This window comes from Prescottella sp. R16 (assembly GCF_030656875.1).
In the GTDB taxonomy this organism is placed as follows: domain Bacteria; phylum Actinomycetota; class Actinomycetes; order Mycobacteriales; family Mycobacteriaceae; genus Prescottella.
The window spans coordinates 1,374,060-1,431,730 of record NZ_CP130943.1; the positions used below are offsets into that span (position 1 = coordinate 1,374,060).

At 70.0% G+C, this 57,671-nt stretch carries 54 protein-coding genes (2 of these 54 cut by a window edge); 27 read left to right on the plus strand and 27 right to left on the minus strand.

Going from position 1 to position 57,671, the window contains the following annotated elements:
* The 5 genes from Q5696_RS06520 to dapD form a co-directional block, all read right to left on the minus strand.
* Positions 1–363: the start of a TauD/TfdA dioxygenase family protein gene (locus Q5696_RS06520; RefSeq protein ID WP_305094382.1), read on the minus strand. Its footprint begins 600 nt before the window's first position; the window shows 363 of its 963 coding nt (coding positions 1–363); the start codon lies at positions 361–363; its stop codon lies off the left edge, out of view.
* Positions 360–1,019 carry a TetR/AcrR family transcriptional regulator gene (locus Q5696_RS06525; RefSeq protein WP_370654874.1) on the minus strand — a complete coding sequence of 220 codons (660 nt, stop codon included), beginning with the start codon at positions 1,017–1,019 and terminating at the stop codon, positions 360–362. Before Q5696_RS06525 ends, Q5696_RS06520 begins: the two co-directional genes overlap by 4 nt.
* A 64-nt stretch (positions 1,020–1,083) precedes the next feature.
* On the minus strand, positions 1,084–1,893 hold the full coding sequence (locus Q5696_RS06530; protein ID WP_305094383.1) for an enoyl-CoA hydratase: 810 nt from the start codon (positions 1,891–1,893) through the stop codon (positions 1,084–1,086).
* 39 nt (positions 1,894–1,932) lie between these two features.
* On the minus strand, positions 1,933–3,264 hold the full coding sequence (locus Q5696_RS06535) for an amino acid permease (protein WP_370654905.1): 1,332 nt from the start codon (positions 3,262–3,264) through the stop codon (positions 1,933–1,935).
* Between the two features lie 59 nt (positions 3,265–3,323).
* On the minus strand, positions 3,324–4,277 hold the full coding sequence (dapD, locus tag Q5696_RS06540) for a 2,3,4,5-tetrahydropyridine-2,6-dicarboxylate N-succinyltransferase (protein ID WP_305094385.1): 954 nt from the start codon (positions 4,275–4,277) through the stop codon (positions 3,324–3,326).
* Between the two features lie 36 nt (positions 4,278–4,313).
* Between dapD and dapE the strand changes: the two genes are divergently transcribed.
* The 10 genes from dapE to Q5696_RS06590 all read left to right on the plus strand — a co-directional run bounded on the left by dapE (position 4,314) and on the right by Q5696_RS06590 (position 12,662).
* Positions 4,314–5,396, plus strand: a complete 1,083-nt coding sequence (gene dapE, locus Q5696_RS06545; RefSeq protein WP_305094386.1) for a succinyl-diaminopimelate desuccinylase — start codon at positions 4,314–4,316, stop codon at positions 5,394–5,396.
* Positions 5,397–5,413: 17 nt separating this feature from the next.
* Positions 5,414–6,220: an LOG family protein gene (locus Q5696_RS06550; protein WP_305094387.1), complete on the plus strand. Its 807-nt coding sequence runs from the start codon at positions 5,414–5,416 to the stop codon at positions 6,218–6,220.
* Positions 6,217–6,762 carry an LOG family protein gene (locus Q5696_RS06555; RefSeq protein ID WP_370654875.1) on the plus strand — a complete coding sequence of 182 codons (546 nt, stop codon included), beginning with the start codon at positions 6,217–6,219 and terminating at the stop codon, positions 6,760–6,762. The genes Q5696_RS06550 and Q5696_RS06555 overlap by 4 nt, the downstream gene beginning before the upstream one ends.
* A 92-nt stretch (positions 6,763–6,854) precedes the next feature.
* Positions 6,855–8,627, plus strand: a complete 1,773-nt coding sequence (locus Q5696_RS06560) for a long-chain-acyl-CoA synthetase (RefSeq protein WP_305094389.1) — start codon at positions 6,855–6,857, stop codon at positions 8,625–8,627.
* A 29-nt stretch (positions 8,628–8,656) separates the two neighbouring features.
* Positions 8,657–9,556 carry a dihydropteroate synthase gene (gene folP / locus Q5696_RS06565; protein WP_305094390.1) on the plus strand — a complete coding sequence of 300 codons (900 nt, stop codon included), beginning with the start codon at positions 8,657–8,659 and terminating at the stop codon, positions 9,554–9,556.
* Complete coding sequence (locus Q5696_RS06570; protein ID WP_305094391.1) at positions 9,553–10,485, plus strand: glucosyl-3-phosphoglycerate synthase; 933 nt, start codon at positions 9,553–9,555, stop codon at positions 10,483–10,485. Before folP ends, Q5696_RS06570 begins: the two co-directional genes overlap by 4 nt.
* A gap of 13 nt (positions 10,486–10,498) precedes the next feature.
* A complete protein-coding gene (locus tag Q5696_RS06575; protein WP_305094392.1) occupies positions 10,499–10,810 on the plus strand; it encodes a DivIVA domain-containing protein in 312 nt (103 codons plus the stop codon).
* Positions 10,807–11,367: a DNA-3-methyladenine glycosylase I gene (locus Q5696_RS06580; protein ID WP_305094393.1), complete on the plus strand. Its 561-nt coding sequence runs from the start codon at positions 10,807–10,809 to the stop codon at positions 11,365–11,367. The genes Q5696_RS06575 and Q5696_RS06580 overlap by 4 nt, the downstream gene beginning before the upstream one ends.
* 161 nt (positions 11,368–11,528) lie before the next feature.
* Positions 11,529–11,696 carry a DUF3117 domain-containing protein gene (locus tag Q5696_RS06585; protein WP_003885506.1) on the plus strand — a complete coding sequence of 56 codons (168 nt, stop codon included), beginning with the start codon at positions 11,529–11,531 and terminating at the stop codon, positions 11,694–11,696.
* A gap of 93 nt (positions 11,697–11,789) precedes the next feature.
* Positions 11,790–12,662: a methyltransferase domain-containing protein gene (locus Q5696_RS06590; RefSeq protein ID WP_305094394.1), complete on the plus strand. Its 873-nt coding sequence runs from the start codon at positions 11,790–11,792 to the stop codon at positions 12,660–12,662.
* On the opposite strand, the gene glgA is transcribed toward Q5696_RS06590, so the two are convergent.
* The gene (gene glgA, locus Q5696_RS06595; RefSeq protein ID WP_305094395.1) at positions 12,649–13,815 is read right to left on the minus strand and encodes a glycogen synthase; all 1,167 of its coding nucleotides are present in this window, start codon (positions 13,813–13,815) and stop codon (positions 12,649–12,651) included. The two genes, Q5696_RS06590 and glgA, sit on opposite strands and share 14 nt — an antisense overlap.
* Positions 13,816–13,913: 98 nt before the next feature.
* Between glgA and glgC the strand changes: the two genes are divergently transcribed.
* Complete coding sequence (gene glgC / locus Q5696_RS06600) at positions 13,914–15,128, plus strand: glucose-1-phosphate adenylyltransferase (protein ID WP_305094396.1); 1,215 nt, start codon at positions 13,914–13,916, stop codon at positions 15,126–15,128.
* Positions 15,129–15,147: 19 nt separating this feature from the next.
* Here the strand turns inward: glgC and Q5696_RS06605 are convergent, their stop codons facing one another.
* Complete coding sequence (locus Q5696_RS06605; protein ID WP_305095164.1) at positions 15,148–15,720, minus strand: O-methyltransferase; 573 nt, start codon at positions 15,718–15,720, stop codon at positions 15,148–15,150.
* Positions 15,721–16,073: 353 nt separating this feature from the next.
* Here Q5696_RS06605 and sigE point away from each other — a divergent pair, with 353 nt between their 5' ends.
* From sigE to tatB, 4 genes are all read left to right on the plus strand, one after another.
* Positions 16,074–16,691, plus strand: coding sequence for an RNA polymerase sigma factor SigE (sigE, locus tag Q5696_RS06610; RefSeq protein ID WP_305094397.1), 618 nt, complete (start codon positions 16,074–16,076; stop codon positions 16,689–16,691).
* 14 nt (positions 16,692–16,705) lie between these two features.
* On the plus strand, positions 16,706–17,065 hold the full coding sequence (locus tag Q5696_RS06615) for a zf-HC2 domain-containing protein (protein ID WP_305094398.1): 360 nt from the start codon (positions 16,706–16,708) through the stop codon (positions 17,063–17,065).
* 22 nt (positions 17,066–17,087) lie between these two features.
* On the plus strand, positions 17,088–18,548 hold the full coding sequence (locus Q5696_RS06620) for a S1C family serine protease (RefSeq protein WP_305094399.1): 1,461 nt from the start codon (positions 17,088–17,090) through the stop codon (positions 18,546–18,548).
* 83 nt (positions 18,549–18,631) lie between these two features.
* The gene (tatB, locus tag Q5696_RS06625; RefSeq protein ID WP_305094400.1) at positions 18,632–19,033 is read left to right on the plus strand and encodes a Sec-independent protein translocase protein TatB; all 402 of its coding nucleotides are present in this window, start codon (positions 18,632–18,634) and stop codon (positions 19,031–19,033) included.
* Positions 19,034–19,064: 31 nt separating this feature from the next.
* Here tatB and Q5696_RS06630 read toward each other — a convergent pair whose 3' ends face one another.
* The 4 genes from Q5696_RS06630 to Q5696_RS06645 form a co-directional block, all read right to left on the minus strand.
* Complete coding sequence (locus tag Q5696_RS06630) at positions 19,065–20,201, minus strand: Mrp/NBP35 family ATP-binding protein (protein WP_305094401.1); 1,137 nt, start codon at positions 20,199–20,201, stop codon at positions 19,065–19,067.
* Positions 20,202–20,239: 38 nt separating this feature from the next.
* On the minus strand, positions 20,240–21,376 hold the full coding sequence (locus Q5696_RS06635; protein WP_305094402.1) for a lytic transglycosylase domain-containing protein: 1,137 nt from the start codon (positions 21,374–21,376) through the stop codon (positions 20,240–20,242).
* A 94-nt stretch (positions 21,377–21,470) separates the two neighbouring features.
* Complete coding sequence (locus tag Q5696_RS06640) at positions 21,471–21,983, minus strand: DUF1003 domain-containing protein (RefSeq protein ID WP_305094403.1); 513 nt, start codon at positions 21,981–21,983, stop codon at positions 21,471–21,473.
* The gene (locus tag Q5696_RS06645; RefSeq protein ID WP_305094404.1) at positions 21,976–23,250 is read right to left on the minus strand and encodes a magnesium transporter MgtE N-terminal domain-containing protein; all 1,275 of its coding nucleotides are present in this window, start codon (positions 23,248–23,250) and stop codon (positions 21,976–21,978) included. Before Q5696_RS06645 ends, Q5696_RS06640 begins: the two co-directional genes overlap by 8 nt.
* Positions 23,251–23,306: 56 nt before the next feature.
* Between Q5696_RS06645 and Q5696_RS06650 the strand changes: the two genes are divergently transcribed.
* Both Q5696_RS06650 and Q5696_RS06655 read left to right on the plus strand, forming a co-directional pair.
* Positions 23,307–24,269, plus strand: a complete 963-nt coding sequence (locus tag Q5696_RS06650; RefSeq protein WP_305094405.1) for an HpcH/HpaI aldolase/citrate lyase family protein — start codon at positions 23,307–23,309, stop codon at positions 24,267–24,269.
* A 94-nt stretch (positions 24,270–24,363) separates the two neighbouring features.
* Positions 24,364–24,849 carry a general stress protein gene (locus tag Q5696_RS06655; protein ID WP_305094406.1) on the plus strand — a complete coding sequence of 162 codons (486 nt, stop codon included), beginning with the start codon at positions 24,364–24,366 and terminating at the stop codon, positions 24,847–24,849.
* Here the strand turns inward: Q5696_RS06655 and Q5696_RS06660 are convergent.
* Positions 24,780–26,303: an MFS transporter gene (locus Q5696_RS06660; RefSeq protein ID WP_305094407.1), complete on the minus strand. Its 1,524-nt coding sequence runs from the start codon at positions 26,301–26,303 to the stop codon at positions 24,780–24,782. The genes Q5696_RS06655 and Q5696_RS06660 overlap by 70 nt on opposite strands.
* A 124-nt stretch (positions 26,304–26,427) precedes the next feature.
* Here Q5696_RS06660 and Q5696_RS06665 point away from each other — a divergent pair, with 124 nt between their 5' ends.
* The 5 genes from Q5696_RS06665 (at position 26,428) to Q5696_RS06685 (ending at position 30,452) form a co-directional block, all read left to right on the plus strand.
* A complete protein-coding gene (locus Q5696_RS06665; RefSeq protein ID WP_305094408.1) occupies positions 26,428–27,012 on the plus strand; it encodes a suppressor of fused domain protein in 585 nt (194 codons plus the stop codon).
* A gap of 49 nt (positions 27,013–27,061) precedes the next feature.
* Positions 27,062–27,910, plus strand: coding sequence for a PHP domain-containing protein (locus tag Q5696_RS06670; RefSeq protein WP_305094409.1), 849 nt, complete (start codon positions 27,062–27,064; stop codon positions 27,908–27,910).
* Positions 27,907–28,230, plus strand: a complete 324-nt coding sequence (locus Q5696_RS06675; protein WP_305094410.1) for a hypothetical protein — start codon at positions 27,907–27,909, stop codon at positions 28,228–28,230. Before Q5696_RS06670 ends, Q5696_RS06675 begins: the two co-directional genes overlap by 4 nt.
* A 337-nt stretch (positions 28,231–28,567) precedes the next feature.
* Positions 28,568–29,758 (plus strand): NAD(P)-dependent malic enzyme, encoded by a 1,191-nt coding sequence (locus Q5696_RS06680; protein ID WP_305094411.1) that lies wholly within the window; start codon positions 28,568–28,570, stop codon positions 29,756–29,758.
* Between the two features lie 91 nt (positions 29,759–29,849).
* The gene (locus Q5696_RS06685; RefSeq protein ID WP_305094412.1) at positions 29,850–30,452 is read left to right on the plus strand and encodes a type 2 periplasmic-binding domain-containing protein; all 603 of its coding nucleotides are present in this window, start codon (positions 29,850–29,852) and stop codon (positions 30,450–30,452) included.
* A gap of 27 nt (positions 30,453–30,479) precedes the next feature.
* Here Q5696_RS06685 and Q5696_RS06690 read toward each other — a convergent pair whose 3' ends face one another.
* From Q5696_RS06690 to Q5696_RS06705, 4 genes are read right to left on the minus strand one after another with little or no spacing between them, the layout of a single operon-like run.
* On the minus strand, positions 30,480–32,834 hold the full coding sequence (locus Q5696_RS06690; protein WP_305094413.1) for a hypothetical protein: 2,355 nt from the start codon (positions 32,832–32,834) through the stop codon (positions 30,480–30,482).
* Entirely contained in the window at positions 32,824–34,674 is a 1,851-nt protein-coding gene (locus tag Q5696_RS06695) for an HSP90 family protein (protein WP_305094414.1), read from the minus strand. Before Q5696_RS06695 ends, Q5696_RS06690 begins: the two co-directional genes overlap by 11 nt.
* Before the next feature lie 59 nt (positions 34,675–34,733).
* Positions 34,734–35,555, minus strand: coding sequence for an SDR family NAD(P)-dependent oxidoreductase (locus Q5696_RS06700; RefSeq protein WP_305094415.1), 822 nt, complete (start codon positions 35,553–35,555; stop codon positions 34,734–34,736).
* Positions 35,552–37,147 (minus strand): flavin-containing monooxygenase, encoded by a 1,596-nt coding sequence (locus Q5696_RS06705; RefSeq protein ID WP_305094416.1) that lies wholly within the window; start codon positions 37,145–37,147, stop codon positions 35,552–35,554. Before Q5696_RS06705 ends, Q5696_RS06700 begins: the two co-directional genes overlap by 4 nt.
* A 70-nt stretch (positions 37,148–37,217) precedes the next feature.
* On the opposite strand from Q5696_RS06705, the gene Q5696_RS06710 reads away from it, so the two are divergent.
* Positions 37,218–37,829, plus strand: a complete 612-nt coding sequence (locus Q5696_RS06710) for a TetR/AcrR family transcriptional regulator (RefSeq protein WP_305094417.1) — start codon at positions 37,218–37,220, stop codon at positions 37,827–37,829.
* A gap of 109 nt (positions 37,830–37,938) precedes the next feature.
* On the opposite strand, the gene Q5696_RS06715 is transcribed toward Q5696_RS06710, so the two are convergent.
* The 8 genes from Q5696_RS06715 to Q5696_RS06750 form a co-directional block, all read right to left on the minus strand.
* Positions 37,939–41,640, minus strand: coding sequence for a multifunctional oxoglutarate decarboxylase/oxoglutarate dehydrogenase thiamine pyrophosphate-binding subunit/dihydrolipoyllysine-residue succinyltransferase subunit (locus tag Q5696_RS06715; RefSeq protein ID WP_305094418.1), 3,702 nt, complete (start codon positions 41,638–41,640; stop codon positions 37,939–37,941).
* Positions 41,641–41,752: 112 nt separating this feature from the next.
* Positions 41,753–45,577, minus strand: coding sequence for an ABC transporter ATP-binding protein (locus Q5696_RS06720; protein ID WP_305094419.1), 3,825 nt, complete (start codon positions 45,575–45,577; stop codon positions 41,753–41,755).
* A 74-nt stretch (positions 45,578–45,651) separates the two neighbouring features.
* Positions 45,652–46,332, minus strand: a complete 681-nt coding sequence (locus Q5696_RS06725) for a DUF305 domain-containing protein (RefSeq protein ID WP_305094420.1) — start codon at positions 46,330–46,332, stop codon at positions 45,652–45,654.
* A gap of 79 nt (positions 46,333–46,411) precedes the next feature.
* Positions 46,412–46,810 carry a DUF6153 family protein gene (locus tag Q5696_RS06730; RefSeq protein WP_305094421.1) on the minus strand — a complete coding sequence of 133 codons (399 nt, stop codon included), beginning with the start codon at positions 46,808–46,810 and terminating at the stop codon, positions 46,412–46,414.
* Positions 46,811–46,814: 4 nt separating this feature from the next.
* The gene (locus Q5696_RS06735) at positions 46,815–47,660 is read right to left on the minus strand and encodes an alpha/beta fold hydrolase (RefSeq protein WP_305094422.1); all 846 of its coding nucleotides are present in this window, start codon (positions 47,658–47,660) and stop codon (positions 46,815–46,817) included.
* A 22-nt stretch (positions 47,661–47,682) separates the two neighbouring features.
* A complete protein-coding gene (locus Q5696_RS06740; protein WP_305094423.1) occupies positions 47,683–48,435 on the minus strand; it encodes a hypothetical protein in 753 nt (250 codons plus the stop codon).
* Positions 48,436–48,503: 68 nt separating this feature from the next.
* Complete coding sequence (locus tag Q5696_RS06745) at positions 48,504–49,523, minus strand: glutathione S-transferase family protein (RefSeq protein WP_305094424.1); 1,020 nt, start codon at positions 49,521–49,523, stop codon at positions 48,504–48,506.
* Positions 49,524–49,563: 40 nt separating this feature from the next.
* Entirely contained in the window at positions 49,564–50,262 is a 699-nt protein-coding gene (locus tag Q5696_RS06750; protein WP_305094425.1) for a GNAT family N-acetyltransferase, read from the minus strand.
* Between the two features lie 64 nt (positions 50,263–50,326).
* On the opposite strand from Q5696_RS06750, the gene Q5696_RS06755 reads away from it, so the two are divergent.
* The 4 genes from Q5696_RS06755 (at position 50,327) to Q5696_RS06770 (ending at position 56,190) form a co-directional block, all read left to right on the plus strand.
* Positions 50,327–52,717 carry an ATP-binding protein gene (locus Q5696_RS06755; protein WP_305094426.1) on the plus strand — a complete coding sequence of 797 codons (2,391 nt, stop codon included), beginning with the start codon at positions 50,327–50,329 and terminating at the stop codon, positions 52,715–52,717.
* A 94-nt stretch (positions 52,718–52,811) separates the two neighbouring features.
* Positions 52,812–53,681 carry an alpha/beta fold hydrolase gene (locus Q5696_RS06760; RefSeq protein WP_305094427.1) on the plus strand — a complete coding sequence of 290 codons (870 nt, stop codon included), beginning with the start codon at positions 52,812–52,814 and terminating at the stop codon, positions 53,679–53,681.
* A 44-nt stretch (positions 53,682–53,725) separates the two neighbouring features.
* Positions 53,726–55,231 (plus strand): class I adenylate-forming enzyme family protein, encoded by a 1,506-nt coding sequence (locus tag Q5696_RS06765; protein WP_305094428.1) that lies wholly within the window; start codon positions 53,726–53,728, stop codon positions 55,229–55,231.
* Positions 55,228–56,190, plus strand: coding sequence for an adenosine deaminase (locus Q5696_RS06770; RefSeq protein ID WP_305094429.1), 963 nt, complete (start codon positions 55,228–55,230; stop codon positions 56,188–56,190). Before Q5696_RS06765 ends, Q5696_RS06770 begins: the two co-directional genes overlap by 4 nt.
* 6 nt (positions 56,191–56,196) lie before the next feature.
* On the opposite strand, the gene Q5696_RS06775 is transcribed toward Q5696_RS06770, so the two are convergent.
* The 3 genes from Q5696_RS06775 to Q5696_RS06785 form a co-directional block, all read right to left on the minus strand.
* Positions 56,197–56,457, minus strand: coding sequence for a GlsB/YeaQ/YmgE family stress response membrane protein (locus Q5696_RS06775; RefSeq protein WP_305094430.1), 261 nt, complete (start codon positions 56,455–56,457; stop codon positions 56,197–56,199).
* A 72-nt stretch (positions 56,458–56,529) separates the two neighbouring features.
* Positions 56,530–57,069, minus strand: a complete 540-nt coding sequence (locus Q5696_RS06780; protein ID WP_305094431.1) for a Dps family protein — start codon at positions 57,067–57,069, stop codon at positions 56,530–56,532.
* A 112-nt stretch (positions 57,070–57,181) separates the two neighbouring features.
* Positions 57,182–57,671 carry the final stretch of a molybdopterin-dependent oxidoreductase gene (locus Q5696_RS06785; RefSeq protein WP_305094432.1) on the minus strand. 1,313 nt of this gene lie beyond the right edge of the window, so the window shows 490 of its 1,803 coding nt (coding positions 1,314–1,803); its start codon lies off the right edge, out of view; its stop codon occupies positions 57,182–57,184.

The window sequence follows — 57,671 nt, forward strand, 5'->3', positions numbered from 1 at the left end:
GCTCTGCCCGGGCTGGGTGTACTTGAAGAACGGGTGCTGTTCCAACTCGCCCCAGCGGGCGGCGAACGCGCGATGCTCGGCGCGGTCGATGTCCTGGTCCCGGAAGAACAGCACCTTCCACTCGAGCAGTGCCCGACGGAGCTCGGCGAACACGTCGTCGGACAGGTCGCCGGTCAGCCGGATCCCGGAGATCTCGGCGCCGATGGTCGGGGTCTTCGGGGTGAGCGAGAACAGCTCGTAGGGACGATCGTCGGCGGACTCGGTGGTGCGTCGCGCGACGAGCGGGCCCACGGCGTAGAGCGGGTCCGTCGGGCGCGGTTCGATGAAGGTCCGGAAGATGCCGGGATCGGCGGACGTGGTCATAGCGAAACTCCTTGGGGATCGGTCTGTTCCGTCGGATCTGGAGTGCTGTGTGGAACGGATGTGGGGGCCTCGAGCACGGCGACGCACGTGTCGATCAGGTCGGCGACGATCGCCGCGGTCTGCGCAGGCGTGCGATCGGTGCCCTCACGTGCCGCGAGAGACGCCATCGTGAGGAGGACGACGTTGTCCGTGCGCCACGACGCGACCTCGTCCGGGGCGGGGCACAGGTCGGACAGCAGGTATTCCACCCGCCGATAGCTTTCCGCGCGAAGGTGTTTCCGGATCGTGTCGGCGAGTGCCGGATCGAACATCGCCTGCGCGAGGAACCGGGCGTAGCAGCTGCCGTCCCGGTAGAGGGTTTCCGCGGCCAGGGGCAGCACGAGGGCCTCCACGGCGGCGCGGATCGTGGGGGCCGTGCCGGACGCATCGAGGTCGTCGAGCATGGCCCGGCGGCGGGTGTCGGCGGGCGTCATGCGCAGTTCGACGACGGCGTCGAGCAGTCCGTCGCGGGACCCGAAATGGTAGGTGGCGGCCGACTTGTTGGCCTGGCGGGCGACGAGCTGCACCTCCTTGAGGGTCAGCGCCGGTAGGCCGCGCTCGGCGACGATCCGTTCGGCCGCCTCGATCATGGCGTGGCGGGAAGTGGTGCGGGTCACACCATGCACGTTAAGGGTGAGTCCTTAATGTGTCAACGGTGCGATGCCGCCGCGGGCCCGGCCGTCACCGCGCGTCGCGGAACATCGGCTCCCGCTTCTCGCGCCGTGCGGCCGTGGCCTCCTCGAAGTTGTCGGTGAGCAGCCGGATCAGCAGCTGGCCGAGCCCTTCCTGGTTCATGTGCTGGGCGAGCGACGACGCGTCGAGCCCCGACCACAGGGTGCGTTTGGTGAGTTCGACGCCGGGGCGGGAGAACTTCGCGATCTGCTGCGCGAGATCGAAAGCCTCCTCGAGCAGGTCCTCGCCGGCGACGATGCGGGAGACGAGCCCGATGCGGGCGGCCTCGTCGGCGTCGACGTCCCGCCCGGTGAGCATGATCTCGAACGCCCGGGACGCCCCGATCGCCCGCGGCAGCAGATAGCTCAGACCCAGTTCGCTGGCCGTCAGGCCGTTGTTGATCCCGGCCGCCCGGAAGTACGCCTCCGGGGCGGCGAGCCGGATGTCGGCGGCCATCGACAGGCAGAATCCGCCGCCGATCGCGGCACCGTTCACCGCCGCGATCACCGGCTGATGCATCTTCCGCAGCGTCAGGACGACGTCGTCGAGCAGTTCCATCGACCGCAGCGCCACCGTGGGACGGGTCAACCCGTCGGTGTGCGGAACCGGTCCGGCCGAGGTCTGGTCGGCGCCCGAACAGAAACCGCGGCCGGCGCCGGTGACCACGACGGCCCGCACCGCGTTGTCGTTGCTGATCTCCTCGAGGGCTTCCCGGAACGGGACCATCACGTCGAACGCCATCGCGTTCATCCGGTCCGGGCGGTTCAGGGTCACCAGTGCGATGTTGTCGCGGGGCCGGTCGACGACGATGAAACTCAACGGGCTTCCTCCTGCGGGCGGCGGCGATGATCGCCGACGTTACGCCGCAGGAGCGTCCGCTGTGCCCGTTCCGGCCGATGCCTTCCGGCGCCCGTGGACCAGGGCGATGGCGAGGATCACCAGGAACAGCACGGTCGTGGAGATCAGCTGTTTGCGGGCGTCGTCGTCGAAGGCCATGAGCACCACGAACGCTGCCAGCAGTGCCAACGTGAGATAACTCAGGTACGGGAACAGCCACATCCGCACCGAGAGCTTTCCCTCGGCTTCGAGCGGCCGTCGCAGCCGCAGGTGCGCGACCACGATGAACACCCAGATCACCAGCAGAGCCGCCCCGACCGCGTTGAGCAGGATGCCGAGCAGCGAATCGGGGAGCAGCCAGTTGAGCAGGACGCTGACGAACCCGAAGAACACCGACAGGAGCACCGCGTTGGTGGGCACCCCGGACTTGGACAGGGTGCCGAGCGCCTTCGGTCCGTCACCGCGGCGGGCCAGTGCGAACGCCATGCGGGAGGTGCCGTAGACGTTCGCGTTGAACGCCGACAGCAGGGCGATCACCACGACGAGTTCCATCAGCCCGGCCACGTACGGGATGTTCGCGAGCTCGAGGACGGCGACGAACGGGCTGTCGACCAGTTCGGGATCGTTCCACGGCAGCAGGAACACCATGATCGCGATCGCGCCGACGTAGAAGACGCTGATCCGCCACATGACGCTGCGGACCGCGGTGCCGATGGCCCGCTCCGGGTCCTTCGACTCGGCGGCCGCGATCGTGACGATCTCGATGCCACCGAACGCGAACGCCACGACGAGCAGGCCGGCGGCGATACCGGCGAAGCCGTTGGGCATGAAGCCGCCGTCGCCGAGGAAATGTGTGAACCCGACGGGGTCGGTGCCGGGCAGCAGGCCGAACACGAGCAGCACACCGACGACGAGGAATCCGATGATCGCAGCGATCTTCAGGGCCGCGAACCAGAATTCGAACTCGCCGAAGTTGCTGACCTTCGCGAGGTTGACGACCGCGAAGAACGTCACGAACACCAGCGCGATCACCCATTGTGGGATGCCCGGCAGCCAGTCGTTCACGATCGCGGAGGCGCCGGTGATCTCGGCGCCCAGCACCATGATCAGCATGAACCAGTACAGCCAGCCCATCGTGAAGCCGGCCCAGTCGCCGATGCCGATGCGCGCGTAGTGCGCGAACGATCCGCTCGCCGGCACGGCCGCGCCCATCTCGCCGAGCATGCGCATTACGCACACCACGACGAAACCGGCGAGGACGTAGGAGACCAGGACGGCCGGGCCGGCCTTCGAGATCCCGACGCCGGTACCGAGGAAGAGTCCGGCGCCGATGGCGGACCCCAGGCCCATCATCGTCAGATGGCGGACCTGGAGGCCGTGCCCGAGCGTGGTCGGGGTCTCGCTGTCGCTCACTAGTCGTTGGCGTGCAGTGCCGCGTTCAGCTCCACACCGGTGCCCTTGTGGGGGACCACCTCGACGGTGCCCGACACCGAGTTGCGGCGGAAGAGGATGTTCGACTGCCCGGTCAGGTCGGCGGCCTTGACGACGGTGCCGTCCGGGCCGGTGACCTTGGTGCCGGCGGTCACGTACAGGCCGGCCTCGACCACGCAGTCGTTGCCGAGCGAGATACCCAGACCGGCGTTGGCGCCGAGCAGGCAGCGTTCGCCGACCGAGATGACCTGCTTGCCGCCGCCCGACAGGGTGCCCATGATCGAGGCGCCGCCACCGACGTCGGAGCCGTCACCGACGACGACGCCCGCCGAGATTCGGCCCTCGACCATCGAGTTGCCGAGCGTGCCGGCGTTGAAGTTCACGAAGCCCTCGTGCATGACGGTGGTGCCGCTCGCGAGGTGGGCGCCCAGACGGACCCGTCCGGCGTCGGCGATGCGGACACCCGACGGCACGACGTAGTCGACCATGCGCGGGAACTTGTCGACACCGAACACGGTGACCGGGCCGCGGATCCGTAGGCGCGAGCGCACCAGTTCGAAGCCGTCCACCGCGCACGGGCCGAAGTTGGTCCACACCACGTTCGCCAGCAGCCCGAACAGTCCGTCGAGGTTGACGCCGTGCGGGGCGACCAGGCGGTGGGACAGCAGGTGCAGGCGCAGGTACGCGTCGTGCGCGTCGACCGGGGGAGCCGACAGATCGGTGATCGTCGTGCGGACGACCACCTGGTCGACCTCGCGGGCCTCGTCCTTGCCGGCGAGCAGCGCCAGGTCGGACGGGATGTCGGTGCCTTCGAGTGCGACGGTCCCGTTGTCCTGGTACTCACCCAGTTCGGGGGCCGGGTACCAGGTGTCGAGAACCGTGCCCGACGCGGTCACGTTGGCGACGCCTACTGCAGTTGCTCCCTGTGCACTCACGGGGATCCAGGGTACGCGACGGCCTACGCTGGACCGGTGAGCCTCCTCGATCTGCACGCCGACCCCATCGATCTCACTGCCGCTCTGGTGGACATTCCCAGCGTGTCCCGGGACGAGAACGTCATCGCCGACGCCGTCGAGGCGGCGCTGCGGGAACAGACGTCCGGTTTCGAGGTGGTCCGCAGCGGCAACGCCGTCCTCGCCCGCACGAACCGGGGGCTGCCGAGCCGGGTGATGCTCGCCGGGCACCTCGACACCGTGCCGATCGCCGACAACGTGCCGTCCCGCCGCACCGTCGACGAGCGCGGGGACCTGCTGCACGGGTGCGGCACCGTCGACATGAAGTCCGGTGACGCCGTGTTCCTGCACCTGGCGGCCACCGTCTCCGATCTCGCGCACGATCTGACGCTCGTCTTCTACGACTGCGAGGAGATCGCGGCGCAGTACAACGGGCTCGGCCGTATCGAACGCGAGCTACCGGACTGGCTGCGGGCCGACGTCGCGATCCTCGGGGAGCCGACGGCCGGGTTCATCGAGGCCGGCTGCCAGGGCACGCTGCGGGTGCGGTTGACGGCGTCCGGGACGCGCGCCCACTCGGCTCGCTCCTGGCTCGGCGACAACGCGATCCACAAGTTCGCGCCGGTGCTCGAGCGGCTCGCGGCGTACGAGGCGCGGTCGATCGACATCGACGGCTGTGTCTACCGCGAGGGCCTGTCCGCGGTCCGGATCGCCGGCGGCGTCGCCGGCAACGTCGTCCCCGATGTCGCGGACATGGACGTCAACTTCCGTTTCGCGCCCGACCGCAGTGTCGAGCAGGCGACCGGGCACGTGCACGGCGTGTTCGACGGACTGGGCCTCGGTTTCGAGGTCACCGATGCCTCGCCGGGCGCGCTGCCGGGGCTGTCGCATCCTGCGGCCGCCGCGTTGATCGAGGCGGCCGGGGGGCAGTACCGCGCCAAGTACGGCTGGACCGACGTCTCCCGGTTCTCGGCGCTCGGCATCCCGGCCGTCAACTACGGTCCCGGCGATCCGAACCTCGCGCACAAGCGCGACGAGCACGTTCCGGTGGGGCAGATCACCGACGTCACGGCGGTGCTGCGCGGCTACCTGTCCGCGTGAGCACATAACCTGGCCGCATGGCACCAGAGAAGAAGGCCGGAGCGGCCCGGCACGGGCACGCCTCGGTTCGGCACCGCGGCCCGGTGATGCTGCGGCGCGACCGCAAGGAAGAGTTCACCAACGCCGATCGCAGGCTGCTCGATCAGCGTGGTCCCACCGATTGGGTCCACACCGACCCGTGGCGGGTGCTGCGCATCCAGAGCGAATTCGTCGAGGGCTTCGGCGCGCTCGCGGAGGTGCCGCGGGCGGTCACCGTGTTCGGTTCGGCGCGCACCGGCGAGGGGACCACGGAGTATGCGCAGTCCCGGGAACTCGGTGCGGCGCTCGTCGCGGCCGGGTACGCCGTCATCACCGGGGGCGGACCGGGCGTCATGGAGGCCGCGAACCGCGGCGCCAGTGAGAGCGGCGGCTACTCGATCGGCCTCGGTATCGAGCTGCCGTTCGAGCAGGGCCTCAACGACTGGGTCGATCTCGGCGTCAACTTCCGCTACTTCTTCGCCCGTAAGACGATGTTCGTCAAGTACTCGCAGGCGTTCATCTGCATGCCCGGCGGTTTCGGCACTCTCGACGAACTGTTCGAGGCCCTGACCCTGGTGCAGACCCGCAAGATCACCCGGTTCCCGATCGTGCTCATGGGCACCGAGTTCTGGTCGGGTCTCGTGGACTGGCTGCGGGCCTCTCTCGAACGGACCGGGAAGATCTCGCCCGGCGACATCGACCTCATCCACCTCACGGACAGTGTCGAGGAGGCGGTGCGCATCGTCGTCGACGCCCAACAGGGTGCGGACGCCGCGGCACTGCTCGGCGACGAGGACGAGTGGTGAGCGGCGACAAGTTCGCGGTCTGCGTGTACTGCGCGTCCGGACCGGTCGACGACCGCTACCTGGCCCTGGCGGCCGAGGTGGGGACGGAGATCGGGCGTCGCGGCTGGCAACTGGTGTCCGGCGGTGGCAACGTCTCGATGATGGGGGCGGTCGCGACCGCGGCCCGGGAAGCCGGGGCGTGGACCGTCGGCGTCATACCGAAAGCGTTGGTGCACAAGGAGGTCGCCGATGTCGACGCCGACGAGCTGATCGTCACCGACACGATGCGTGAACGCAAGCGGATCATGGACGAGCGGGCCGACGCCTTCGTCACGCTGCCCGGGGGGATCGGCACGCTCGAGGAGCTGTTCGAGACGTGGACGGCCGGATATCTCGGCATACACGACAAGCCCGTCGTGCTGCTCGATCCCGTGGACCACTTCCGGGGGCTGCTGGACTGGCTCGAGGGCCTGAAGCCGGGCGGTTTCGTGGCGCAGCGGGCGCTCGACGGTCTGGTCGTCACGAGTGATGTCGAGTCGGCGATGGATGCCTGTACCAGGTGAAACCGGTTCCTGTCGAGGGGTTCCGGGGCCGGGGCGCAAAGGTTACTGTGAAGTAAGGTAACGCCCCCGTCCCCGCCTCGAGAAGGATGCCGATGAGTTCCGACGCCGCTTCGACGATCGACCTCGCCCAGTTGGTGCGACAACTTCCGTCGATGGCGACCGAACTCCCGACGCTCGCCCGCGGTGCACTGGGACTGACCCGGCGGCCCACCGACCGGGTGTCGATCGGACGGGTGTTCCAGGACCTGGCGCGGCGACAGCCGAACCGTCCGTTCCTGCGGTTCGAGGGCACGTCCCGCACCTACGGGCAGGCCAACGAGACCGTCAACCGGTACGCGGACGTCCTCGCCCGCCACGGGGTCCGCCGCGGTGACGTCGTCGGTGTCCTGATGAAGAACCGCCCCGAGACGCTGCTGGTCGCGCTCGCGGCCGTCAAGCTCGGCGCGGTCTCCGGGATGCTCAACCACAACCAGCGCGGCGACGTGCTCGCGCACAGTCTCGCGCTGCTGGACAGTCGTGTCCTCGTGGTGGGGGACGAGTGCACCGAGGCCGTCGAGTCGCTCCCGGGAGAGCCGGTCGCGGAGACCGTGCTGTCCGACCGTGACCTCGACCGGGAGGCGGAAACGGCGGACCCGGCGAATCCCGCTGTATGCGAGCAGATCCTGGCCTCGGAGCGCGCGTTCTACATCTTCACCTCGGGAACCACCGGTCTGCCGAAGGCCAGCCTGATGAGCCACTACCGGTGGCTCAAGAGCATGTCGGGGATCGGCGCGATGGGAGTCCGCCTGCGCCGCAACGACGTTCTGTACTGCGCACTGCCGCTCTACCACAACAACGCACTCACGGTGTCGCTGTCGTCGGTGCTGTCGTCGGGTGCCACGCTCGCGATCGGGAGCCGGTTCTCGGCCTCGAAGTTCTGGGACGACGCGCGCGCCGAGGGCGCTACCGCATTCGTGTACATCGGCGAGGTGTGCCGGTACCTGCTCAACCAGCCGCCGCGACCCACCGACCGTGACAACGACATTCGCCTGATCGTCGGCAACGGGCTGCGCCCCGAGATCTGGACCGAGTTCACGCAGCGGTTCGGTGTCGACCGGGTCGCCGAGTTCTACGGTGCCAGCGAATGCAACATCGCGTTCGTCAACGCTCTCGGCGTCGAACGGACCGCAGGACTGTGCCCGCTGCCGTTCGCCGTCGTCGACTTCGATCCCGAGACCGGGAGGGCCCGCCGCCACGACGACGGCCGGCTGCGCAAGGTCCGGGCCGGGCAGGTGGGGCTGCTGCTGTCGAAGGTCACCGCCCGATCCCCGTTCGACGGCTACACCGACGCCGACGCCGGTGAACGCAAACTGGTCCGGGACGGCTTCCGGGACGGCGACTGCTGGTTCGACACCGGCGACCTGGTGCGCCGGCAGGGATACTTCCACGTCGCGTTCGTCGACCGCCTCGGCGACACGTTCCGCTGGAAGGGGGAGAACGTCGCCACCACCGAGGTCGAGGGGGCACTGACCGCGCATCCCGCGATCGCCGAGGCCGTCGTGTACGGCGTCGCCGTCGACGGAACCGACGGCAAGGCCGGAATGGCTGCCGTGACCCTGCAGCCCGGGTACGACTTCGACGGTGCGCGCCTCGCGGCGGACCTGTTCGACCGGCTCCCCGTGTACGCGGTCCCGCTGTTCGTCCGCGTCGTCGAATCGCTCGAGGCGACGTCGACGTTCAAGAGCCGCAAGGTGGAACTGCGCGACGAGGGCTACGCGCCGACCGTGGACCGACTGTACGTTCTCGCCGGTCGCACCGACGGCTACGTGCCGGCCTACGACGGGTACGTTCGCGCGGTCGCGGAGGGCACCGCGCCCGGGGCATAGTGCGATCGGTGTCGTGCGAGTATGGGGACATGGCACCCCGCCCCACCCTCGCGGCCCCCGGCCGTGTCCTGCCCACCCTGTGCGGCAGGCCGGTCGCGACCGATCGTGCACTCGTCATGGCGATCGTCAACCGCACCCCCGACTCGTTCTACGACCGCGGTGCCACGTTCTCCGACGCGGCCGCGATGGCGGCGGTCGACCGGGCCGTCGCCGAGGGCGCGGACCTCGTCGACGTCGGCGGTGTCAAGGCGGGACCCGGTGCGCTCGTCGACGCCGACGAGGAGACCCGCCGGGTGGTGCCGTTCGTGGAGGCCATCCGGGCCCGCCACCCCGAGGTGATCATCAGTGTCGACACGTGGCGCAGCGAGGTCGCCCAGCTCGCGTGCGGCGCGGGCGCCGACCTGATCAACGACACGTGGGCCGGGGCCGACCCGCACCTGGTCGAGGTGGCCGCCGAACTCGGCGCCGGCATCGTCTGCTCGCACACCGGGGGAGCCGTCCCCCGGACCCGGCCGCACCGGGTCCGCTACACCGACGTCGTCGCGGACGTCGTCGACGAGGTGGTCGGGGCCGCCGAGCGCGCGTCGGAGCTGGGAGTGAAGCCGGACGCGATCCTGATCGACCCCACCCACGACTTCGGGAAGAACACCTTCCACGGGCTCGAACTGCTGCGCCGTGTCGGGGAACTCGTCGACACCGGATGGCCGGTGCTGATGGCGCTGAGCAACAAGGACTTCGTCGGGGAGACGCTCGGGGTGGACCTCACCGCCCGGCTCGAGGGCACCCTCGCCGCGACCGCACTGGCCGCCGCCGGCGGTGCCCGGGTGTTCCGCGTCCACGAGGTCGCGTCCACCCGCCGGGTGGTGGACATGGTCGCCGCGATCCAGGGATCCCGCCCGCCCGCCCGTACCGTCCGGGGGCTGGCATGAGCATCGTCGGCACGACCGGCACGTGGGCCGACACCAACAGCTGGGACCATCCGCACTGGTCCGTCGCCGACCTCGAGCGGGCCAAGGCCGGCCGCACCGTGTCGGTGGTGCTGCCGGCGCTGAACGAGGAGCGGACCGTCGCCGGTGTCGTCGACAGCATCCACCCGCTGCTCGGTGGGCTGGTCGACGAGCTGATCGTCCTCGACTCCGGATCGTGCGACGGCACCGCCGTCCGGGCGCGGGCCGCGGGAGCCACCGTCGTCAGCCGTGAGGACGCCGTGCCGGGACTGCCACCCGTGCCGGGCAAGGGTGAGGTGCTGTGGCGCTCGATCGCCGCGAGCACCGGCGACGTGATCGCGTTCGTCGACTCCGACCTCGTCGATCCCGATCCCGCGTTCGTCCCGAAACTGCTGGGGCCGTTGCTCACCGGCGACGGTATCCACCTCGTCAAGGGGTACTACCGGCGGCCGCTGCGCTCCGGCGGAGCCGAGGACGCCAACGGCGGCGGCCGGGTCACCGAACTGGTGGCACGCCCCATGCTCGCGGCGCTGCGGCCCGAACTGACATGCGTGCTGCAGCCGTTGGGCGGCGAGTACGCGGGCACCCGGGAACTGCTGTCGGCGGTACCGTTCGCGCCCGGCTACGGCGTCGAGATCGGCCTGCTCCTCGACACGTACGACCGCCTCGGGCTCGGTGCGATCGGACAGGTCAACCTGGGGGTGCGCAAGCATCGCAACCGGCCGCTGTCCGAACTCGGGGTGATGAGCCGGCAGATCATCGGCACCATGCTGCGCCGGTGCGGTGTCGCCGACGACGGCAGCGGGCTCACCCAGTTCGTCGCCGACGGCCAGTCGTTCCTGCCGGTGCACACCGATGTCTCCCTCGCCGACCGGCCGCCGATGAACACCGTGCGTGTCGGTGGTTCGTGACAGGATCGCCCCCATGCTGACGCTCCTGCTGTACCTGCTGATCATGGCGGCGGTCGGCGCCCTGCTCTTCTTCGTCGTGAGCGCCGTGTTCGGCCGGTCCGAGGACCTGCCGCCGCTGCCGTCGGGCACCACCGCGACGGCGCTCCCGGCCGACGGGGTCACCGGCACCGATGTGCAGGCGCTGCGCTTCCAGCAGACGCTGCGCGGCTACAAGACCAGCGAGGTGGACTGGGCCCTCGAACGTCTCGGCCGTGAAATCGACTCGCTGCGGGCGCAATTGGCGGAGCGGAACGACGAACGGGAACCGGGGGTGGAGGAGCGGTGACGGATCGGTGCCCCTGGGCGGTCGACACCGACGGCACCCGGGTCTACCGCGACTACCACGACTTCGAATGGGGGCGGCCGCTGCACGGGCGTGACGCGCTGTTCGAGCGACTGTGCCTCGAGGCGTTCCAGTCCGGGCTGTCGTGGATCACGATCCTGCGCAAGCGGGAGGCGTTCCGGAGGGCGTTCGCGGGCTTCGACCCGGAGATCGTCGCCGAGTTCGGTGACGACGACGTCGCCCGGCTGCTCGCGGACTCCGGGATCGTCCGCAATCGTGCGAAGATCGCGGCCGCCGTCACCAATGCGCGGGCCGTCCTGGACCTCGACGGCACCGACCTCGACACCCTGCTGTGGTCGTTCGCCCCGCCGCGGCGCGCGCGACGCTTCACCCGAGTCGAGGAGGTTCCCGCGATCACCGCCGAATCGACGGCGATGGCCGCCGAATTGAAGCGTCGCGGTTTCCGTTTCGTGGGCCCTACCACGGCGTATGCCCTCATGCAGGCCACCGGAATGGTCGACGATCATCTGGCGTCGTGCGGGGTCGAACCGGCCCTTTAGCACTGACCGGTTCGGGCGATTTTCACGCCTCGCTACCCGGCAACCCGCTCGATAGGGAAGAATGGAGTACCGAGCCTCGCCGAGTGCCGGCGGGGCCGCCAGGTAAGCCAGGTGATCCGACGCGCTCGTGAAAGCCGGCGCAGATGTGGAGGGAGCAGAGGATGGCGGCCATGAAGCCCCGGACCGGGGACGGTCCCCTCGAAGCAACCAAAGAGGGACGAGGAATCGTCATGCGGGTTCCGCTCGAGGGCGGTGGACGTCTGGTCGTCGAACTCACACCGGACGAAGCTGCGGCGCTGGGGGACGAACTCAAGGCTGTCACCAGCTGATCACCGTCTGAGACGTGCACGGCCGGGTCGAACGACCCGGCCGTCGTCTTCGGATCGATCGGAACCATCTCGTCGAAAGGGCCCGGCAGAACGGTGCTTGCCGATGTGTGTGCGCTGCTCGCGTGCCCCCAGTGCGGTGACGGACTCGACCTCGACTCCGGCGCGGACGGTACCGCCCGCACACTGGTGTGCGGGCGCGGCCACAGCTTCGACGTCGCCCGCCAGGGCTACGTGACCCTGCTGACGGGGGCCGCCACGAAATTCACCGGCGACAGCCCGGACATGATCGCCGCCCGCGTCGCGTTCCTCGACTCCGGGCACTTCGCGCCGCTCATGGATGCGGTCGCCGACGCCGTCACCGGCACCACCGACCGGGACGACCGGCCACGGATCCTCGAGATCGGGGCCGGCACCGGCCACTATCTCGCCCGTGTCCTCGACGCGTCCCCGTCCGCACACGGTATCGGACTGGACGTGTCCAAGCCCGCGGCCCGACGCCTGGCCCGCGCCCACCCGCGGGGTGCCGCCGTCGTCGCCGACGTGTGGCGACAACTCCCGGTCCGAGACCGGGCCCTCACCCACGTGCTGTCGGTGTTCGCGCCGCGCAACGCCGCCGAGATCGACCGCGTGCTCGCCGAGCGGGGCACTCTCGTCGTCCTCACCCCGACCGAACGTCACCTCGCCGAACTCGTGGATCTGCTCGGCATGGTCCGGGTCGACGACCGCAAGGTCGAGCGGCTCGGGGACACCGTGTCCGGACGCTTCGACCGTATCGGCCGGACACCCGTCGAGGTCCGGATGTCGCTGTCGCACCGGGACATCGAGAACCTCGTCGGCATGGGGCCGTCGGCGCGGCACCTGACGCCCGAGCGTCGTGCCGAGACGATCGCGACACTGCCGGAGCCGTTCACGGTGACCGCGTCCGTCGTCGTATCGACCTACCGGCGCACCACTACCGGAGGCTGAGCACCTCCGCGTACACCGCGAGCGTCTGCTCCGCGATCCGCGCCCACGAGAACTCGGCCGTCGCCCGCGCCCGCCCGGCCTGACCCATCGCGGCCGCCCGTCCGGGATCGGTGGCGACGTCGTTCACGGCCGCCGCGAACGCCCGCTCGAACGCGGCAGGTTCGTACGGGTTGTAGTGGACGAGGCGTCCGGTGACCCCGTCGCACACCACCTCGGGGATACCGCCGACATCGGAGGCGACGACCGCGGTCTCGCACGCCATCGCCTCGAGGTTGACGATGCCCAGCGGCTCGTACACCGACGGGCACACGAACACGGTTGCTGCGGAGACGATCCCGCGGAGCTGTTCGACGGGCAGCATGTCGTGGATCCACACCACGCCGGTGCGGTGGGCCGACAGCGCGGCGACGTCGGCGGCGATCTCGTCCGCGAGAGCGGGGGTGTCCGCCGCGCCGGCGCACAGCACCAGCTGGATCGACGGATCGAAGTAGCGGGCCGCCGCCACGAGATGGCCGAGGCCCTTCTGTCGGGCGATCCGGCCGACGAACACCACGATCGGCCGGTCCGGGTCGATACCGTGCCGGGCGAGCACGGACCGGCCGGCGGCCGCGTCGGGGTACCAGACGTCGGTGTCGATCCCGTTGTGCACCACGTGAACCCGATCGGGGTCGATCGCCGGATACGCCGCCAGCACGTCGGTGCGCATACCGGAACTGACCGCGACGACGGCGTCGGCGTGCTCGAACGCGTTGCGTTCGGACCACGACGAGATCCGGTATCCGGGGCCGAGCTGCTCGGCCTTCCACGGCCGCCGCGGTTCGAGGGAGTGTGCGGTCACGACGTGCGGAACGTCGTGCAGTTGCGCCGCCAGATGCCCGGCGAGACCGGTGTACCAGGTGTGCGAGTGCACGAGGTCGGCGCTGCGGGCGGCGTGTGCCATCCGCAGCTGCGCGGACAGGGTCTGCAGCACCGGGTCCGCGTCGACGAGCGCGGGGTCGGGGGTGTGCACCGCGGCGGTGTCGCGGGGGACGCCGAGACAGTGCACGTCGACGGTGCACAGGCCGCGCAGGTGCGCGACGAGTTCGGTGACGTGGACGCCTGCGCCCCCGTAGATCTCGGGGGGATATTCCTTCGTCATCATCGCCACGCGCACCGGCTGAACGTATCCGGCGGAACCCGCTGTCGGCCACCTGCGGGGCCCGTTCCCTGCAACGGTGGCGGCAGTCGGTGCCCGCCCGATAGGTTGACGGTGTGAGGAGTCAGCCCCATGTGCTCGGGATCGTGCTCGCCGGCGGCGAGGGTAAGCGCCTCTATCCGCTGACCGCCGACCGGGCCAAGCCCGCTGTCCCGTTCGGGGGCGCCTACCGGCTGATCGACTTCGTCCTCAGCAATCTCGTCAACGCCGGCTATCTGCGGATCTGTGTGCTGACCCAGTACAAGTCGCATTCACTGGACCGGCACATCTCGCAGACGTGGCGACTGTCCGGGTTCGCGGGGGAGTACATCACCCCGGTCCCGGCGCAGCAGCGTCTCGGTCCGCGCTGGTACACCGGCAGCGCCGACGCGATCTTCCAGTCGCTCAACCTGGTGTACGACGAGGACCCCGAGTACATCGTCGTGTTCGGCGCCGACCACGTGTACCGCATGGATCCCGAGCAGATGGTCCAGCACCACATCGACTCCGGTGCCGGGGTGACCGTCGCCGGGATCCGGGTGCCGCGCAGCGAGGCGTACGCGTTCGGCTGCATCGACAGCGACGAGTCCGGTCGGATCACCCAGTTCCTGGAGAAGCCCGCCCACCCGCCGGGCACCCCGGACGATCCGAACGTCACGTTCGCGTCGATGGGCAACTACGTGTTCACCACCAAGGTGCTCGTCGACGCGATCCGCGCCGACTCCGAGAACTCCGACTCCGACCACGACATGGGCGGCGACATCATCCCCGCACTCGTCGACGCGGGTCTCGCGTCCGTCTACGACTTCAAGAACAACGTCGTGCCCGGGGCGACGGACCGGGACCGCGGCTACTGGCGGGACGTCGGCACGATCGACGCGTTCTACGACGCCCACATGGATCTGGTGTCGGTGCACCCGGTGTTCAACCTCTACAACCGGCGCTGGCCCATCCGCGGCGGCGCCGAGAACCTCGCGCCCGCCAAGTTCGTCAAGGGCGGTCTCGCGCAGGAATCGGTGGTCGGGGCGGGTTCGATCCTGTCCGCGGCGACCGTCCGCAACTCGGTCCTCAGCTCCAACGTCATGGTCGAGGACGGCGCCACCGTCGAGGGCAGCGTCCTGATGCCCGGCGTCCGGGTCGGCAAGGGTGCCGTCGTACGCCGCGCGATCCTCGACAAGAACGTCGTCGTCGGCGACGGTGAGATCATTGGTGTCGACCTCGAACGCGACCGCCAACGGTTCGCCGTCAGCAACGGCGGTGTCGTGACGATCGGCAAGGGCGTCTGGATCTAGCCGTCGCGTGAAGCCCGGGTCACAGCCGGGCCGCGCACAGCAGCCCGTCGCCCACCGGGAACAGCATCCGGGTCAGCCGTTCGTCGTCGGCGATCGCGCGGCTGGCCTCGCGGACCGCGACGGTGACGGCATCCCGCTGACCGGGGTCGGCGACCCGGCCTCCGAGCAGCGCGTTGTGCAGCACGATCACCCCGCCGGGCCGCAACAGCCGCACCCCCTCGCGCACGAAGTGCGGCAGATCCTCCGGGGCGTTGTCCACGAACACCAGGTCGTACGCCGAATCGGCGAGCCGCGGCAGGACGTCCAGGGCGCGGCCGTTGATCAGCCGGGTCCTCGACGGTGCGACACCCGCGTACCGGAACGCCTGCTTCGCCGCGTGCTGGTGCTCGGGTTCACTGTCGATCGTGGTGAGCACACCGTCCTCACGCATACCGCGCAGCAGCCACAGCCCGCTGACGCCGGCACCCGCACCGACCTCGACGACCGTCTTCGCGTCGAGCATCTTGCCGAACAGGGCGAGTGCAGCCCCGACGGGAGGCGGTACCGGAACAGCGCCGAGTTCGACGGCGCGGTCGCGCGCGGTGGCCAGCATCTCGTCCTCGAGGATCAGGCCCTCGGTGTGGGTGAGAATCCGTTCGGCGTTCGTGTACACGGGGTAAAGGCTAGCCGGGCCCGGGCCCGCAGTCGTCACGGCTCGCTCGGGTGCCTGCCCGGACGACGAACCCCGCGAAATTCTCAGGGGCACCTCAGGTTGCTCATAGTGCCCACATAGCGGCGCACGACAGGGTGAGTACAACGCCGGACGAGAAGACCGCACGGCGGGAGGATCACCGCGACGAGCGGGCCGGGCACGTCCGGGAACAAATCCGTGTTCCCGGGAGTTGAACGCCACAGCCCGTACGTCACGGGATCCGCGGTCCCGAGTAGGAGGATCCACCCATCCATATGATCGACGCCGAACGCACCACCTCGATGACCGGCGACGCGCCCGCACCGACGGGCACGGCCGCGTTCGACGCGACAGGAGACCAGGCTGCGATGCCGTCCTGGGACGAACTCGTCCGGGAACACGGCGACCGCGTCTACCGGCTCGCCTACCGGCTGTCCGGCAACGCCCAGGACGCCGAGGATCTGACCCAGGACACCTTCATCCGCGTGTTCCGCTCGTTGCAGAACTACCAGCCCGGCACCTTCGAGGGCTGGCTGCACCGCATCACCACCAACCTGTTCCTGGACATGGTGCGCCGCCGCAACCGGATCCGGATGGAAGCGCTGCCCGAGGACTACGACCGGGTGCCGTCGGATTCGCCGAATCCCGAGCAGATCTACCACGACGCCCGCCTGGCTCCGGACCTGCAGTCCGCGCTCGACGCGCTGGCCCCGGAGTTCCGTGCCGCCGTCGTCCTGTGTGACATCGAAGGCCTGTCGTACGAGGAGATCGGTGCGACACTGGGGGTCAAACTGGGCACCGTGCGCAGCCGGATCCATCGTGGGCGGCAGGCGCTGCGCGAGCATCTCGCGGCCAGTGGCAAGGTGGAGTCCGGACAGATCGGCGTGGAGTAGGGATGGAGGCTTCGATGACGCAGGCGCGTGGACCTCGCCGGTTCGGGTCGACCGAGCACCTGGCGAGCGAAGCGATCGCCGCGTACGTCGACGGCGAACTGCGCATGAACGCGTACCTGCGGGCCGCCCAGCACCTGTCGGTGTGCCCCGAGTGCGCGATGGAGGTCGACGCGCAGCAGCAGGCCCGCATCGCGCTGCGCCGCGCCGCGTCCGACGTGTCGATGCCGAGTTCCCTGTTCGGTGTCCTGAGCCAGATTCCGCGCTGCCACCAGAGCGATCCGGACCCGGCCCCACCGCGGCCCGCACCCGGCATCATCTCGCTCGATCCGCACGGCGACGCCGCCCGCCGGTGGCCGTTCCGCCGTCGCCGCTGAGATTTCGGCGATACTGGCACGCGTGAACGACGTACCCGAGCGCAGCCGGCTCGCCCCCCGACCGATCTACCGGCCGGACGTCGATGCCGCCGCCGAGCAGGTGTTCGGCCGTCCCGACGACGTCGACGGCTCGTTCGGTCCGCGCACCGCGCCACCGGACCACCGGCCCGTTCACGTCGGCCCACCGGACGCGGTGCTCGCCGAGGCGTTCGGCCGGCCGGACGGCGCAGGCGAATCGCTCCAACGTGGCCCCGAATCCGTCGCCGCCCCGGAGAACCCGTCCCCGGCCGACCCGTGGCGGGACCCCGCCGCCCCGGTGCACCTGGGTGCGCCCGCACAGGCCGCCCCGGCGTCGGCGCCCCTGCCGGACGCGCCGAAGCTGACCGTCCGGGACGTCCTGCTCGGGGAACGGATCGAACGCAAGGCTCTTGCGGTCCTCGCGGCCCTCGCCCTCGGGATCGGCCTCGTCGGCGGATTCGTCGCCGTCGCGGCCACCTCGGATCGCGGCGCCCTCACCAGCGGCCGCGTCACCCTGTCCCAGTCCGGGTCCGACGAGGTTCCCGCGAGTCGGATCGCCGAGGTAGCGGACGCGGTCCTGCCGTCGGTGGTGTCGATCCAGGTGTCCCGCGGGGACCAGTCCGGAACCGGGTCGGGGGTCGTCGTCGACGGCGCCGGATACATCGTCACCAACAACCACGTGATCTCCATGGCCGCGGCCGAGCCGGGTGCGGCCGGGTCTGCCGGGGACGCGGCCATCCGGGTGACCTTCTCCGACGGCACGAAGGTGCCCGCCCAGATCGTCGGCCGCGACACCAAGACCGATCTCGCGGTCCTGAAGACCGACGCCGCGAACCTCACCGTCGCCCGACTCGGGGAATCCGACGACGTCCAGGTCGGGCAGGACGTCGTCGCCGTCGGTTCGCCGCTGGGCCTGAGCAAGACCGTCACCCGGGGCATCGTCAGCGCCCTCGACCGGCCCGTCCGGCTCACCGGGGAGGGCACCGACACCGACGCCGTCATCGACGCCGTGCAGACCGACGCCGCGATCAACCCCGGCAACTCCGGGGGGCCGCTGATCGACATGGACGGCCGTGTCATCGGCATCAACTCCGCGATCCGCTCGCAGAGCGGCGGCTCGGTGGGCCTCGGATTCGCGATCCCCATCGACGACGTCACCACGGTCGTGCAGGAACTGATCCGCACCGGCGTGGTGCATCATCCGGAGATCGGGGTCAACGCCCGCACCGTCGTCAACGACGCGACGAGCGGCGCCGAGGTCGCCAACGTGCAGGCCGGCAGTCCCGCCGAGCAGGCGGGGATCGTCGAGGGGGACGTGATCGTCAAGGTCGGCGACCGCACTGTCGGCAGCTCCGACGAACTGGTCGTCGCCGTCCACGAGCAGGCCGTCGGTCAGGAGGTTCCCGTCCAGTTGATCCGGTCGGGGCGGACCGTGGACCTCCGGGTCACTCCGACATCGGACTGACCTCGGGTGCACGACATGTGATGCCCGAGTGAATTTCGGGGATCGCACGAGATTTTCCCGCCGCGACCACGTACCCTGAAGCGGTGTTTGGCAACATCGGCTGGGGCGAGTTCATGGTGCTCCTCGTGGCAGCGCTCGTGATCCTCGGACCGGAACGGCTCCCCGGGGCCGTCAGCTGGGTCACCAAGACGATGCGTCAGGTCCGCGACTACGCGAGCGGCGCGAGCCAGCAACTCAAGGACGAACTCGGCCCCGAGTTCGACGACCTGCGCAAGCCGCTGGCCGACCTCAACGAACTGCGCGGCATGTCGCCCCGCGCCGTCATCACCAAGCACCTGCTCGACGGCGACGATTCGATCCTCACCGGCAACTTCGACGGCAAGCCCGCCGTGAACGGCAGCACCCCGGCCGAGAAACCGCTGATGCCGGAGTCGAAGCCCCTCGCTGCGGGCGAGCGCCCGCCGGTCGACCCCGACGCCACCTAGGACGCCCGGCCGACCGGCGAGGCCACCGAACTCAGAGATGCCGGACGGTGTCGATCCCGAGGGACATACCGGCCAGGCCCCGCGACCGGACGGACAGCTTGTCGGCGATCTCCCGCAACGCGGTGCCGGCAGGGGAGTCGGGCGCACCCAACACGATGGGGGTACCGGCGTCACCGCCCTCCCGGACCGCCTGCTCGAGCGGAATCTGCCCCAGCAGCGGCACCGTCGCACCCACCGCACGTGTGAGCCGGTCGGCGACGGCCTGCCCGCCACCGGAACCGAACACCTCCATCCGGGTGCCGTCCGGCAGCTCCATCCACGACATGTTCTCCACGACACCGGCGATGCGCTGACGGGTCTGCAGCGCGATCGCGCCCGCCCGCTCGGCCACCTCGGCAGCAGCCTGCTGCGGTGTCGTCACCACCAGGATCTCGGCGCCCGGGATGAGCTGCGCCACCGAGATCGCGACGTCGCCGGTGCCGGGAGGAAGATCGAGCAGCAGCACGTCCAGATCGCCCCAGAACACGTCCGCGAGGAACTGCTGCAGCGCCCGGTGCAACATCGGGCCACGCCACACGACGGGGGTGTTGCCCTGAGTGAACTGGGCGATCGAGATGAGCTTCACGTCGTGCGAGACGGGCGGCATGATCATTCGCTCGACCTGGGTGGGCTTGGCGTCGGTGCCGAGCATCCGCGGCACCGAATGGCCGTAGATGTCGGCGTCGAGGACACCCACCGACAGGCCCTTCGCGGCCATCGCCGCCGCGAGATTGACGGTGACACTGGACTTGCCGACGCCACCCTTGCCGGACGCCACCGCGTACACCCGGGTGAGCGAGCCGGGCTGGGCGAACGGGATCACCGGCTCGGTGGAATCACCGCGCAGCGAGCGGCGCAGCTCGGTGCGCTGCTCGTCGTTCATCACGTCGAGCTCGACGCGCACCGTGCCGGCGCCCTCGACGTCGGCGACCGCCGCGGTCACCCGCTGTGTGATCTCGGTGCGCAGCGGACAGCCCGCCGTCGTCAGGTAGATGCCGACGTCGACGCTGCCGTCGTCGCCGATCTCGATGCTCTTGACCATCCCGAGTTCCGTGATGGGTTTACGAATTTCGGGGTCCTGCACCTTCGCTAGCGCGGTGCGGACGGCGGTCTCGGTCAGGGCTGCCATGCCCACCATGGTATGCGCAGGCTCGTCGGAGCCTGCTGTCACGGTGCCGTGGGAGCCGGTGCCGGCGGGCAGAACACCAGGCACGGAAGCTCCGGCAGGCCCGGGATCTCGGGCAGCCGGAGTTGCGGCATCGGGGCCGGCGCGGGAACGGCTTCCGGGGCCGGCGCGGGAACGGCTTCCGGGGCCGGCGCGGGAACGGCTTCCGGGGCCGAGGGCAGGGAGGACTGCGCGGGGGTCTCGCTGGGCAGGGGTGCCGCGACGTCCATCTCGGAGTCCGACGACCGCTGCGGCGGCGCGGGAACCACGGGCACGGCCGGGGCCGCGGTGCCGCCGCTGCGGTAGGCCACCGACCAGGCCAGGACGTTGCCCATGTACGTGGTGGAGTTGTTGTAGCGCAGCACCGCTCGCGCCTCCTGCGACGGATCGCGCAGGTCCAGCCCGCCCGAGCACAGGTACCGGGCCGCCGCGAGCGTCGCGTCGAACACGTTGTTCGGGTTCGCGACGCCGTCGCCGTTGCCGTCGGACGCGTACCGCGCCCACGTGCTCGGAATGAACTGCATCGGCCCGACCGCCCGGTCGTGGGTGGCATCGCCGTCGAGCAGCCCACCGTCGGTGTCGGTGATGATCTCGTTGCCGGCGAGGTGGCCGTTGAGGACAGGGCCGAGGATCGGGGTGACCGTGGTGCCGGCGGCGTCGGTCTGGCCGCCACCGGCGTGATTCGACTCGATCTTTCCGATGCCGGCCAGCAGGTGCCACGGCAGACCACAGCTCGGCTGAGTGCTCGCCATCGTCAGCTCGGCGGCCCGGTAGGCGTTCAGGACGATCTCCGGGATGCCGAGCGGGCCGACCACGACCGGCACCGGGACGCTGCGCGGTGCCGAGGGGACGACGTCCGGTGCGACGGCGGGGGCCACGGACGGGATCTGGTCGGCGGTCCGCAGCTGCCGTTCGGGCCGGGGCGCGGACGGGACGATGCCCACCGTGGGAATCATCGCGGCCTGTCCCTCGGGCGGTGCGGTGGTGGGGCCGGGATCCGTGACGTGGGCCGTGTTCCGGGCCACCGGTTCCGGGGCCGACGCACCGGGGGTGTCGAAGACGCCGCCCGCCGATGCCGCGGCGGTCACGACTCCGGCGAGGACGAGAGCGGACACACCGACGACTCCACGGGCACGCACGCTAGAACCCCCTCCTTGCAGGACACCTGCATCCACACTCACGCACCACGTTCCGGATGCTCCGACGGGAACATCTCGAACGCTGTGACACACGTTACATATCGGTGACCCGTCGTGCGGGGGAACGGTTCTCCTCGTCCCGCTCGACGAGCAACTGCCGGATGTCGTCGAGTTCGCGGCGCAGGTAGTCGCGGGTCGCGACCTCGCCGACCGCGAGGCGCAGCGCCGCGAGCTCACGGGCCAGGAACTCGGTGTCCGCCTTCGTCTGGGCCGCCCGCGCCCGATCCTCCTCGAGCGACACCCGGTCCCGGTTCTCCTGCCGGTTCTGCGCCAACAGGATCAGCGGCGCCGCATAGGCGGCCTGGGTGGAGAACGCCAGGTTCAGCAGGATGAAGGGGTACGGATCCCACTGCAGCCGCACCGCGAAGATGTTGAGTGCGATCCACAGGATCACGATGACGGTCTGGATCATCAGGTAGCGCCCGGTCCCGAGGAACCGGGCGATGGATTCGCTGACCCGGCCGACGGCCTCGACGTCGATGTGCAGCCGCAGACCGCGGGTGCCGCGGGGAGTGTCGAGCCGCTGGCGGCCGCTGAGTTCACTCATCGCCGGCCTCTTCCTCGCGCCAGTCGGTGGGCAGCAGATGGTCGAGGACGTCGTCGACGGTGACGGCGCCCAGCAGGTGGTGCTCGTCGTCGACGACCGGCGCGCACACCAGGTTGTAGGTGGCGAAGTAGCGGGTCACCGTCGCGAGCGGATCTTCGGGGTCGAGCAGCGGCAGGTCGTCGTCGAGGACACCGCCGACGAGGGAGGCCGGTGGTTCCCGCAGCAGCCGTTGCAGGTGCACACAGCCCAGGTAGCGGCCGGTCGGTGTCGCGGTCGGCGGCCGGACCACGAACACCATGCTCGCGAGTGCCGGCGTCAGGTCGGCGTTGCGGGCCCGGGCGAGGGCCTCGGCGACCGTGGTCGACGGGGTGAGCACGACCGGCTCCGGCGTCATCAGGCCGCCCGCGGTGTCGGGGGAGTGCTCGAGCAGCCGCCGCACCGGCTCGGAGTCCTCCGGATCCATCAGCTGCAGCAGCGATTCCGCATCCGTCTCGGGCAGTCCGCCGAGCACGTCGGCGGCGTCGTCGGGGTCCATCGCCTCGAGCACCTCGGCGGCGCGCTGCACCTCGAGATGTAACAGCAGGTCGGTCTGGTCGTCGGAGGGAAGCTCCTGCACGACGTCGGCGAGGCGTTCGTCGTCGAGTGCGAGGGCCACCTCGTGCCGGCGTTTCTCCGGCAGCTCGCGCATCGCGTGCGCAACGTCCGCCGGCCGCATGCCGTCGAACTGCATCAGCAGCTGCGAGACACCCTGGCCGGGCATCGCGAGCGCGGTCGGGGTCAAGCCGTGGACGTGCGGCCAGTCGACGACGTGGATGGCCGACCGGCGGCCCAGCCGGCCGCGGTGGGCCCGGACCGCGACCCGGGAGACCAGCCAGTCGCGGGTGCGGGTCTGTTCGATACCGAGGTCGACGATCACGACGTCGGTGCCGATCGTCTCGACGACGTCCGGGTCGTCGATCCGGACGTGCGAGTCGAGGACCTGTGCGAGGGCGAGGATCTCGGTGGGGCGCTGGTCGAACCGGCGCAGGCTCACGTTGCCGGTCTTGAGGGTCACCGAGCCCGGCTCGATCGCGGTGACCCGCAGTATCGGGACGAAAATGCGTTTACGCGTGAACATTTCGATGACCAGGCCGAGGACGCGTGGAGGCTGGCGCCCCACCCGGATGGTGAGCACCACGTCCCGTACCCGGCCGATCGATTCGCCGTCCGGTCCGAGGACCACCAGGCCGGCGAGCCTGGCTGCGAATACCTTGCTCACAGCTGCCATGATGAAAAGGCTAATTCCTCGTCCCGTGATGCACTGAACTCGGAGGGCAGCCCACCATGACCACTCCTTTCCGGCCGCGTCGTTCGGTCCTGGCGGTGCCCGGGTCGAGCCGCAAGATGATCGACAAGGCGAAAGGTCTTCCCGCCGACTCGATCTTCCTCGATCTCGAGGACGCCGTCGCGCCGATCGCGAAGGCGGAGGCCCGCGGCCGGATCGTGGACGCGCTGAACGAGGACGGCTGGGGCGGCCAGATCAAGGTGGTGCGCGTCAACGACTGGACCACCGAGTGGACCCACGCGGACGTCGCGACCGTCGTCGGGGGTGCGGGTGCGAACCTCGACGCGATCCTGCTGCCGAAGGTGCCCGACGCGAGCCACGTGCAGGCGCTGGATCTGCTGCTGACCCAGATCGAGAAGGCGAACGGGCTCGAGGTGGGGCGGATCGGGATCGAACCGCAGATCGAGAACGCGGTGGGCCTGCGGAACATCGACGCGATCGCGTCGGCGAGCCCGCGCGTGCAGACCCTGGTGTTCGGTCCGGCGGACTTCATGGCGAGCATCAACATGCGCACGCTCGTCGTGGGCGAGCAGCCCGAGGGATACGACCGCGGCGACGCCTACCACCACATCCTCATGACGATCCTGCTGGCGGCCCGCACCCACGGACTGCAGGCGATCGACGGCCCGTACCTGCAGATCCGGGACGTCGACGCGTTCCGGCGGTCGGCGCAGCGCACCGCCGCGCTCGGGTTCGACGGCAAATGGGTGCTCCATCCCACCCAGATCGACGCCGCCAACGAGGTGTTCAGCCCGCGGCAGGAGGACTACGACCAGGCCGAGCTGATCCTCGACGCCTACGAGTTCCACACCTCGGAGGCCGGTGGCGGCCGCGGTGCGGTGATGCTGGGCGACGAGATGATCGACGAGGCGAGCCGCAAGATGGCGCTCGTGATCTCGGCGAAGGGCCGTGCCGCCGGCATGACGCGGACGTCGAGTTTCACGCCGCCCGCGAACGGGTAGGCGTCTCGGCGGCGGTGCGGGCACAATTGAACGAGGAACCGAATATCGGTAGAACCGGACATATGTCGCGCCGTTGAGCAGGAGAGACCAGACGATGACGAATCCACTCTCACAGCAGGGCCGCGCGCGGGGGTTGCCGACGCCGCCCACGGGCTGGCCCATCGGCTCGTACCCGACATACGCCGAGGCGCAGCGCGCGGTCGACTACCTGTCCGACCAGGAGTTTCCGGTCGAGAACGTGACGATCGTCGGAGTTGACCTCATGCAGGTCGAACGTGTCCTGGGCCGGCTCACCTGGCCCAAAGTCATTGGCGGCGGCATTGTTTCGGGTGCCTGGCTCGGCGTGTTCTTCGGCCTGTTGCTCGGCATCTTCACCGGCAACGTGCTCGGACCGCTGGCCGTCGGCATCGTCGGTGGCATCGTGTTCGGACTGATCTCCACGACCATCCCGTACGCGACGACGAGGGGCACCCGCGACTTCTCGTCGACCATGCAGCTCGTGGCCGGACGCTACGACGTGCTGTGCGACCCCAAGACCGCGGAATCGGCGCGGGACATGCTGGCGCGGCTCGCGCTCTGAGGTCGGCCGTCGATCTCGGGACCGTGCCGCCGGGCGGTGCCCACGAACACGCACACCGTCGCGACCACCGCGCACACCGCCCCGAACCCGAACGCGGCGGTGTACACCCACACCCCGGCGGGGGCGGGACCACCGGCCGTCGGTGACGTCCCGGACGCCCGGCTCGCCACGGACGCCGCGAGCATCGTGGCGAGCAGGGCGCTGGCCACCGAACTGCCGACCGTCCGCGCGATCGAGTTGACACTGTTCGCGACACCCGTCAGATCCGGGCCCACCTCCGCGACGAGGAGCGCCGGCATCACCGCGTAGCCGAGGTTCGTGAACGCCGACGTCACCATCGACGCGGCGATCACCTGCCACGTGGTGTCGTGCACGAACATCAGGGTGCAGAAGCCGACGACCCCGAGGACGCCCGCGCCGCTCATGACGGCCCGCGCCCCGAACCGGTGGATGAGGACGCCACTGCACATCGACACCACGACCCCGACCGAGGCGCCCGGCAGGATGTAGAGCAGACCGGTGTGCATCGGGGTCGCGTCGAAGCCGTAGCCGGCGGCGGCGCGGTCCGTCTGGACGAAGTACGTGACCGCGGTGATGTTGACGAACATTCCGGCGCCGATGAACACCCCGGCCGCGTGCGTGCAGACGACCGGCCGGTGGGTGAGCATCGACGACGGCACCAGCGGCTGGTCGACACGCCGTTCGAACACGAACCATCCGGCCAGCACGACGACCCCGGCCGCCGCGGACCCGAGCGTCGCCGGTGAGAACCATCCCCAGCCGCCTCCTTCCGAGAGCGGCAGCAGGATCAACACGAGTCCCGCCCCGAGGAGGACGGCACCGGTCCAGTCGACGCGACCCCGAACCGGATTCGCCCGCGCCGGCACGGCCACCACCACACCGGCGATCGCGACGACGGTGAGCCCGGTCGCGAGCCAGAACGCCCGTCGGTAGTCGGCGTCCGGGGGCACGACGAGACCGATCAGGACCATGCCGACCGCGCCACCGAATCCGAGTGTCCCCGACAGCAGTCCCATCGCCGACGTCAACCGGGCCGCCGGCAGTTCCGCCCGCAGGATCGCCAGGCACACCGGGAACGCGGCGAACGACACCCCCTGCAGGACCCGGGCGACGACGAGCAGCGGCAGCGACTCGGTGAGCGCCGCGAGGAGGGAACCGGCGAGCACGATCGACAGGACCGCGAGCAGCACGCTGCGCTTGCGGCGCAGATCCGCCGTCCGCCCGGCCACCGGCGTCGCCACGGCCGCGGAGAGGAACCCGGCCGTCAACGTCCATCCGACGGCGGTGGCGTCGGCGTCCAGTTGGCGGCCGATGATCGACGTCAACGGCAGCACCACCGTCTGCTGCGTGGACACCACCAGGATGACGAAGCACAGGACGCCGGTCAGCAGCGGGACGGACGGTGTCGCGGTCGGTATCGGACGCAGAGGCACGGGAACTCCAGAGATTCGGTGGATCCTGGCTACCGCGGCGCTCGTGGGCCTACCAAACCGTGTCCCTGTGGGCGGGAGGAACCGCCCGGCCGGAGACGTGGCCGTCCTGGTGTTGGATGGACGGGTGACCGATGTTGCCGCTGCCGTACGTACCCACCTCGACCGGCACCTGCCCGGCCCCGAACCGACCTCTGCGTCGGTGACGTTCCTCGGTGTCGAACCGATCGACGTCCTGCTGTATCCCGGCGACGGTGAATCACCCGTCCGCTACGTCACCGTCGGCTGCTCGAGGCATCCGATGGGGGACCCGAGCGACATGCTCGCCGACCCCACCCACGGCCCGCGCGCCGAACTGGTCCTGGCCCTGTCCGGCGGTGCCGGGGTGGCGTCCGGTGTGCACCGCACCCTCGCGGTACTGGCCGCCGCGCCATCGGTGGAGGGCATCGTGCTGCGCCCCGACGCGCTGATCGATCTGGGGGAGCCGTTGTGGAAGGGTTCCCCGTTCACCGCGGTCCTCCTCGGGGAGAGCGACGTCCCCGACCTGACCCTCCCGGCCCCGCTCGACCCGGTGCAGTTCCTCGAGGCGGTGCCGCTGACCGGCACCGAGGCCGCCTGGGTGCGGGTGCGTGGCGCCGCTGCGCTGCGTGACGCGTGGGACGAGGCCGGTATCGACGTCCGTGATCCCGCCCGCGGCGCGGCCAGTCTGTAGCTGCCGCGGCGCGGCGACGCCGTCACGGCGGACCTGACACACTGGCGTCGTGCGTATCGACCTCCACACCCACTCGACCGCATCCGACGGTACGGACACCCCCGCCGGGCTCGTGTCCGCGGCGGCCGACGCCGGCATCGACGTCCTCGCGATCACCGACCACGACACCACCGCCGGGTGGGCGGAGGCGGCCGCGGCCCTGCCATCGGGGATGCGGCTCGTTCGGGGCATGGAGATGTCGTGCGAGGGCCGCGGCGACGACGGCCGCCCGGTCGCGGTGCACCTGCTCGCGTACCTGTTCGATCCGGCGGCCCACGAGTTCGCCGTCGAGCGGGAACGACTGCGCGACGAACGGGTCGCGCGGCTGCGGGCGATGGCCGGAAAGATGGAGGCGGACGGCCTGCCGATCGACGCCGACGCCGTCATGGCCGACGCCGGCCTCTCGGTCGGCCGCCCCCACCTGGCCCGCGCGCTGGTGCGGGCCGGGATCGTCGACAGTGTCGGTGAGGCGTTCACACACCTGCTGTCGACCCGCAGCCCCTACTACGTCGACAAGGCGGACACCCCGCTCGAGCGGGCCGTCGACCTGGTCGCCGCGGCCGGCGGGGTCACCGTGATCGCGCACGCCCGGGCCCGTAGCCGGGGCCGTCTGCTCGACCTCGACCACATCCGGGAACTCGCCGAACGCGGCCTCGGCGGTCTCGAGATCGACCACCCCGACCACAGTCCCGACGATGCGGCGACACTGCGTTCCCTCACCCGGGAACTCGGCCTGATCGGCACCGGCTCGTCCGACTACCACGGCGCCAACAAGACGATCGAACTCGGGCGGCACACCACCGACCCCGACGCGTTCGACGCCCTCGTCGAGCGCGCGACCGGGGTACCGGTGCTGTGACCTACGACGGATACGGGCGTACGCGCCGTGTGGACGCCTGGCCGGTGCGGGTGCTGCGCGGCCTGTCGGGGGTGGCCGCGGGCGGCGTCGTCGTGCTCACCGCCGTCGTCGCGGGTGTCGCCTGGCTCGCGTCGGACCGCGATTTCCCCGGTCCCGGATCCACGTCGCTCGCCGCGCACGTGACCGCGGCCGTCGTCGTGGTCGTGTTGCAGGTGTTCGCCGACCGGCGGCGCGGGGCGGCCCCCATGGTCACGATGCTGTCCTCCGCTGCGGTCCTCGCGGTTACCGGGCTGTTGCTGTGGACCCAGTGGTGGACGTGACCTGACACACGTACTCACAGGTCGGCGCGTGTTTCGGTGAGATGCCGACCGCCCGGGCGGATTTGATCGACGCCCCGCGATGGTGCAGAATCAGTGCACTCTCGCGCGCGTGCCGACCGGCAGCCACGAGGGATGTCTAGGTGGCAGAACCAGTGCCAGGGCACACCCCCCGCCCGGCGCCATCACGCTCCGGCAGTGGTGCGGCCGACCGCGCGCCCCGGTAGTAGCAAACGATCAATCCTGTGCTCGAAGTGCCGTGTCGGTTTCATCCACCCCGACCCGGTTACTTCTCAGTAACCAGGACCCGAGTGAGTCCGGCCTCAAGAGGAGTGTCATCGTGTCCCCTGTGTCTGAAGCTTCCGTAACGCCAAAGGTCGAAATTACCGACGAGGAGATTTTCGCGGGCCACATCGGTGGCAAGCTCTCGGTGGAGACCACCGCGCCCCTCGATTCCCAGCGTGCGCTCTCCATCGCGTACACGCCCGGCGTCGCGCAGGTCAGCCGCGCGATCCACGCCGACGAGACGCTGGCCGACCGCTACACGTGGACCAGTCGCCTGGTGGTCGTCGTGAGCGACGGCACCGCCGTCCTCGGTCTCGGCGACATCGGCGCCCGCGCGTCCCTGCCGGTCATGGAGGGCAAGTCGGCACTGTTCAAGAACTTCGCCGGCCTGAACTCCATCCCGCTCGTGCTCGACACCACGGACCCCGACGAGATCGTCGAAACCCTCGTCCGGCTGCGTCCGAGCTTCGGTGCAGTGAACCTCGAGGACATCTCGGCGCCCCGCTGCTTCGAGATCGAACGCCGCGTCATCGAGGCACTGGACTGCCCCGTCATGCACGACGACCAGCACGGCACCGCGATCGTCGCGCTCGCCGCGCTGCGCGGCGCCGCCAAGGTCCAGGGCCGCGACATCACCGGCCTGCGGGTCGTCATCTCCGGCGCCGGAGCGGCCGGTGTCGCCTGCACCAACATCCTGCTCGCAGCCGGCATCGCCGACGTCACCGTGCTCGACTCGAAGGGCATCGTCTCGGCCGACCGCGGCGATCTCAACGAGATCAAGGCCGACCTCGCTGCGCGCACCAACCCGTCGGGTCGCATCGGCGGCATCGTCGAGGCCCTCGACGGCGCCGACGTGTTCCTCGGCGTCTCCGCCGGCACCGTGCCCGAGGAGATCATCGCCACGATGGCATCGGACGCGATCATCTTCGCGATGTCGAACCCGGATCCCGAGGTGCACCCCGAGGTGGCGCGCAAGTACGCGTCGATCGTCGCCACCGGGCGCAGCGACTTCCCGAACCAGATCAACAACGTCCTCGCGTTCCCGGGCATCTTCAAGGGTGCGCTGGACGCCGGTGCCCGCCGGATCACCGAGGGCATGAAGCTCGCCGCCGCCGACGCGATCCTCTCGGTGCTCGGTGACGAGCTCGCCGCCGACAAGATCGTTCCGAGCCCCCTCGACCCGCGTGTCGCCCCGGCCGTCGCTGCCGCCGTCGCGCAGGCCGCGAAGGACGAGGGCGTCGCGTAGCGTTTCCCCGAGCACGGCATCCGGGCGCCCCGGTGGTTCACCACGACAGGTGGACCACCGGGGCGCACTGCTCACGATCGGAGATGACACGGTGGAACCGAGACACGCCGCCCGAACACTGCGATGGGCGGCGCTGCCCCTGGTCGCCGCCGCCCTCACCGGATGCGGCCTCGACACCACCAGCGCCGTCGCCGGACCGGCCGACCCGGGCCCCGTACGCATCGGGGCGTCGGCCGCCACCGACAGCGAACTGCTCGCCCGGCTGTACGCCGGTGCCCTCGACGCGTCCGGCCGCCCCACCGAACTCGTCCTCGGGCTCGGCGACCGGGCCGACCGCATCGCCGCCCTCGACGCCGACCGGGTCACCCTGGTCCCGGAACGCACCGGCGAGCTGCTGCACTGGTTCGAGCCGGACGCCCCGACCCCGGAACCGGACACCGAGCAGGCCGACACCGACGGCGTGTTCGACGCACTGTCCCGGTCCCTGCCCGCCGACCTCGCGGTGGCCGAGCAGTCCGACGCCGACGTGCTGCCCCTGTTCCGCAGCGGCGCACTGAGCGCCGACGACGTCAAGGGCCTCAGCGTGGTCCTGCAGCTCACCGCCGCCGACCTCGATGCGCTGGTGACGCGGATCGAGGCCGGCGAGATCTCGTCGGCCGACGCCGCCGGAGAATGGCTCGACGACCACACCTGACCCGGGAAGAACTCGGCGCCCCGCCCCTCAGTCGTCGAGACGGGCGCGGGCGGCCGCGGCCTCGTCGTGTCGACCGAGTGCTTCGAACGCGTCCCCCTCCATGAGCGCCACCCGGATCGCGAGCTGCGGTACCTCGGGTGCCCGGGTGCGGGCGTCGGCGAGGACCGCGAGCACGTCCTCGTGCCGGTCGCTCCGCGCCAGCACCTGCGCCGCGACGAGCAGCGCGCCTGCCGATCCGGCGACGTCACCGGCGTCGGCGTACGCGTCGGACGCGGACAGTGCCGCCGCGACGGCGTCGTCGTCCCGCCGCAACTGGGCCAGTGCCCGTGCCGTCGAATCGGCGATGTCGGCGCGCGTCCACCCGTCGGCGAGCTCGGCGGCGACCCGCAGGTCGTCGAGACCGGCCGCGTCGTCGACACTGCACCGCACCCGGCCCCGCACGTGCAGGACGTCGACGAGAACGTCCGGGCGGTCGGACACCCGTTCGGCGTCGGCGACCGCGGCGTCGAGCACCGCGAACCCGTCCGGGTCGTCGACCTGTACCAACAGCACACCCAGGTCCTTGCCGGCCGTCGCCGCCGTCGCGTGGTCGTCGCACGAGCGGGCCAGCGCCACACACTCGGTCCACGCCGCGACCGCATCGCGCGTGTCACCGTTGTCGCGGTGCGCGCAGCCGAGCCACCATCGGGTCTGGGCGAGCGATTCCGGGCCGACACCGTCCGCGGTTTCGATCTCCGCGGCCCGCGTCAGCTCGTCGACCGCCTCGTCCGGGCGACCGGCCCGCGTCAGCATGACCCCGAGATGGTAACGGGGACCGGATGTTCCGATCCCGGCGAGCTCGGCTTCCTGCTTCGCCAGCCGCATCCGGGCGATCGCGTCCTCGGCCTCACCGAGGTCGCCGGCGATGTGCGCACTCAACGCCGCCAGCGGGGCCGTCACCGACCGCGCGGCGTGCGCCACCGACAGTGCGAGTGCCGCGTCGACGGACGCGAGGGCCTCCGCGAAACGTCCACGGCCGGCGAGTATCTGGGCGCGCAGCCGCAGCAGAACCGTCCGGCGTCCCGGGGCGTCGGTGGACTCGAGTTCGGCACCGATCCAGTCGAGGACCGCGGTGCCGTCGGTGTCGTCGGGATCGTTCTGCAACGACTCGACGTGCGCGACGACATCGCTCGCACCCGTGACGTCGTCGGCGAACGCGGCCGACGCCTCCGGAGCGACGACGACGGGCCCAGTCGCGACCGTGTGCGCGCCGCCGATCGGCAGATCCCAGCGCCGATCCACGAGAGTCATTGCCGCCGTGAGGGTCTCGCTGCGGTACTCGTTGCCGTTGCGGTCGTCGAAGCGGGCCGCGAGCTCCTCCGCGGCACGGTGGCACGCGTGCCCGAACTCCTCGACCGTCCACAGGCCGTCGTGGTCGCCCACGAACCGGCGCAGTGACGCCGCATCCGATCCGCGCACCCGCTCGCCGCCGAGCCCGGCCCGCGCCGCCACCGTGCACGCCACCGCGAACGCGGTCAACGCGTCCAGGTGCGCCGACGCGTTGAGCCCGTCGTGTCCGAGCCAGCCGAGGTGCCGTTCGAGCATCTCGAGGGCACGCTGCTCGTTCCCGGTGACCGACAGGAACACCAGATGCCGCCCCACCATGCCGATGTTGTCGGCGTTACCGCGGGCCAGCCGGTAGCCGCGCACGTGCATCTGCTCGGCCTCGTCGAGGCGGCCCGTCTCGAGCAGCGGCAGCAACGTGTGCGCCATCGCCCGCTCCGGCTCCTCCCCACACGACATGCCCTCGTCGAGCATCTCCTCGACCAGCGTCAGGCCCGCCTCGAGGTCGCCGCTCGCGAACCGGTAGGCGGCCTCCTCAGAACGCACGCACGCCTCGCAGTGGCTGTAGTCGTCGCGCGGGGTACGTGCCAGTTCCTCGAGATACCGGCCCGCCTCCTCGATACGGCCCGACTCGAACGCCTCCCAGAACCGGGTCTGCACCACCCCGGACAGGCCCACCCCGGCCTGCCGGTATGTGGCCTCCATCCGGTCGATGGACTCGGCGATCGTGGCCTGCGGGAACATCGGGTTCGACCCCAGCGCGTCGGCGATCCACTTGTGGAACCACAGCAGGTCGTAGTCGTCGACCTGCGTCGGGAACGTCGCCGGGTCGGCGGCGTTGCGGCCCACACACCACGCGAACGCGGTGAGCAACGCCTCCGTGTCACCGGTCATCGACGCGGACTGGACCAGCCGCATCCGCACCGCGTACGCCGCCGCCTCGTCGCCGGTCTCCTCCGCGAGCGTGATCGCCCGCTCGATCAGATCGCGTTCCTCCGGCCCGTACGGGGTGTGGTCGATCTCCTCGATCAACGCGTCGACGGTGATGTCACTCGGCATGGTCGTCCTTGTCTGTGAGAGTGGGCAAATGGTCGGGGAGCGCCGTCAGGCCCACCGAGAGGTGCACGATGTCGGTCATCGCGTCCGTCAACGCGGCCCGATCGGCGGGGCGCAGCGGACGGTGACCGGCGAGCAGTGACTGCACGTAGAGGATCCGCACCGTGCGGGACAGCACGGCCGCGTCGTCGACGGTCGCGAGAGTACGAACGAGACGATTGCTCCAGTTCAGCACCAGCCGACCCTCCGGACCCGAGTCGGCATCCGAGCCGGACGCTGCCTCGGCGTCGGTCACCCGGCCCAGGACGTCCGCCCAGAAACCGCCACCCGCCTCGCTCGCCTGATCGCGGCGCAGCCGCCGCAGCACCGCCTCGTCCGCCACGTACAGGGCGGGCACGGTGTCGGGCTGCAGCACCCGCACCGCCGTCGCCGCCCCCAGATCCTGCAACGCGGCATCGGCGCGGTCGGTGAGCCGGCGGGTCAGCGACCTGTCCGTGAGCGGCGGCACGTCCAGCTGGTCGATCTCGTCGGCGACGGTGACGGCCTCCACCGTCGCACCCGGCACGAACTCCGGCAGCCGGGCCGCGATCTCCGCGTCGTACACATAGCCGCCGTTGACGATCGGGGAACCCGGACGCGCGATCCCGGCCAGCTGCCGGAACTCGTCGAGCGTGCGGGTGTAGCGCACCACCCCGCGTGCCGCGGCCGCCCCGAACGTCGTCGGACCGTCCGTCGACTCGATCGGCAGATGCGGGACGATGAACCGGGCCAGCTCGTCGTCGTGCAGAACCATCGACCGCAACGCCAGATGGTGCACCGACAGGAACGTCGCCAACCGGTGCGGGGCCCGGGCCGCCAACCCGATCACCCAGCGGCGCACCGCCGCCCCCAGTTCGGTGCGCGTCACCTCGAGCGCCCCGTCCTCGATGAGCGACTCGCGGGACGCCGTCGGATGCAGGCCCGTCGTGTTCACGACGGCCCGCACGAAGAACGCCCACTCGGGCAGCAGATCGTCCATCCGCTCCGACAACAGCATGCCGCCCAGGTAGACGCGGCTCGACTGCCGCTGCCCGGGCGACGGCTGGAACGGCAACACGAACGCCACTCCGCGGGTGCCCGTCGACGGCACGTGCAGCGGGATCGTGTCGAACGGTTCGGAGCCGACGACGTCCCGGCCGAGGTCCCGCAGTTCGACCGTCGCGCTGTCCTCGAGGAACGGGGCGGGCCGGGTGACCACCTCGCCGTCCACCGTCACCCGCACCGGCAGGTGCCGGCCGAACCGGTCCGCCAGATCGAACGCACCCGCCCGCGACACCAGATCGGCTGCGTCCGGCCGCGGCCGCAGTTCGACGCGGGTGCCCACCGGCAGATCGTCGTCGAGTTCGGTGACCGTGAACGTGCCGTCGGTGCGGCCCACCCACTCGACGGCACGGGCACCCGACGCCGACCGGGTACGCACCCGGATCTCGTCGCTCACCATGAAACAACTCAGTAGGCCGATGCCGAACTGGCCGAGCCGGTCGGTGCGCGGCAGATCGAGCACGTCCCGCTTGGAACTGCGTCCCACCGTCGCCAGCAGCTCGCCGACCTCGTCGGTGGTCAGTCCGACACCGTCGTCCTCGACCGCGAACACGCTCCCCGGCGTGGCGCACGGCAGTACCCGGATCGATCCCCGGTGCCCGGGATCGACGTCGCGGCGTGCGGCGATCGCGTCGCACCCGTTCTGCAGCAGTTCCCGGAGGAACACCTGCGGTCCGGTGTAGATGCTCGCGCTCAGCAGTTCGATGATCCCGCCGAGATGGACCTGGAAGAGGCGGCTCGAGCCGCCGGTTGTCGTTGTCATCGGTGGCAGAGCTTATCGGGCGTATCCGACAAGCTCTGCCACCGCGATGCTCGGTTCGGCTAGGGCAGCATCTTCGCCGTGACGAACGCAACGACCCGCTGATAGCTCGGGCCGACGAGCCGCACCCACGCGTCGAGGATCTTCGCGTCCGCGCCGATCAGCACCCGCGCCTTACCCTTTCGGACCCCGTTCACGATCGTCGTCGCCGCATCCTCCGGGGTGGTGCGGGCGAGGCGCTTGTCGAAGAACTGTGCGAACGACGCCTGGTCGTCGCCGTCCGGCATCGTGGCGTTGCGCGCGATCGCCGTCTTGATGCCACCGGGGTGCACGCACGTCACCTTCACCGGACGCTTCGCGATCAGCATCTCCTGCCGCAGCGACTCGGTGAACCCGCGGACCGCGAACTTCGCTGCGTTGTAGGCACTCTGGCCCGGAATCGACAGCAGACCGAAGAGGCTCGACACGTTGACGACGTGCCCGTCGCCCGACGCGATCAGGTGCGGCAGGAACGCCTTCGTGCCGTTGACCACACCCCAGAAATCGACGTCCATGATGCGCTCGATGTCCTTGAACTCCGAACGCTCCACCTCGCCGTGGAAGGCGATACCGGCGTTGTTGTACACCTGGTTCACCTTGCCGAAGTGCGCCACGACCGCGTCCGCGTACGCGAGGACCGCCTCCCGCTGCGTGACGTCGAGATGATCCGACTTCACCTCGGCGCCGGTCGCCTCGACCAGTCGGACAGTCTCCGCGAGACCGGCCGAATCCCTATCGGAGAGAGCGAGTTTCGCACCCTTGTGTGCAAGGTTCAGGGCCAGCGCGCGGCCGATACCCGATCCTGCTCCGGTGACGACGCACACCTTGCCTGCGAATTCACTCACTGTGCAACCACCTTGTCGTTGTCGAGATCGGTCAGTTCGGTGCCGAGATCCGGCGCGGTCGCCACGACGGCAGGCCGGGCCGGGAGATCGGCAGTGGTGACGATGCGGTACGCGCCGAGGTCGAATTCCTTGGTGAGGGAACGGAACTCGAACGTGAAACCGGGCCACAGCGTCGTGTTGTTGCCGTGCTTGTCCAGATACCAGCTCGCGCAGCCGCCGTTGTTCCATACACTCTTGGAGATCTTGTCCTGCAGATCGCGATTGTAGGCGTCCTGCACGTCCTTGCGGACCTCGATCGTGGCGATGTCGTAGCGGTCGATCAGGCGAATCGCGTCCACGACGTAGTTGACCTGCGACTCGATCATGAACACCATCGAGCTGTGTCCCAGACCGGTGTTGGGGCCCACGAGGAAGAACATGTTGGGGAAGTCCGCGATGGTCGACCCCTTGTAGCCCTGCTGGCCGCCGTCGTCGAAGACCTGCGCCAGCGAACGGCCGTCCTTGCCGATGATGCCTGCGAACGTGGGGGAGTCGGTGACGTGGAAGCCGGTGGCCACCACGATCGCGTCGACCTTGCGCTCGACCCCGTTACGGTCGACGACCGAGTCCTTGCGGACCTCGGCGATGCCGTCGGTGACGACGTCGACGTTCGGCTGCGCGAGCGCCGGATAGTAGTTGTTGGAGATCAGCATGCGCTTGCAGCCGATCTGGAAGTTCGGGGTCACCTTGCGGCGCAGCGCCTTGTCCTTGATCTGGCGGCGCAGATGCCGCTCGGCCACGAACTGGAGCGGCTTCATGAAGATCGGAGCCTTCGCCAGACCCACGACCTGCGTCTCCCTCATCCAGTAGATACCGGTGCGGCACAGCTTCTGGAAGCCCGGCACGTACTTGAACGCCAGATGCTCGGCCTTGGTGTATTCGCGGTCCGCGCGCGGCAGGATCCACGGCGCCGTCCGCTGGTAGACGTCGAGCTGCGACGCCTTCTGTGCCAGCTGCGGGACGATCTGGATGGCCGATGCGCCCGTGCCGATCACCGCGATCCGCTTGCCGTTCAGGTCGGCGTCGTGGTTCCACTGAGCCGAGTGGAAGATCTCGCCCTCGAACCCTTCGATCCCGGGGATGTCCGGCAGCGACGGCTCGCACAGCGCGCCGACCGCCGATACGACGACCTTCGCCTCGTAGTCGCCGGTCGTGGTGTGGACGTCCCAGCGGGAGGTGCCGGTGTTCCACCGGGCGGAGAGGACCTCGCAGCCGAACACGTGCTTGTCGAGGACGTTGTACTTGCGGGCCACCGACGAGATGTAGTTCTGGATCTCCGGCTGCGGTGAGAACGACCGCGTCCACTCCGGGTTGAGAGCGAACGAGTACGAGTACAGGTGTGACGGCACGTCGCACGCGGCACCGGGGTACGTGTTGTCGCGCCACGTGCCGCCCACGTCTGAACCGCGTTCGAGCACCACGAAGTCGTGCTTGCCCTCCTGGGCCAGCTTGATAGCAGCGCCGAGGCCGGCGAAGCCGCTGCCGATGATCAATGTGTCGACCCGGCGCGCGTCCGCGGCCCGGGCGGAGGTATCTGTGACTGGAAGACTCATGTAGAGGAGCGTAAGGGGCTGTTGAGCATCAGTCAATAGTTGTTGACGCGCGTTCAGTATTGTGTGTCGCATGGAGCCCACCAAACGCACGCGCCTCAGCCCGGACGAGCGGCGGGCGCAACTCATCGACCTGGGTGTCCACATGCTCACCGAACGCCCCCTCGAACAGATCTCCGTCGACGACATCGCCGACCGGGCCGGCGTCTCCCGCGGCCTCCTGTTCCACTACTTCGGATCCAAACACGACTACCACGTCGCGATCGTCCGGCACACCAGCGCCGACATGCTGGCCCGCACCGCCCCGAACCTCGACCTCGAGCCGATCGAGATCCTGCGCGACGTCATGGCGTCGTACATCGACTACGTCTCCGAGAACCGCGACACCTACGTGTCCCTGCTCCGTGGCACCGCCAGCGGAGACCCCGCCATGCGCGAGGTGTTCGAGCAGACACGTGCCGAAATGGCCCGACGCGTCGTGGACCAGCTCCCCACCCTCGGCATCGACCCCACCCCACGCATCGCCCTGTCGGTGCGCGGCTGGATAGCGTTCGTCGAGGAAGCCACCATCACGTGGCTCCGCGACCCCGAGATCACCCGCGACGACCTCGTCGAACTGCTCGTCACCGCCCTGCCCGCCGTCGCTCTCAGCTCCCAGATGGCCGCAGCTCTCCTCGGCACCTGAGCCTCCGTCCCGCGTTTCGGCGTGGCCCCACCGGAAACGACGGAAGGCCCGTCCACTCGGGTGAGTGGACGGGCCTTCCGGACGGTACTGCTACCGCATCACTGCAGTATCACTTCGTCGGCGTGAACGCCGCGTCGATGATCTCCTGCTGCTCGACGGCGTGGACCTTGCTCGATCCTGACGACGGTGCCGACATCGCACGACGCGACACGCGCTTGATGCCCGCGAGCTTCTCGGGCAGCAGCTCCGGCAGTGCCAGGCCGAGGAACGGCCACGCACCCTGGTTCGCCGGCTCCTCCTGGACCCAGAAGAACTCGCTCACGTTCGGGTAGCGGTCCAGCGTCTCCGCGATGCGGCGGCGCGGGATCGGGTACAGCTGCTCGATCCGGACGATCGCGACGTCGTCGCGGTTCTCCTTCTGCTTCTTCGCGAGCAGCTCCCAGTAGATCTTGCCCGACGTCAGCAGCACGCGCTTGACCTTGCTGCGGTCCTCGCCGGCCTCGTACGTGGGCTCCTCGAACACCGAACGGAACTTGCCGGTCGTGAAGTCCTCGAGGTTGGACACCGCCGCCTTGTTACGCAGCATCGACTTGGGCGTGAACACCACGAGCGGGCGACGGATGCCGTCCAGGTGGTGGCGGCGCAGCAGGTGGAAGTACGACGCGGGCGTCGACGGCATCGCGACCGTCATCGACCCCTCGGCGCACAGCTGCAGGAACCGCTCGATACGACCGGACGTGTGGTCCGGGCCCTGACCCTCGTGACCGTGCGGCAGCAGCAGCACGACGTCGGACAGCTGGCCCCACTTGGCCTCACCGGAGCTGATGAACTCGTCGATGATGGTCTGCGCGCCGTTGACGAAGTCGCCGAACTGCGCCTCCCACAGCACCAGGGCGTCGGGGTTGCCGACCGAGTAGCCGTACTCGAAGCCCAGGCCCGCGTACTCGGTGAGCGCCGAGTCGTAGACCATGAACTTGCCGCCGTTGCCGGCCGCGGTGGCCAGCTCGGCGAGCGGGTTGTATTCGTTGCCGTTCTTGCGGTCGATCAGCACCGAGTGGCGCTGCGTGAACGTGCCACGACGCGAGTCCTGCCCGGCCAGGCGCACCAGCGCGCCCTGCTCGGCGAGCGAACCGAACGCGAGCAGCTCCGCGAACGCCCAGTCGATCTTGCCCTCGCGGGACATCTCGTGCCGCTTCTCGACGACCGGCTTGACGCGCGGATGCACCGTGAAGCCCTCGGGGGTGCCCAGGAACGCGTCGCCGATACGGGCGAGTGTCGCGGCATCGACCGCGGTGGTCAGTCGGGCCGGCGGGGTCTGGTCGAGCTCGACCGACTCCGACGGTTCCGGCTTGAACTTCTCGAGCTCGCGGACCTCGTTGAACACCCGCTCGAGCTGGCCCTGGTAGTCGCGCAGGGCGTCCTCGGCCTCCTTGAGGGAGATGTCGCCGCGGCCGATCAGCGCCTCGGTGTAGCTCTTGCGGACGCTGCGCTTGGTATCGATCAGGTCGTACATCGCCGGCTGCGTCATCGACGGGTCGTCGCCCTCGTTGTGGCCGCGACGGCGGTAGCAGATCATGTCGATGACGACGTCCTTGCCGAACTTCTCACGGAAGTCGACGGCCAGCTGCGCAACCCAGACACACGCCTCGGGGTCGTCGCCGTTGACGTGGAAGATCGGGGCACCGATCATCTTCGCGACGTCGGTGCAGTACTCCGACGAACGCGAGTGCTCCGGGGCGGTGGTGAAACCGACCTGGTTGTTGACGACGATGTGCACGGTGCCGCCGGTGCGGTAGCCGCGCAGCAGCGCCAGGTTCAGGGTCTCGGCCACGACACCCTGGCCGGCGAACGCCGCGTCACCGTGCAGCAGCAGCGGCATGACGGTGAAGCCGTCCTGGCCCTTGTCGAGGAGGTCCTGCTTGGCGCGGACCAGGCCCTCGAGGACCGGGTCGACGGCCTCGAGGTGCGACGGGTTCGCGGTGAGCGACACCTTGATGTCGTTCTCGCCGAACATCTGGATGTAGGTGCCCTCGGCGCCCAGGTGGTACTTCACGTCACCGGAGCCGTGCGCGGCCGCCGGGTTCATGTTGCCCTCGAACTCGGTGAAGATCTTCGAGTACGGCTTGCCCACGATGTTCGCGAGCACGTTGAGACGACCGCGGTGCGGCATACCGATGACGACCTCGTCGAGGCTGTGCTCGGCGGCCTGGTCGATGATCGCGTCCATCATCGGGATGACGGACTCGGCGCCCTCGAGCGAGAACCGCTTCTGGCCGACGTACTTGGTCTGCAGGAACGTCTCGAACGCCTCGGCGGCGTTGAGCTTGCTCAGGATGTACTTCTGCTCCGCGACCGTCGGCTTGACGTGCGGGGCCTCGACGCGTTCCTGCAGCCAGGCCTGCTGCTCGGGCTCGAGGATGTGCGTGTACTCGACACCGATGTGACGGCAGTACGCGTCCCGCAGGATCGACAGCACGTCACGCAGCTTCATCCGGGTCTTGCCGTGGAAGCCGCCGACGTTGAACTCGCGATCGAGATCCCACAGCGTCAGGTCGTGGGTGATGACGTCGAGGTCGGGGTGGCTGCGGAACTTGTCCTTGACGAACTGCAGCGGATCCGTGTCGGCCATCAGGTGGCCACGGTTGCGGTACGCGGCGATGAGCTCGAGCACACGGGTGCTCTTGTCGACGGCGCCCTCGGGGACGTCCTTGCGCCAGCGGACCGGCTCGTACGGGATGTGCAGCGAATGGAAGATCTCGTCGTAGAACTCGTCGGAGATCAGCAGGTTGTGGATCGTGCGCAGGAAGTCGCCGGACTCGGCGCCCTGGATGATCCGGTGATCGTAGGTCGAGGTCAGCGTCATCAGCTTGCCGACGCCCATCTCGGCGATCCGCTCGTCGCTGGCACCCTGGAACTCGGCCGGGTACTCCATCGCGCCGGCGCCGATGATCGCGCCCTGCCCCTGCATGAGACGCGGCACCGAGTGCACGGTGCCGATACCGCCGGGGTTGGTCAGCGAGATCGTGACACCCGAGAAGTCCTCGGCCGTGAGCTTGCCGTCACGTGCGCGCCGGACGATGTCCTCGTATGCGGTGTAGAACTGGACGAAGTTCATCTCGTCGCAGCCCTTGATGGCGGCGACGACGAGGGAGCGGCTGCCGTTCTTGCCCGGCAGGTCGATCGCCAGACCGAGGTTGGTGTGCGCCGGGGTGACGACGTTCGGCTTGCCGTCGATCTCGGCGAAGTGCCGGTTCATGTTCGGGAACGCCTTGACCGCCTGCACGATCGCGTAACCGAGGATGTGGGTGAACGAGACCTTGCCACCGCGGGTGCGCGCCAGATGGTTGTTGACGACGATGCGGTTGTCGAACATCAGCTTCGCCGGGATGGCGCGGACGCTCGTCGCGGTCGGGATCGTGAGCGACGCCGACATGTTGCGGGCCACCGTCGCGGCCGCGCCGCGCAGCACCTGCTTCGCCTCCTGCTTGGGGGCGTCGGTGGTCTCGGCCTTGGGTGCGGCCGCCTTCGGTGCAGCAGCAGGCTTCGCGGGGGCCGGAGCCGGCGCCGGGGGCGGCGTCACGGACCGGGGAGCCGCGGGTGCCGGGGCGGCCGTGGCCACCGGAGCTGCACCGTTGGCGGACTTCACGGCGACGTCGCCGTTACCGCCCGCATTCGCTGCATCGGGCGAGTAATCCGTCAGAAACTCGTGCCAACTGGCGTCCACGGATGAGGGATCATCCTGGAACCGTTGGTACATTTCGTCAACCAACCACTGGTTCTGTCCGAACTGGGAAGTAGAGCTGCTGCTCACGGCAGGTGTTCGCCTCGTTTCTTTCTTCGGTACCCGATCAGAGCGCCTATACACATGAGGCTAACGTCCGCGCGTCGGGCTCGGCCATCCGGTCCGCTGCGTGTCGGCAGTCTCACATTGTTGCGACGGGATCACCATCGGTGACAGTTCTCGTCGACGAATTATTCCCGTCTTCCCGCGCGGATGCATTACGAAGCCTCGCGTAGTGACCGCCTGCCTGCCGAAGTGCATCGGGCGCACCGGTTTCGACGATCCGGCCGTCGTCGACGACCACGACGAGATCGGCCCGTTCGGCGGTCGCCAGACGGTGCGCGACCACCACCGACGTGCGTTTCCTGGTGACCAGACGGTTCGATTCGAGGACGAGTCGTTCCGTCGCGGGATCGAGTGTCGCGGTCGCCTCGTCGAGCAGCAGCAGGTCCGGGTCGACGAGCTCCGCGCGGGCGAGGGCGATCAGCTGACGCTGCCCCGCCGACAGGCCCTGCCCGCGCTCACCGATCGGATGGTGCATGCCGCCGTCGAGCGCTGCGATCGTGGGGAGCGCACCGACCGCGCGGGCCGCGTCCTCGATCTGGGTGCGACTCGCGTCGGGGCGCCCGTACGCGATGTTGGACGCGACGGTGCCGGTGAACAGGTGCGCCTCCTGCGGGACGACGCCGAGCCGTCCCCGGTAGGCGTGCAGCGGGTAGCGGCGCAGGTCCTCGGCGTCGACCCGGAGCGTGCCGGACGTCGGATCGTAGAACCGGGCCAGCAGCTTGACGACGGTCGACTTGCCGGCCCCGGTGCGGCCCACCAACGCGACCGTCGTCCCCGGTGGAATGTGCAGGTCGATGTCGGTCAAGGCATCGGAGTCGGCCCCCTGATAGCGGAACGTGACGTCGTCGAACCGGACGTCGCCGCGCAGTCGGCCGGTGATCGGGACGGTGTCGCCGGGTTCGGCGGTTTCGATGGAGCTGGGAGTCGCGAGCAGATCCGCGATCCGGCGCAGGCCGACGTCGGCCTGCTGGTAGCCGTCGAACACCTGCGACAACTGCTGGACCGGCCCGAACAGCAGCCCCAGGTACAGCACGAACGCGACGAGGGTGCCCGCGGTGGCGGCGCCGTCCGCGACCCGGTGCGCGCCGACGAGGACGACCGCGGCCAGCGCCAGGTCCGACAGGAACGTGATGAACGGGAAGTACACGGAGATCGCGCGCTGCGAGCGCATGCGGCTGCGCCGGTAGCCGTCGGCCCGTTCGGCGAAGCGCTGCGCCGCGAACTCTTCCCGGCGGTACGCCTGCGCGGCACGCAGACCGGCGACATTCTCCTGGAATTCGGCGTTGACCAGCGAGATCCGTTCCCGGGAAATGCTGTACGCGCTGCTCGACACCCGCCGGAACACGAGGGTGGCGACGGTGAGCGGGACGAGCGCGGCCAGCGCGACGAGCGCGAGGGTGGCGTCGGTGACGAGCAGGGCCACCGCGATACCGACGAGGGTGAGCAGCGCGACGACGGCGGACGACAGGCCGGTCTGCAGGAACGAGGACAGGGCGTCGACGTCGGTGGTCATCCGGGTCATGATCCGCCCGGACAGTTCCCGTTCGTAGTAGTCGAGCCCGAGTCGTTGCAGGTGGGCGTAGCTGCGGACCCGTAACCCGAACAGGACGCGTTCGCCGGCCCGGGCCGTGATCACGGTGAGCAGTGCGACGACGCACCAGCCGACGGCCGCGAGGACGGTGCCGAGGACCGCGGCCGCCCACAGCGGGCCGTAGTCGCCGGGGACGACACCGTGGTCGATCGCGTACCGCACGATCGACGGGAACGTGATCCCGATCAGCGAATCCAGCGCCAGGCAGAGCACGACGCCGGCGAGCAGCCACCGCACCGGGTGCAGCAGCCGGCCGAGCCGGAAGTCGGGGTCGTCGCGGCGCATCCGGGAGGTGTCGGTGTGCGGGTCCTCGGTGGCGGGTGGGAGCGCGTCGACCGCGGCCTGGAGTTGCGGGGTGACGGCGACCCCGCCGAGCGCACCGGACGCGGGTCCGCCGCCGTGGCCGCCGGGCCGTCCGGGGTCGACGGCGCCACCGGACCGGGAGCCGGCAGAGGCAGGGGTCTCCGGGGTCTCCGGCCACAGCTGCGCCGCGGTCACGTCGGTGACGGTCGTGGCGGCAGCGAGGTCGGCGCCGTCGTGCCCGGTGTCGGGGGCGGCCAGCAGTGCCCGGAACAGGGCGCAGCGTTCGTCGAGTTCGTCGACGGTGCCGATGTCGACGATGCGGCCGCCGTCGAGGACGGCGACCCGGTCGGCGAGGGTGAGGGTGGAGCGGCGGTGCGCGAGGATCAGCGTCGTGCGGCGTCGGCCGGCGCGCAGGGCGTCGAAGATGGTGGCCTCGGTTCCGGCGTCGACGGCGGAGGTCGCGTCGTCGAGGATCAGGACCCGCGGGTCGACGAGCAGCGCGCGGGCCAGCGCGACGCGCTGCCGCTGCCCGCCGGAGAGGGTGAGGCCGCGTTCCCCGACGACGGTGTCGTAGCCGTCGGACAGGGTCTCGATGAACTCGTCGGCCTGCGCGAGCGCGGCGGCGGCCCGGATCTCCTCGGCGCTCGCGTCGGGACGGCCGAGGGCGATGTTCGCGGCGATCGTGTCGGAGAACAGGAACGGTTCGTCGAACACCAGGCCGACGGCCTCGCGCAGCTGTTCGGCCGACAGGTCGGCGACGTCGTGGTCGTGGCCGTCGGAGGTGAGGGACACCGTGCCGGTGTCGGGGGCGTAGAAGCGGGGCAGCAGCAGCGACAGTGCGGTCTTGCCGGAGCCGGCCGGCCCGACGATCGCGACGGATTCGCCGGGCGCGATCGTGAGGTCGAGGCCGCGCAGGACGCCGCTGTCCTCGGTGAAACCGAAGCCGACGTTCTCGAGCCGGACCCCGAGGGGGCCGTCGGGGAGATCGACCGGATGCGGGGGATCGGCGACCTCCGGTTCGGTGTCGATGACCTCGTAGACGCGTTCGACGGCAGCGCGGGACAGCTGGGCCATGATCACGACCTGCGACAGGGTGCGGGTGGCGGCCGTCATGGTGGCCACGTAGGTGGCGAACGCGAGGAACGTGCCGACGGTGATGGTGCCGTGCAGGGCGAGCCAGCCGCCGAGCGCGACGACACCGACCAGCCCGAGCTGCGGGATCGCCGCCATCGACGGTGCGAACCGGGCGTTGATGTGGGCGGCGCGCAACCGCTCGGCGTACAGGGTGCGGCCCAGGTCCTCGAGCCGGTCGACCGAGCGGGACTCCTGGCCGAAGCCCTTGACGACGCGGACGCCGGTGACGGTTTCCTCGACGTGCTGGGCGAGGTCCGCGGCCCGCTGCTGCGCCGACCAGGTCGCCGCGAACAGTTTCGGACGCACCAGATAGACGACGAGGGACACAGCCGGGACGGTGACGAGTGCGACGACGGTGAGCAGTGGGGAGAGCCACGCCATGATCACCAGGGCGAGGACGAACTGCAGCACCACGCCCGCCGACATCGGCACCATCGCCAGCAGGCCCTGCACCAGCTGCAGGTCGGTGATCGAGCGGGACACCACCTGGCCGGTGCGGATCTGGTCCTGGCCGCGGCCGTCGAGGCGTTGCAGTGAGCCGAGGAGACCGAGCCGCAGATCGTGTTGGACGTCGAGCGACAACCGTCCGGCGAGCATCCGGCGTCCGTACTGGCATGCGAAGCGGACACAGGCCAGCAGCGCGATCAGTGCCGCGATCCCGCCGATGACCCGGGTCGCGGTGGCCTCGCCGGTCGTGGCGGAATCGAGCGCCACCTTCGTCAGGAGCGGGAAGAGGATGTCGATCACCGCGGCGATCACCGTCACCGTGAGTGCACCGACCGTGATTCTCCGGTGGTGCCAGCACTGCGCCGCGAGCCGGGCGATCCAGCCGCGGGAGCCGTCGGCCACCGCATCCGTGTTCGAAGTAGCCATCGCGGTCAACCGTAGTCCGGCGGGCCGACAGGACCGGCCGCGCGCCCACCGGCGGTGGACGCGCGGCCGCCGGACTAGTTGTTCAGCATCTCCTGCATCTGTGTGATCTCGGCCTGCTGGCTCGACACGATCTGCTGGGCGAGCGTGCGCACCTGCTCGCTCTCACCGTCCTGCAGGATGTCGTCGGAGCTGTCGACGGCACCCTCGTGGTGCTCGATCATCATCTCGAGCCACATGCGGTCGAATTCGGGGCCGGTGGCCGCGTCGAGGGCCTGCATCTGCTCGGCGGTCATCATGCCGCCGTGCCCGGACATGTCGTCCCCGGACATGCCGGGCATGTCGGTCATGTCGTGCCCCATGCTGCCGTGGTCCGTGCCCTCCGACGTGGACGGCGACATCCCCGTGACGCCCCAGTCGGCCAGCCAGCCCTGCATCTGCTCGATCTCGGGGGCCTGGGCCTGCTGGATCTGCGCGGCGAGCGCGATCAGGTCGGGATTCTGGCTGCGGGAGGGCACCATCTCGGCCATCTCCACGGCCTGCTGGTGGTGCGGAATCATCATCTGCACGTAGGCGACGTCGGCGTCGTTGTGGGCGCCGGCCTGCGCTGTCCCGGTCGGCGAGGCGGACTCCGAGACGGTCGAGGTCGTGGCAGTGGCGTCGCCGGTGTCACCGGAGTCGCTGCTCGAGCAGCCGACGACGAGGGTGACGGCCGCGGCCGCGGCACCGATTCCGACGAGGATACGGGTGGTGGTCATGGTTGTTCTCCATTGATCGTGCGATGTGGGGGACCGGACTGCGGCCGGGACGGCGGGATGCCGCGCCGCAGTGGCCCTGTCACACCCGCAGGATGCACAGAGTCGACAGAACGGTCGAGGTGGTCGCCGCGAACGGCGGCGCGCGACCGGCGCCGGTGACGGGCCCGGACGTGACGCGGGGCCGGGGCCGGCTGGAACGCGCGGTGCGCAGCAGCAGCCACACGGCCAGAGTGAGGGCCGCCGCGAGCAGCACCGCCAGGCACATGTGGAAGCCGGCGTGGTCCCGTCCGTCGTGTGTGGGGGCGGGGTGATCGGTGTCGTCCGGGGCCGCGGCCGCGGCCGTGCTGTCGACGGTCGTGGTGTGGAGTGGCGCGGTGTCGAGCGGCGCCGTTGTCACATGGTGCATCGCGAGGACACCGAACACGAGCGCGCACAGGACCGCGAATCGTGTGATCGACGTTCGACTGGGCCCCGGCACACCGTCAACTGTACCGACGGATCGGATGGTCTCCACGGGCCAGGAACGGCAGCACCTCGGCAAGGAATTCGCTCGGACAGTCCAGGTGCGGGCAGTGCCCGCAGTCCGGGACGACCGCTACCCGCCGAGTCTCGGTGACCGTGATGCGCCGGGCGGCGCGCGCCGGAGTGAGCAGGTCGTTCGCGCCCCACAGCAGCAGGGTGGGGATGTCGAGGGCGTCGATCATCTCCGGGATCGGCAGCTCGGCGATCTCCCGGATCACGATCCGTCCGAGGGCCAGCAGATCGGACACCTGCCGGCGGGTCGCATAGTGCTGGGTGTAGCCGGCCCGGACGGCGGCGTCGGCACGCAACGGATGCCGGAGCGCCGCCGTCGCGTAGAGGGCGCCGATCATCTGCTGGACGTAGCGGTCCGGGACGGGGGTGGAGAGCAGCTGGGTGAGTCGTTCCACCCGGAACCGGACGCCGCGGGTCCACGTGCGTGGAATCGGCGCGACACCTGGCATGTCGGACAGGACGACGTCGGCGACCTGGTCGGGTCGGGCCGTCGCCCACGCGAGCGCGGTGACGGCGCCGAGGGAGTTGCCGATCACACTGACCGGTGTGCCGCGGTCGGCGACCAGGTCTCCGAGGGTGTCGACGTAGCTCTCGACGAGGGGTTCGCGCCAGGTACCGGCGCTGTGCCCGAAGCCGGGCAGGTCGACGACGAGCACCGTGTAGCGCTCGGCGAGGGTCGGCAGGACCTTCTGCCAGGTGCCGCCGTGATCGGAGTAGCCGTGCAACAGCACGACGGTTCTCTCCCCGGTGCCGGCGGTGACGACGTGGGGTCGGCCCGAGTCGGCGGTTCGCACGATGTCCTCCCGGAGTGCTCGGTCAGGATCCCAGGTCGCGGCGGTCGACAGGTGGTGGCACGACGTACAGGACCGGCCGGCCGTGGGCCGGGTCCGGTTGCCCGGGCCAGACCCGTGGGGCCGGCCCGAACGCGTCCCGGGCATTGTCGATCACGCCGCGGCCGATCGCACGGTTTCCGGCACCGCCGATGACGGCACCGACCCCGGCCGGCAGGAGTTTGCCGAGGACGAGGGCGCTGCGCCTGGCCGCGTACTTGGTGACGAACTTGCGGACGAGCGACGAGTTCATCGCCTTCATGGTCTGTGGGGGGATGCGGCCGGTGACGATCCGCGCCCAGTTGGTGGCGGTCAGCCCGGTCGTCCGTTCCACGATCTCCATGCCGGATTCGCCGAGGGCGACGGCGAGGACGAGGGCGCGTCGCTGCTGATGGTTGTGCGGGGAGACGCCGTGGACCGAGGCGATCGCGAGGGTGAGCAGCGCGGACGCCTCCAGGAAGAACGCCGTCTCGGCGCCGATGGCGGCGACCGAGGCGACCGTGCCGATGCCGGGGACGGCGGCGGTGGCGCCGGCCGCGCTGCCGCTGCCGGTGACGGCGGTGAGGAACATCTTCTCCATGCGCGCGACGATCTGTGCGGGCGTCTCGTCGGGGTGGGCGCGGCGGACCCGGTCGACGTATGCGGCGACGGCCGGGGCCTGCAGCCGGCTCGCGTTGTCGAGGACGTCGGCGATGGTCGATTCGATGCGTCTCGGTGTCCGCCCCGGTTCTTCGGCCATCCCGGTCCTCGTCTCGCTGCTCGTCGATCGTGATATTCCGGATCTCCGACTATAGGCGCGGGAACAGGTCAGGAACGGGACGTGGGCGCCCAGTGATCCGGGGGCACGACCTCCGCGGGGCGCGGCGGGTGCGGCGGGGTGCCGTCCCCGAACGGCCGGCCGCCGAGGGTTTCCCGGTTGTGCGGTTCGAGCCAGTGGGACAGGTCGGGGCCCTTCGGGACGATCCGCGTCGGATTGATGTTCGTGTGCACCATGTAGTAGTGCTGCTTGATGTGGGTGAAGTCGATCGTGTCGCCGAACCCGGGTGTCTGGAACAGATCTCGCGCGTAGTTCCACAGCACGGGCATCTCGGTGAGCTTGCTGCGGTTGCACTTGAAGTGGCCGTGGTAGACGGCGTCGAATCGGACGAGTGTCGTGAACAGGCGCACGTCGGCCTCGGTGATGGTGTCGCCCACCAGGAATCGCTGCGTCGACAGCCGATCGGTCAGTTGGTCGAGGCGGGCGAAGAGTCGATCGTAGGCGGCGTCGTACGCGTCCTGTGACGCCGCGAAACCGCACCGGTAGACGCCGTTGTTGACGTCACGGAACACGGGTTCGGCCACCTCGTCGATCTCGTCGCGCAGGGCCTCGGGGTACAGGTCCGGTGCCCCCTCGCGATGGTATCGCCGCCACTGTGTCGACAGGTCGAGGGTGATCTGCGCGAAGTCGTTCGTGACGACCGCGCCGGTGGGGACGTCCACCATCGCGGGCACCGTGATGCCGCGCGGATAGTGCGGGTCCCGCGCGAAGTAGGCGTCCTGCAGGCGGGGAATCTTCAGCACCGGGTCGACACCGCCCGGGTCGAGATCGAACGTCCAGCTGCGCTCGTCGTGGACGGGACCGCAGATCCCCATGGACAGAACATCTTCCAGACCGAGCAGTCGGCGGACGATGATCGCCCGGTTCGCCCACGGGCAGGCCCGGGCGACGATCAACCGGTATCTGCCCGGTTCGACCGGGTAGCCGTCGCGGCCGTCCTCGGTGATCCGGGTGGTGAGATAGTGCATGTCCCGGGTGAACTCGCCACCCGTACCGTCCCCGTCGCTCATGGCGTCAGCTCCGTGCGTCTGCTCGGTGTCTCGGTTCCCCTCACACGGTACTGCGCGACACCGAGATCGCGGCGTACGTTCCGAGTTCTTCGAAGCCGAGACGGGCCGCAAGCCGGCGGGAGGCGATGTTGTCGCGGTGTGCCCGCCACTGCGGGACCAGTCCGGCGTCGAGGGCGTCGTTCGTGGCGAGCAGGCCTGCCGTCGTACCGAATCCGCGGCGCCGGACGGCCGGGTCGGTGAGCACGCCCATGTCGGCGACGATGCCCTGCAGTTCCGTACGCGCTGCGGACGCGACGGGCCGGTGGGTGTCGCCGAGGACGGTGAACCAGTCGGACTTCGTCGCGAGCGCGGCCTCGGCGACGTCGTCGGGTGGGCAGGCGCCCTCGAGGATCCGCACGTGTTCGAGATCGTGGGAGACGAGCGGGTTCCGGACCGGTGGGGCGGTACCGAAATCGGCGGCCCAGCCCAGGACGACGGGGCCGGTGCTGCGCCCGGCACGGTCCCCGGCGAGTGTGCGTAGGCCACCGGGGGCGGCGAGGTCGTCGTCGGTGAGTGCGTGCGCGCGGTCGACGGCCCACTCGGGTCCGACGAGCGCCGCGGCACCGGCGATCGACACGAACCGGACATGATCGGTGTCGGCCCGGACGTGACGGACCCCGCCGGTGTCGAATGAACGATCGGGGAGGCCGAGCTCCCGCGCCCACGCCAGCCGGACGATGTCGATCTGGTGTCTGTCCACGCCGACCACGGTAGTGGCGGGGGTACCGTCGAATCAGCAGGGGCGCGAGAGAGAGTGGCGGTCCATGTCGCGAGCGGTACGCAGCAGTACGCGGGGCAGTGCCGGAAATCTGCCGTCGGCGTTGACCACGTTCGTGGGCCGTCGCCGTGAGTCCACCGCGGCCAAGCGGCAACTCGTGCAGTCCCGGCTGGTGACGTCGACCGGTATCGGTGGTGTCGGCAAGACCCGGCTCGCCCTGCACGTCGCGCACGAGGTGGCGCGGGAATTCCCGGACGGGGTGTGGTTCGTCGAACTCGCCGAACTGCACGACCCCGAACTCGTCCCCGACACGGTCGCGTCGGTGTTCGGTCTGCAGGAACAGTCGACGGGTTCCCCGACGGACCTGCTGGTGGAACACCTGGCCGGACGGACCGCGCTGTTGGTGCTCGACAACTGTGAGCATCTGGTGGATTCGGTGGCGAAGCTCGTCGACGTGCTGTTGCGGGACTGTCCGATGCTGCGGATCCTCGCGACGAGCCGGGAAAGCCTGGGGGTCGGTGGTGAATCGGTGCTGCGGGTCGGACCGCTCCCGGTGCCGGATCCGGAGTCGCCGCCCGCGCTGTCGGTGCTGCCGCGGTACGAGTCGGTGACCCTGTTCGTCGAGCGGGCGCAGGCGGCGGTACCGGAATTTGCTGTCACGGAAGACAATCGGGTCGCGGTCGTGCAGATATGTCACCGGCTCGACGGGTTGCCGCTGCCGATCGAGCTGGCCGCGGCCCGGGTCCGGGTGTTGTCGCCGCAGCAGATCCTCGAGCGGCTCACCGATCGGTATCGGCTGCTCACCGCGGGCATGCGCGGCGCACCGACCCGGCAGCAGACGCTGCGGCTCAGTATCGACTGGAGTTACGACCTGTGCACACCGGTCGAACGCGACCTGTGGAGTCGGTTGTCGGTGTTCGCGGGCGGGTTCGGGATCGACGCAGTCCGGGGCGTGTGCTCGCATGCGGCGGCGTCCCCCGAGGCCGTCGATCTGGTGATGTCGCTGGTCGACAAGTCGATCCTCACGGTCGAGGGCACCGGGGAGGGCTCCCGGTACGGCATGCTCGAGACGTTGCGCGACTACGGGCGGGAGAAGCTCGAGGAGTCGGGGGAGCTCGACGAGTGCCGGCGACGTCACCGCGACTGGTATCTGCGGGTGGCCGAGTACGCGTACGACAGCTGGGTCGGTCCGCGTCAGGTGGAATTGATCGATCGGCTGGCCCGGGACGGCTCGAATCTGCGCGAGGCACTGGACTATTGCGTGTCCGACGGGACCCGGGGCCTCCGGATGCTGCGGGCACTGTTCCCGTTGTGGTTCTGCCGGGGCATGCTCACCGAGGGGCGGCGGTGGTATCGGCGGGTGCTGGGGGCGGAGGACCGGGAACAGTCGACGCCGGTGCTGGTGGCGGTGCTGGGCGCGGCCGCGCAGTTGGCGGCGATGCAGGAGGACTTCACGGCGGGGGCCGCGTTCGTTCGCCGGGCGGAGCAGTTGGCCGAGGCGAGCGGGAATCGGACGGTGGCGGCGTCGGCCCGGCACGCGGCCGGGCGGCTGCGCCTGTACCGGGGCGATCTGGAACCGGCGGTCGCCGATCTGCGCAGTGTGCTGCCGGTGCTGCGGTCGGCCGCCGACCTCTACCAGCTGATCCGGGCGCTCGAGGCGCTGGGACTGGCCGGCGGCATGATCGGGGACCTCGCGCTGGCCCGGGCCTGCCACGAGGAGGTGTTGGAACTGACGCGGGAGCGGGGCGAGCACCAGTTCCGGGCCCAGGCCATGTACCTGTTGGGGTTGTCGCTGTGGCGGGAGGGAGAGCGGGCCCGCGCGGTGCGACTGTTCACCGATGCGCTGCCGCTGTCGTGGTCGGTGGACGATCACTTCATCGGAGCCGGCTGCCTCGAGTCGTTGGCGTGGGCGGCCGCGGACGCCCGGCAGGGGGAGCGAGGCGCGATCCTGTCGGGTGCCGCGCACGCGCTGCGGAGCGAGATGGGGGTGCCGCCGGTGCTGATTCCGACGATGCTCGCATACCCGGAGGAGTGCCGTCGGCAGTGCCGGCGGCTGCTGGGGGATCGGGCGTTCGACGCGGCCTTCGAGCGCGGCGGCGACTTCCGGTTCGCGGACGCCGTCGACTTCGCGCTGGGCCGGGCCGAGTTCGGTCACCGCGGGACGGCCGCCCTGACCCGACGGGAGATGGGCGCGCCCACCGCGCCGCTGCGGATCGTGGTGCCGTCGGACACGACGCCCGCCCTGACCCGCCGGGAACAGCAGGTCGCGGACCTCGTCGCGCAGGGGATGACGAATCGGGAGATCGCCGAGACGCTGGTGATATCGCCGCGCACCGCGGAGGGGCACGTCGAGCGGGTGCTGGCGAAACTCGGTTTCGGCTCGCGCACCCAGATCGCGGCCTGGGTCGCCGAGCGCGGCAACGAACAGGCGACGTGAGTATCGGAACAGGTAGTTCTACGGTCGTGCGGGGTCGCTGCGGGACGTGATTCTGGATCGGTCCCGACCGATCACCCGAGACGAGGTTCTCCCGATGCGCAGCGCCGCGTTCCCGCGCCCGACGATTCTGCCTGCGGCGGAGTCCGGCCCACAGGTCCGGGTGGCGTCCGTGACCGGCCGGCCGGTGCCGTACTCGGTGGCCGGTTCCGGACGGCCGGTGGTGTTCCTGCACGGGTTCGGGCTCACCCCGCGCACGTATTCCGGTGCGATCGGTGCGCTCGCCGCGTCCGGAGTGCGGGTGTACGCGCCGGCCCTGCCCGGTTTCGGGGGTACCGATCCGCTGCCCCCGCAGGGGTCGGGTTCCGGTTCGGGATTCGACGGGTACGCCCGCTGGGTCGGCGGATTCCTCGACGCGGTCGGCCTCGACGGGGCCGTTCCCGTCGTCGGGCACTCGTTCGGCGGCGGGGTGGCGCTGGCGTCGGCCCACGCGCTGGGGGACCGGGTGTCGCAACTGGTGCTCGTCAACGCGGTCGGTGGTGGTGCGTGGTCTCCGGCGGGGACGGTCCGTGAGATCCGGCAGCGTCCGCTGTGGCGGTGGGCGGCGTCGGCGGCCGTCGACACGATTCTCGGTGGGACGCCGGTGTCGACGCTCGCCTCGATCACCGGTGATGCGCTGCGCAACACGGTGCGTGCGCCCGGATCCGTGTGGCGGATCGGGGACCTCGCCCGCAGCGCGGATCTGCGGGCGGAGGCGGGGCACGTCGCGGATCGGGGCGTCCCGACGACCCTGCTGTGGAGCCGCGGTGACACGTTCGTTCCGCAGGCCAGTTTCGAATCGTTGCGACGTGCGTTGGGGGATCCGCACGTGCACCGCGTCGCCGGCTGTCACAGCTGGCTGATCGGTGATCCGGGCGCGTTCGGGCGGGCGGTGCACGCAGCGCTGACACGATCCGCGCGATTGTGATCTACGTCATATAGTCTGGCTGTCCTCGACCAGTGGAGGTGGCCGTGTCGGAGTTGTCCCCGTCCTCGCCGTCGTCGGTGCCGTGTTCCCGGATCGTCCGTCGCTCCGACGGCCTGCTGCACTTCACGGGCCTGCCGTCGTGCCTCACCGAACTCCTCGACATCGCCGCCCACCGGTACGCGGCCCGCGAGGCCGTCGTCGAGGTCGGCGGCCCCCGCCTCACGTACGCGCAGTTGTGGACGTCGGCGGCGCGGATCGCCGGCGGCCTGCTCGAACAGGGCGTCTCCATCGGCGACCGAGTCGCGATCCGGATACCCGACTCGACCCGATGGGTCCAGGCGTTCCTCGGAGTGCTGCTCTCCGGTGGGGTGCCGGTACCGGTACATCCCGGGCGCGGCCCCGAGCAGTTGCGGCACATCGCCGCAGACAGCGGCAGCATCCTCGTCCTCGACGCCGGTACCGAGTTCCCCACCGGGACACCGTTCATCGACGACGGTGCCTCCCCGCAGGATTCGGCGTTGCTGTTCTACACCGGTGGCACCACCGGCCGGCCCAGGGGCGTCGAACTGAGTCACGAGAACGTGCTGTCGACGATCGAGGCGGTACTCGCCGCCCGGGAGAACCGGGGCGGTGACCGGCACGCGGTGCTGCTGCCGCTGAGTTCGGGGTCGGCGTGTGTCGCCCGGATGCTGCCGATCCTCGCGTCCGGCGGCACCGTCGTCCTGGTGCCGGACCCCGATCCCGACGGGCTGCTCCGGGTACTCGCCGCGGAGCGGGTCGACCGGGTGAGCGTGACCGCGCCCCTCGCGCGGCGGCTCGCGGCCGCGTCGACGGACGCCGCTGCGGTGCGGGTCCTCGAACTCGACGACGAACCGGTCTCCGCGGCGACGGTGATCCGGCTGCAGCAACTGTTCCCGGGTGCGGAGATCGTGACCGGGTGGGGCATGACGGAGACCGGTGGCGCCGGGATGGTGTTCCCGATCGCCCCGCGTCCGGTCCCGGCCGAACTGCTGCACGAGGGTATGGAGTTCGCCGTCACCGGTACCGGTGACGGCAGTGGGGCGGGGGAGTTGTGGTGCCGGGGGCCGAGCGTGATGCGGGGGTACTGGGCCGACCCCGACGGCACCGCCCGCACGACCACCGGCGGCTGGCTGCACACCGGTGACGTCGTGCGGATCGGCGCCGACGGCGGTCTGCGGATGGCGGGCCGGGCCGCGGACGCCGTCGAGATCCCGCGCGGTGTCGTCTACGGCCGGGAGGTCGAGGACGCGGTACTGGACTGCCCGGGGGTGGCCGAGGCCGTCGCCGTCGGCGTCGACACTCCACGGGGACCGGACCTGGGGGTCCTGGTGGTGCCCGAACCCGGCGTCGATCTGCGGCTCGACACCGTCCGCGGTTTCCTCGACGCGCCTCTCGGCCACCGGCTGCCCCGGCAACTGTGTGCCAGCGCTCCGGCACTGCCACGCGGGGCCACGGGGCGGGTCGACCGGGCGGCAGTGAGACGATGGTTGGAGACCAGCTGTTCGACGAAGGAGCCCAGGCCGAGATGACGGCATTCGCAGAACTGCACATGCACATCGAGGGTGCGCTCGGGCCGGACCTGATCTTCGGGCTCGCCGAACGCAACCGCATGCACCTGCCGTACGACTCGCTCGCCGACCTCGAGTCCCGCTACGAGTTCACCGATCTGCAGTCGTTCCTCGACCTGTACTACGCGAATCTGGCGGTGCTGCGGACTGCCGACGACTTCGCCGACCTCACCCGCGACTACCTGCGGCGGGCTGCGGCGGCCGGGGTGCGGCACGCGGAGATCTTCTTCGATCCGCAGGCGCACACCGCACGGGGGGTGCCGCTGCAGGTGGTGCTCGACGGCATCCTCGACGTGCTGGCGGTCAGTGAACACGAGTTCGGGATGAGCACCGGACTGATCGCGTCGTTCCTGCGGGACCAGCCGGTGCACGACGCGGAAGCGGTGCTGGACGAACTGTTGCGGCTGCGGGCGCCGATCATCGGGGTCGGCCTCGACTCCGCGGAGGTGGGGAATCCGCCGACCCTGTTCGAGGACGTGTTCGCGCGGGCCCGCGCGGAGGGACTGCACGCTGTCGCGCACGCCGGCGAGGAGGGGCCGCCGGAGTACATCCGGCAGGCACTGGACGTACTCGGAGTCGAGCGCATCGACCACGGTGTGCGCTGCCTCGAAGATCCGGAACTGGTGCGGAGGCTGGTCGACGAGGAGATCCCGCTGACGGTGTGCCCGCTGTCGAACGTCCGTCTGCGCGTGGTCGATTCGCTCGGGCAGCACCCGTTGCGGACGATGCTCGACGCCGGACTGAAGGTGACGGTGAACTCCGACGACCCCGCCTATTTCGGCGGGGACGTCGGAGTGAACTTCGCCCGGCTGCGCGAGGAGCTCGCTCTCACCGACGGCGAGGTGGAGACGTTGGCGCGCAACTCGATCGAGGCGTCGTTCGCGTCACCGGCCCGCAAGGAGCAGCTGCTCGCGATGTAGGTCCGGTCAGCGTCGCCCGGTGACGAGTTTGACGAGGAACAGCAGGATGATCGCGCCGAACAGGCAGGTCAGGAAACTGAAGAACCAGCCGCCGCTCTCGACGTCGAAGAACGCGCTGAGGATGAAACCGCCGATGAGGCCGCCGACGATGCCGACGACGACGTTGAGCAGGATGCCCATCTGCTCGTCGGTCTTCATGATCTTGCTGCCGATCCAGCCGGCGAGACCGCCGATGATGATCCAGCCGATGATTCCGAGAGAGAGCATGATCGGTCCTTTCGTCGTGCCGGCGTCGGGGCGCCGCCGGACGTGGGTCTCGCGACAGAGCCGGTCGCCGCGTCAGCGTGCGCTGTCGGCGGCACCGATCTCGGTGGATACGCCCTCGTCGACCAGCTTGCCACCCGAGTTCTCGAGATGCGCGCGAACGAACCACTGGAACTTCTCCAACTCCGCGGTCTGGCCGATGAGCATGTCCTCGGTGATCGGATCGATATCGCCGGCCATCGCGATGGCCTTCCGGTTGTCCTCGATCAATCCGGTGTAGACGAGATCGAGCGCCGCCAGATGTGCCTGGGCCGTGTCACGGCCCACCGCGTAGTCGTCCCACGTGCGGTCCTTCTCGACGGCGCCCGGGGTGCCCTTCGGGGAGACGCCGAGGGCCGCGATGCGTTCGGCTGCCGCGTCGGCGTAGCCGCGCACCAGCTCCACCTGGGGATCGAGCATCTCGTGGACGCCGATGAAGTTGGGGCCCACGACGTTCCAGTGGATGTGCTTGAGAGTCAGATGCAGGTCGTTGTAGGCGCTCAGTCGATTCTGCAGTGTGGACGCGACACGTGCTCCCTGCTCGGTGGTGAGTCCGGGAACTGTGAAGGTGGTCATCTTCTGCTGTCCTTTCGTCGAGGGTGCACGATCGACCGTACTCGGAAATCTGTGTTCTGCACGGCAGATAAATTTCCGGGAAGCAGAAGCAGAAGCAGGAGCAGGCGCGGGCTCAGATGGATTGCCGGTGACCGTAGTACTCGTGGTCCTCGTTGTAACCCCCGTGGCCGCCACCGACTTCGGAGAAGTGCCGGACGAATTCGATTGCGCCGACCCATTTGACGTGTTTGAACCCGTGCTGGAGTTCGTTGCGCAGCCGCAGCGGTGAACCGTGATCGAACGTGAGGGGTGCGTCGTTCATGTCGTACGCGAGCATCGTCAGGTGGTGGCCCATCTGCTCGACCGGGTGCGCGTCGTAGTAGGTGCCGCCGTCGGAACCTTCGGCGAGGGAATAGAAGACGACCCATTTCGCGTCGGGCAGGGGGTGGACGAGGTCGACGATCGTCTGCATCGACACGCCACCCCATTTCGCGACCCCCGACCACCCCTGGATGCAGAAGTGCTGCGTGGTCTGCTCGTGGTGGGGCAGGGCGTGCAGGTCGTCGAGGGACAGGTCGACGGGGTGCTCGACGAGCCCGAAGACCCGCAGTCGGTAGTCACGA

Excerpts from the sequence above, each read along its gene's own strand:
- Q5696_RS06745 (WP_305094424.1), bottom strand. The coding sequence starts at position 49,523 with ATGAGCGACGGGGACGGTACGGGTGGCGAGTTCACCCGGGACATGCAC.
- Q5696_RS06615 (WP_305094398.1), top strand. The coding sequence starts at position 16,706 with ATGACGCAGGCGCGTGGACCTCGCCGGTTCGGGTCGACCGAGCACCTG.
- Q5696_RS06550 (WP_305094387.1), top strand. The coding sequence starts at position 5,414 with ATGGCACCAGAGAAGAAGGCCGGAGCGGCCCGGCACGGGCACGCCTCG.
- Q5696_RS06605 (WP_305095164.1), bottom strand. The coding sequence starts at position 15,720 with ATGCTGGCCACCGCGCGCGACCGCGCCGTCGAACTCGGCGCTGTTCCG.
- Q5696_RS06560 (WP_305094389.1), top strand. The coding sequence starts at position 6,855 with ATGAGTTCCGACGCCGCTTCGACGATCGACCTCGCCCAGTTGGTGCGA.
- Q5696_RS06650 (WP_305094405.1), top strand. The coding sequence starts at position 23,307 with ATGACCACTCCTTTCCGGCCGCGTCGTTCGGTCCTGGCGGTGCCCGGG.
- Q5696_RS06640 (WP_305094403.1), bottom strand. The coding sequence starts at position 21,983 with ATGAGTGAACTCAGCGGCCGCCAGCGGCTCGACACTCCCCGCGGCACC.
- Q5696_RS06710 (WP_305094417.1), top strand. The coding sequence starts at position 37,218 with ATGGAGCCCACCAAACGCACGCGCCTCAGCCCGGACGAGCGGCGGGCG.
- Q5696_RS06575 (WP_305094392.1), top strand. The coding sequence starts at position 10,499 with ATGCTGACGCTCCTGCTGTACCTGCTGATCATGGCGGCGGTCGGCGCC.
- Q5696_RS06780 (WP_305094431.1), bottom strand. The coding sequence starts at position 57,069 with ATGACCACCTTCACAGTTCCCGGACTCACCACCGAGCAGGGAGCACGT.
- Q5696_RS06755 (WP_305094426.1), top strand. The coding sequence starts at position 50,327 with ATGTCGCGAGCGGTACGCAGCAGTACGCGGGGCAGTGCCGGAAATCTG.
- Q5696_RS06740 (WP_305094423.1), bottom strand. The coding sequence starts at position 48,435 with ATGGCCGAAGAACCGGGGCGGACACCGAGACGCATCGAATCGACCATC.
- Q5696_RS06655 (WP_305094406.1), top strand. The coding sequence starts at position 24,364 with ATGACGAATCCACTCTCACAGCAGGGCCGCGCGCGGGGGTTGCCGACG.
- Q5696_RS06535 (WP_370654905.1), bottom strand. The coding sequence starts at position 3,264 with ATGATGGGCCTGGGGTCCGCCATCGGCGCCGGACTCTTCCTCGGTACC.
- sigE (WP_305094397.1), top strand. The coding sequence starts at position 16,074 with ATGATCGACGCCGAACGCACCACCTCGATGACCGGCGACGCGCCCGCA.
- folP (WP_305094390.1), top strand. The coding sequence starts at position 8,657 with ATGGCACCCCGCCCCACCCTCGCGGCCCCCGGCCGTGTCCTGCCCACC.
- Q5696_RS06770 (WP_305094429.1), top strand. The coding sequence starts at position 55,228 with ATGACGGCATTCGCAGAACTGCACATGCACATCGAGGGTGCGCTCGGG.
- Q5696_RS06695 (WP_305094414.1), bottom strand. The coding sequence starts at position 34,674 with ATGACAACGACAACCGGCGGCTCGAGCCGCCTCTTCCAGGTCCATCTC.
- Q5696_RS06705 (WP_305094416.1), bottom strand. The coding sequence starts at position 37,147 with ATGAGTCTTCCAGTCACAGATACCTCCGCCCGGGCCGCGGACGCGCGC.
- Q5696_RS06725 (WP_305094420.1), bottom strand. The coding sequence starts at position 46,332 with ATGACCACCACCCGTATCCTCGTCGGAATCGGTGCCGCGGCCGCGGCC.
- Q5696_RS06690 (WP_305094413.1), bottom strand. The coding sequence starts at position 32,834 with ATGCCGAGTGACATCACCGTCGACGCGTTGATCGAGGAGATCGACCAC.
- Q5696_RS06645 (WP_305094404.1), bottom strand. The coding sequence starts at position 23,250 with ATGGCAGCTGTGAGCAAGGTATTCGCAGCCAGGCTCGCCGGCCTGGTG.
- Q5696_RS06570 (WP_305094391.1), top strand. The coding sequence starts at position 9,553 with ATGAGCATCGTCGGCACGACCGGCACGTGGGCCGACACCAACAGCTGG.
- Q5696_RS06760 (WP_305094427.1), top strand. The coding sequence starts at position 52,812 with ATGCGCAGCGCCGCGTTCCCGCGCCCGACGATTCTGCCTGCGGCGGAG.
- Q5696_RS06720 (WP_305094419.1), bottom strand. The coding sequence starts at position 45,577 with ATGGCTACTTCGAACACGGATGCGGTGGCCGACGGCTCCCGCGGCTGG.
- Q5696_RS06630 (WP_305094401.1), bottom strand. The coding sequence starts at position 20,201 with ATGGCAGCCCTGACCGAGACCGCCGTCCGCACCGCGCTAGCGAAGGTG.
- Q5696_RS06775 (WP_305094430.1), bottom strand. The coding sequence starts at position 56,457 with ATGCTCTCTCTCGGAATCATCGGCTGGATCATCATCGGCGGTCTCGCC.
- Q5696_RS06585 (WP_003885506.1), top strand. The coding sequence starts at position 11,529 with ATGGCGGCCATGAAGCCCCGGACCGGGGACGGTCCCCTCGAAGCAACC.